This window comes from Micromonospora sp. CPCC 206061 (assembly GCF_036906915.1).
Classification (GTDB): Bacteria; Actinomycetota; Actinomycetes; order Mycobacteriales; family Micromonosporaceae; genus Phytohabitans.
The window spans coordinates 111,982-167,725 of sequence record NZ_JBAKHX010000006.1 but is presented as its reverse complement, the minus strand read 5'-3'; the positions used below and the strand labels follow the sequence as shown (position 1 = coordinate 167,725).

At 71.1% G+C, this 55,744-nt stretch carries 55 protein-coding genes (2 of these 55 running past the window's edge); 27 read left to right on the top strand and 28 right to left on the bottom strand.

Features of this window, described 5'->3' with window-relative positions; all coding sequences use genetic code 11:
- Both V6V89_RS07785 and V6V89_RS07780 read left to right on the top strand, forming a co-directional pair.
- On the top strand, positions 1-371 hold the 3' portion of the coding sequence (locus tag V6V89_RS07785; RefSeq protein ID WP_334618300.1) for a response regulator transcription factor. 301 nt of this gene lie to the left of the window's left edge; only the last 371 of its 672 coding nucleotides appear in the window; its start codon lies beyond the left edge, outside the window; it ends in the stop codon at positions 369-371.
- Positions 368-1,417 (top strand): HAMP domain-containing sensor histidine kinase, encoded by a 1,050-nt coding sequence (locus tag V6V89_RS07780; protein ID WP_334618299.1) that lies wholly within the window; start codon positions 368-370, stop codon positions 1,415-1,417. The genes V6V89_RS07785 and V6V89_RS07780 overlap by 4 nt, the downstream gene beginning before the upstream one ends.
- Here the strand turns inward: V6V89_RS07780 and V6V89_RS07775 are convergent.
- Together V6V89_RS07775 and V6V89_RS07770 are read right to left on the bottom strand one after the other, a co-directional pair.
- Positions 1,398-2,138, bottom strand: coding sequence for a hypothetical protein (locus V6V89_RS07775; protein ID WP_334618298.1), 741 nt, complete (start codon positions 2,136-2,138; stop codon positions 1,398-1,400). The genes V6V89_RS07780 and V6V89_RS07775 overlap by 20 nt on opposite strands.
- Entirely contained in the window at positions 2,135-2,686 is a 552-nt protein-coding gene (locus V6V89_RS07770; protein ID WP_334618297.1) for an RNA polymerase sigma factor, read from the bottom strand. Before V6V89_RS07770 ends, V6V89_RS07775 begins: the two co-directional genes overlap by 4 nt.
- A 79-nt stretch (positions 2,687-2,765) precedes the next feature.
- Here V6V89_RS07770 and V6V89_RS07765 point away from each other — a divergent pair, with 79 nt between their 5' ends.
- Positions 2,766-5,345, top strand: coding sequence for an Hsp70 family protein (locus V6V89_RS07765; RefSeq protein ID WP_334618296.1), 2,580 nt, complete (start codon positions 2,766-2,768; stop codon positions 5,343-5,345).
- Positions 5,346-5,353: 8 nt separating this feature from the next.
- Here the strand turns inward: V6V89_RS07765 and V6V89_RS07760 are convergent, their stop codons facing one another.
- The 3 genes from V6V89_RS07760 to V6V89_RS07750 all read right to left on the bottom strand — a co-directional run bounded on the left by V6V89_RS07760 (position 5,354) and on the right by V6V89_RS07750 (position 7,836).
- Positions 5,354-5,791: a hypothetical protein gene (locus V6V89_RS07760; protein ID WP_334618295.1), complete on the bottom strand. Its 438-nt coding sequence runs from the start codon at positions 5,789-5,791 to the stop codon at positions 5,354-5,356.
- Positions 5,792-5,891: 100 nt separating this feature from the next.
- Complete coding sequence (locus V6V89_RS07755; RefSeq protein WP_334618294.1) at positions 5,892-6,398, bottom strand: hypothetical protein; 507 nt, start codon at positions 6,396-6,398, stop codon at positions 5,892-5,894.
- A 58-nt stretch (positions 6,399-6,456) separates the two neighbouring features.
- Positions 6,457-7,836: a cellulase family glycosylhydrolase gene (locus V6V89_RS07750; RefSeq protein WP_334618293.1), complete on the bottom strand. Its 1,380-nt coding sequence runs from the start codon at positions 7,834-7,836 to the stop codon at positions 6,457-6,459.
- A gap of 121 nt (positions 7,837-7,957) precedes the next feature.
- Between V6V89_RS07750 and V6V89_RS07745 the strand changes: the two genes are divergently transcribed.
- The gene (locus V6V89_RS07745; RefSeq protein WP_334618292.1) at positions 7,958-8,998 is read left to right on the top strand and encodes a LacI family DNA-binding transcriptional regulator; all 1,041 of its coding nucleotides are present in this window, start codon (positions 7,958-7,960) and stop codon (positions 8,996-8,998) included.
- Positions 8,999-9,211: 213 nt separating this feature from the next.
- Here the strand turns inward: V6V89_RS07745 and V6V89_RS07740 are convergent, their stop codons facing one another.
- The gene (locus tag V6V89_RS07740; protein ID WP_334618291.1) at positions 9,212-10,093 is read right to left on the bottom strand and encodes a LysR family transcriptional regulator; all 882 of its coding nucleotides are present in this window, start codon (positions 10,091-10,093) and stop codon (positions 9,212-9,214) included.
- 70 nt (positions 10,094-10,163) lie between these two features.
- On the opposite strand from V6V89_RS07740, the gene V6V89_RS07735 reads away from it, so the two are divergent.
- Entirely contained in the window at positions 10,164-11,075 is a 912-nt protein-coding gene (locus V6V89_RS07735; RefSeq protein WP_334618290.1) for a dihydrodipicolinate synthase family protein, read from the top strand.
- Between the two features lie 47 nt (positions 11,076-11,122).
- On the opposite strand, the gene V6V89_RS07730 is transcribed toward V6V89_RS07735, so the two are convergent.
- The 3 genes from V6V89_RS07730 to V6V89_RS07720 form a co-directional block, all read right to left on the bottom strand.
- Positions 11,123-11,917, bottom strand: a complete 795-nt coding sequence (locus V6V89_RS07730; protein WP_334618289.1) for an alpha/beta fold hydrolase — start codon at positions 11,915-11,917, stop codon at positions 11,123-11,125.
- Positions 11,918-11,993: 76 nt separating this feature from the next.
- Positions 11,994-12,752: an SDR family NAD(P)-dependent oxidoreductase gene (locus tag V6V89_RS07725; protein WP_334618288.1), complete on the bottom strand. Its 759-nt coding sequence runs from the start codon at positions 12,750-12,752 to the stop codon at positions 11,994-11,996.
- 152 nt (positions 12,753-12,904) lie between these two features.
- Positions 12,905-14,173, bottom strand: coding sequence for a GDSL-type esterase/lipase family protein (locus V6V89_RS07720; protein ID WP_334618287.1), 1,269 nt, complete (start codon positions 14,171-14,173; stop codon positions 12,905-12,907).
- Positions 14,174-14,316: 143 nt separating this feature from the next.
- Between V6V89_RS07720 and V6V89_RS07715 the strand changes: the two genes are divergently transcribed.
- Complete coding sequence (locus V6V89_RS07715) at positions 14,317-14,802, top strand: MarR family winged helix-turn-helix transcriptional regulator (RefSeq protein WP_334618286.1); 486 nt, start codon at positions 14,317-14,319, stop codon at positions 14,800-14,802.
- Positions 14,803-14,850: 48 nt separating this feature from the next.
- The gene (locus V6V89_RS07710; protein WP_334618285.1) at positions 14,851-16,305 is read left to right on the top strand and encodes an MFS transporter; all 1,455 of its coding nucleotides are present in this window, start codon (positions 14,851-14,853) and stop codon (positions 16,303-16,305) included.
- 54 nt (positions 16,306-16,359) lie between these two features.
- On the opposite strand, the gene V6V89_RS07705 is transcribed toward V6V89_RS07710, so the two are convergent.
- Both V6V89_RS07705 and V6V89_RS07700 read right to left on the bottom strand, forming a co-directional pair.
- Positions 16,360-17,271, bottom strand: a complete 912-nt coding sequence (locus tag V6V89_RS07705) for an alpha/beta hydrolase family protein (protein ID WP_334618284.1) — start codon at positions 17,269-17,271, stop codon at positions 16,360-16,362.
- Entirely contained in the window at positions 17,268-18,062 is a 795-nt protein-coding gene (locus V6V89_RS07700) for an NAD-dependent protein deacetylase (RefSeq protein WP_334618336.1), read from the bottom strand. Before V6V89_RS07700 ends, V6V89_RS07705 begins: the two co-directional genes overlap by 4 nt.
- A 75-nt stretch (positions 18,063-18,137) precedes the next feature.
- On the opposite strand from V6V89_RS07700, the gene V6V89_RS07695 reads away from it, so the two are divergent.
- The 3 genes from V6V89_RS07695 (at position 18,138) to V6V89_RS07685 (ending at position 21,027) form a co-directional block, all read left to right on the top strand.
- On the top strand, positions 18,138-18,770 hold the full coding sequence (locus V6V89_RS07695; RefSeq protein ID WP_334618283.1) for a CG0192-related protein: 633 nt from the start codon (positions 18,138-18,140) through the stop codon (positions 18,768-18,770).
- A gap of 123 nt (positions 18,771-18,893) precedes the next feature.
- Positions 18,894-19,901: a hypothetical protein gene (locus V6V89_RS07690; RefSeq protein WP_334618282.1), complete on the top strand. Its 1,008-nt coding sequence runs from the start codon at positions 18,894-18,896 to the stop codon at positions 19,899-19,901.
- Positions 19,902-20,142: 241 nt separating this feature from the next.
- On the top strand, positions 20,143-21,027 hold the full coding sequence (locus V6V89_RS07685; RefSeq protein ID WP_334618335.1) for a sulfotransferase domain-containing protein: 885 nt from the start codon (positions 20,143-20,145) through the stop codon (positions 21,025-21,027).
- An 8-nt stretch (positions 21,028-21,035) separates the two neighbouring features.
- Here V6V89_RS07685 and V6V89_RS07680 read toward each other — a convergent pair whose 3' ends face one another.
- Positions 21,036-21,722, bottom strand: a complete 687-nt coding sequence (locus V6V89_RS07680) for a class I SAM-dependent methyltransferase (RefSeq protein ID WP_334618281.1) — start codon at positions 21,720-21,722, stop codon at positions 21,036-21,038.
- Between the two features lie 155 nt (positions 21,723-21,877).
- Between V6V89_RS07680 and V6V89_RS07675 the strand changes: the two genes are divergently transcribed.
- Complete coding sequence (locus tag V6V89_RS07675; RefSeq protein ID WP_334618280.1) at positions 21,878-22,444, top strand: hypothetical protein; 567 nt, start codon at positions 21,878-21,880, stop codon at positions 22,442-22,444.
- A 2-nt stretch (positions 22,445-22,446) separates the two neighbouring features.
- Here the strand turns inward: V6V89_RS07675 and V6V89_RS07670 are convergent, their stop codons facing one another.
- Positions 22,447-23,310, bottom strand: a complete 864-nt coding sequence (locus V6V89_RS07670; protein WP_334618279.1) for an LLM class F420-dependent oxidoreductase — start codon at positions 23,308-23,310, stop codon at positions 22,447-22,449.
- Between the two features lie 6 nt (positions 23,311-23,316).
- A complete protein-coding gene (locus V6V89_RS07665) occupies positions 23,317-23,499 on the bottom strand; it encodes a hypothetical protein (protein WP_334618278.1) in 183 nt (60 codons plus the stop codon).
- Between the two features lie 127 nt (positions 23,500-23,626).
- Between V6V89_RS07665 and V6V89_RS07660 the strand changes: the two genes are divergently transcribed.
- Positions 23,627-23,956 (top strand): hypothetical protein, encoded by a 330-nt coding sequence (locus tag V6V89_RS07660; protein ID WP_334618277.1) that lies wholly within the window; start codon positions 23,627-23,629, stop codon positions 23,954-23,956.
- Positions 23,957-24,038: 82 nt separating this feature from the next.
- A complete protein-coding gene (locus V6V89_RS07655) occupies positions 24,039-24,170 on the top strand; it encodes a hypothetical protein (RefSeq protein WP_334618276.1) in 132 nt (43 codons plus the stop codon).
- 160 nt (positions 24,171-24,330) lie between these two features.
- On the opposite strand, the gene V6V89_RS07650 is transcribed toward V6V89_RS07655, so the two are convergent.
- From V6V89_RS07650 to V6V89_RS07635, 4 genes are all read right to left on the bottom strand, one after another.
- On the bottom strand, positions 24,331-25,212 hold the full coding sequence (locus V6V89_RS07650; protein WP_334618275.1) for a carbohydrate ABC transporter permease: 882 nt from the start codon (positions 25,210-25,212) through the stop codon (positions 24,331-24,333).
- A gap of 1 nt (position 25,213) precedes the next feature.
- The gene (locus V6V89_RS07645; protein WP_334618274.1) at positions 25,214-26,179 is read right to left on the bottom strand and encodes a carbohydrate ABC transporter permease; all 966 of its coding nucleotides are present in this window, start codon (positions 26,177-26,179) and stop codon (positions 25,214-25,216) included.
- Positions 26,180-26,252: 73 nt separating this feature from the next.
- A complete protein-coding gene (locus tag V6V89_RS07640; RefSeq protein WP_334618273.1) occupies positions 26,253-27,536 on the bottom strand; it encodes an ABC transporter substrate-binding protein in 1,284 nt (427 codons plus the stop codon).
- Between the two features lie 150 nt (positions 27,537-27,686).
- Positions 27,687-29,405 (bottom strand): hypothetical protein, encoded by a 1,719-nt coding sequence (locus V6V89_RS07635; protein ID WP_334618272.1) that lies wholly within the window; start codon positions 29,403-29,405, stop codon positions 27,687-27,689.
- 561 nt (positions 29,406-29,966) lie between these two features.
- On the opposite strand from V6V89_RS07635, the gene V6V89_RS07630 reads away from it, so the two are divergent.
- On the top strand, positions 29,967-30,431 hold the full coding sequence (locus V6V89_RS07630; RefSeq protein ID WP_334618271.1) for an ASCH domain-containing protein: 465 nt from the start codon (positions 29,967-29,969) through the stop codon (positions 30,429-30,431).
- Here V6V89_RS07630 and V6V89_RS07625 read toward each other — a convergent pair.
- The gene (locus V6V89_RS07625) at positions 30,424-31,140 is read right to left on the bottom strand and encodes a formylglycine-generating enzyme family protein (protein WP_334618270.1); all 717 of its coding nucleotides are present in this window, start codon (positions 31,138-31,140) and stop codon (positions 30,424-30,426) included. The two genes, V6V89_RS07630 and V6V89_RS07625, sit on opposite strands and share 8 nt — an antisense overlap.
- 56 nt (positions 31,141-31,196) lie before the next feature.
- On the opposite strand from V6V89_RS07625, the gene V6V89_RS07620 reads away from it, so the two are divergent.
- Positions 31,197-33,947, top strand: a complete 2,751-nt coding sequence (locus tag V6V89_RS07620; RefSeq protein WP_334618269.1) for an AAA domain-containing protein — start codon at positions 31,197-31,199, stop codon at positions 33,945-33,947.
- On the opposite strand, the gene V6V89_RS07615 is transcribed toward V6V89_RS07620, so the two are convergent.
- Together V6V89_RS07615 and V6V89_RS07610 are read right to left on the bottom strand one after the other, a co-directional pair.
- Positions 33,944-34,207 (bottom strand): hypothetical protein, encoded by a 264-nt coding sequence (locus V6V89_RS07615; RefSeq protein WP_334618268.1) that lies wholly within the window; start codon positions 34,205-34,207, stop codon positions 33,944-33,946. The genes V6V89_RS07620 and V6V89_RS07615 overlap by 4 nt on opposite strands.
- 125 nt (positions 34,208-34,332) lie before the next feature.
- Entirely contained in the window at positions 34,333-35,412 is a 1,080-nt protein-coding gene (locus V6V89_RS07610) for a hypothetical protein (RefSeq protein WP_334618267.1), read from the bottom strand.
- Between the two features lie 202 nt (positions 35,413-35,614).
- Between V6V89_RS07610 and V6V89_RS07605 the strand changes: the two genes are divergently transcribed.
- The 5 genes from V6V89_RS07605 (at position 35,615) to V6V89_RS07585 (ending at position 41,150) form a co-directional block, all read left to right on the top strand.
- Complete coding sequence (locus V6V89_RS07605) at positions 35,615-36,841, top strand: ROK family transcriptional regulator (RefSeq protein ID WP_334618266.1); 1,227 nt, start codon at positions 35,615-35,617, stop codon at positions 36,839-36,841.
- Between the two features lie 29 nt (positions 36,842-36,870).
- Positions 36,871-37,704 (top strand): LacI family DNA-binding transcriptional regulator, encoded by an 834-nt coding sequence (locus V6V89_RS07600; RefSeq protein ID WP_334618265.1) that lies wholly within the window; start codon positions 36,871-36,873, stop codon positions 37,702-37,704.
- Between the two features lie 127 nt (positions 37,705-37,831).
- Positions 37,832-38,917: a cellulose binding domain-containing protein gene (locus V6V89_RS07595; protein WP_334618264.1), complete on the top strand. Its 1,086-nt coding sequence runs from the start codon at positions 37,832-37,834 to the stop codon at positions 38,915-38,917.
- 38 nt (positions 38,918-38,955) lie between these two features.
- The gene (locus V6V89_RS07590; protein ID WP_334618263.1) at positions 38,956-39,552 is read left to right on the top strand and encodes a TetR/AcrR family transcriptional regulator; all 597 of its coding nucleotides are present in this window, start codon (positions 38,956-38,958) and stop codon (positions 39,550-39,552) included.
- Entirely contained in the window at positions 39,549-41,150 is a 1,602-nt protein-coding gene (locus V6V89_RS07585) for a CocE/NonD family hydrolase (RefSeq protein WP_334618262.1), read from the top strand. Before V6V89_RS07590 ends, V6V89_RS07585 begins: the two co-directional genes overlap by 4 nt.
- Positions 41,151-41,406: 256 nt before the next feature.
- On the opposite strand, the gene V6V89_RS07580 is transcribed toward V6V89_RS07585, so the two are convergent.
- Entirely contained in the window at positions 41,407-41,946 is a 540-nt protein-coding gene (locus V6V89_RS07580) for a hypothetical protein (RefSeq protein ID WP_334618261.1), read from the bottom strand.
- Between the two features lie 58 nt (positions 41,947-42,004).
- Between V6V89_RS07580 and V6V89_RS07575 the strand changes: the two genes are divergently transcribed.
- Together V6V89_RS07575 and V6V89_RS07570 are read left to right on the top strand one after the other, a co-directional pair.
- Positions 42,005-42,784 carry a YaaA family protein gene (locus V6V89_RS07575; RefSeq protein WP_334618260.1) on the top strand — a complete coding sequence of 260 codons (780 nt, stop codon included), beginning with the start codon at positions 42,005-42,007 and terminating at the stop codon, positions 42,782-42,784.
- A gap of 45 nt (positions 42,785-42,829) precedes the next feature.
- A complete protein-coding gene (locus V6V89_RS07570) occupies positions 42,830-43,432 on the top strand; it encodes a copper resistance CopC family protein (protein WP_334618259.1) in 603 nt (200 codons plus the stop codon).
- On the opposite strand, the gene V6V89_RS07565 is transcribed toward V6V89_RS07570, so the two are convergent.
- Both V6V89_RS07565 and V6V89_RS07560 read right to left on the bottom strand, forming a co-directional pair.
- The gene (locus V6V89_RS07565) at positions 43,413-44,369 is read right to left on the bottom strand and encodes a hypothetical protein (protein ID WP_334618258.1); all 957 of its coding nucleotides are present in this window, start codon (positions 44,367-44,369) and stop codon (positions 43,413-43,415) included. The genes V6V89_RS07570 and V6V89_RS07565 overlap by 20 nt on opposite strands.
- A 323-nt stretch (positions 44,370-44,692) precedes the next feature.
- Complete coding sequence (locus V6V89_RS07560; protein ID WP_334618257.1) at positions 44,693-46,159, bottom strand: glycoside hydrolase; 1,467 nt, start codon at positions 46,157-46,159, stop codon at positions 44,693-44,695.
- 368 nt (positions 46,160-46,527) lie between these two features.
- On the opposite strand from V6V89_RS07560, the gene V6V89_RS07555 reads away from it, so the two are divergent.
- A complete protein-coding gene (locus V6V89_RS07555) occupies positions 46,528-47,541 on the top strand; it encodes a coiled-coil domain-containing protein (protein ID WP_334618256.1) in 1,014 nt (337 codons plus the stop codon).
- 2 nt (positions 47,542-47,543) lie between these two features.
- Positions 47,544-48,128 (top strand): carboxymuconolactone decarboxylase family protein, encoded by a 585-nt coding sequence (locus V6V89_RS07550; RefSeq protein WP_334618255.1) that lies wholly within the window; start codon positions 47,544-47,546, stop codon positions 48,126-48,128.
- Positions 48,129-48,213: 85 nt separating this feature from the next.
- On the opposite strand, the gene V6V89_RS07545 is transcribed toward V6V89_RS07550, so the two are convergent.
- A complete protein-coding gene (locus tag V6V89_RS07545; protein ID WP_442935087.1) occupies positions 48,214-49,470 on the bottom strand; it encodes a glycoside hydrolase domain-containing protein in 1,257 nt (418 codons plus the stop codon).
- 162 nt (positions 49,471-49,632) lie between these two features.
- Between V6V89_RS07545 and mtnA the strand changes: the two genes are divergently transcribed.
- Positions 49,633-50,640 carry an S-methyl-5-thioribose-1-phosphate isomerase gene (gene mtnA, locus V6V89_RS07540; protein WP_334618253.1) on the top strand — a complete coding sequence of 336 codons (1,008 nt, stop codon included), beginning with the start codon at positions 49,633-49,635 and terminating at the stop codon, positions 50,638-50,640.
- Positions 50,641-50,653: 13 nt separating this feature from the next.
- The gene (locus V6V89_RS07535) at positions 50,654-52,615 is read left to right on the top strand and encodes a bifunctional aldolase/short-chain dehydrogenase (RefSeq protein WP_334618252.1); all 1,962 of its coding nucleotides are present in this window, start codon (positions 50,654-50,656) and stop codon (positions 52,613-52,615) included.
- 140 nt (positions 52,616-52,755) lie between these two features.
- On the opposite strand, the gene V6V89_RS07530 is transcribed toward V6V89_RS07535, so the two are convergent.
- The 3 genes from V6V89_RS07530 to V6V89_RS07520 all read right to left on the bottom strand — a co-directional run bounded on the left by V6V89_RS07530 (position 52,756) and on the right by V6V89_RS07520 (position 55,267).
- The gene (locus tag V6V89_RS07530) at positions 52,756-53,499 is read right to left on the bottom strand and encodes an SDR family NAD(P)-dependent oxidoreductase (RefSeq protein ID WP_334618251.1); all 744 of its coding nucleotides are present in this window, start codon (positions 53,497-53,499) and stop codon (positions 52,756-52,758) included.
- A gap of 68 nt (positions 53,500-53,567) precedes the next feature.
- Complete coding sequence (bla, locus tag V6V89_RS07525) at positions 53,568-54,497, bottom strand: class A beta-lactamase (RefSeq protein WP_334618250.1); 930 nt, start codon at positions 54,495-54,497, stop codon at positions 53,568-53,570.
- A gap of 62 nt (positions 54,498-54,559) precedes the next feature.
- Complete coding sequence (locus V6V89_RS07520) at positions 54,560-55,267, bottom strand: carbon-nitrogen hydrolase family protein (RefSeq protein ID WP_334618249.1); 708 nt, start codon at positions 55,265-55,267, stop codon at positions 54,560-54,562.
- Positions 55,268-55,502: 235 nt separating this feature from the next.
- On the opposite strand from V6V89_RS07520, the gene V6V89_RS07515 reads away from it, so the two are divergent.
- Positions 55,503-55,744, top strand: the start of a protein-coding gene (locus tag V6V89_RS07515; protein ID WP_334618248.1) for a DHA2 family efflux MFS transporter permease subunit. The gene runs 1,336 nt beyond the window's last position; 242 of the gene's 1,578 nt are visible here — the first part of the coding sequence; its start codon is at positions 55,503-55,505; its stop codon lies off the right edge, out of view.

Here is a 55,744-nt window from a genome sequence, read left to right as displayed (position 1 = left end):
ACCTGGTCAAGCCGTTCCACTTCGCGGAGCTGGTGGCCCGGCTGCGCGCGCTCGGCCGGCGTGGCGACGGCCACGGCTCGACGCTGCGGGTCGGCGAGCTGGCGCTGGACCTGGCCGCGCGCCGGGCCTGGCGGGCCGGCCGGGAGCTCGACCTGACCGCGCGGGAGTACTCGCTGCTGCGGTATTTCATGCACCACCCCGGCGACGTGCTATCGGCGGAAGACCTGCTGGAGCACGTGTGGGATGCGAACGCCAACCCGTTCACCGCCTCGGTGCGGGTGATCCTGAGCCGGCTGCGTCGCAAGCTCGGCGACCCGCCGCTCATCGCGACGATCACCAGCGCCGGGTACCGGCTGGAGGCCCCGCCGTGACGGGCCGGTGGGGCTCGCTGCGGGTGCGGCTGGCGCTGCTCGGGTTCCTGGCCATCTACGGGCCGGCGCTGCTGCTCTTCGGTGTCGTCCTCGCCACCGACACGGAGACCGAGACGCGTCATGTCGACGGCGTCGAGACCGTCCAGGACACCACCTCGCGCGGGTCGATCTGGGTCAGCGTGACTGTGCTGGCACTCAGCCCTGCCGCCGCCGCCCTCGCCTGGTGGTGGGCCGGCCGCGCGGTGCGCCCGATCGACCGGGTGCGCGCGGTCGCCGACGACATCCGGGCCGCCGACCTGAGCCGCCGCATAGCGCTGTCCGACGGCCCGGCCGAGGTGGCGGCGCTCGCGGCGAGCTTCGACGCCATGCTCGAACGGCTGCATGAGGCGGGTGAAACGCAACGGCGGCTCATCGAGGAGGCCAGCCACGAGCTACGGATACCCCTGGCCGTACTGGTGACCAACGCGGAAGTGCTGCTGGCGCACCCGAAACCCACCGTCGAGGCGTACCGGCGCGGCCTGGAACGGTCGCGGGTGGCCGCCGTGCGGCTCCAGGCCGTGCTCGACGAACTGCTGGTCGACGCCCGCGGCCGTGCGCGTATCCTCGACCGGCGGCCGGCCGACCTGATGGTGGTTGTCCGCGCCATCGTCGACGAAGCCAGCGTGCCCGGGGTGAACCTGTCGTTCGACGGGCCCGAAACCGCCATCTGTCCTGTCGACGAACCCACCGTTCGCCGTGCCGTCCACAACCTCGTGGACAACGCCATCAGATACAGCCCGCCCGGCACACCGGTGCGTGTCGCCGTCGAGGTCACCGCACACGATGTCGCGGTCGTGGTGACCGACCGCGGCCCCGGCATCGCCGCCAGCGAGCACGACCGCGTGTTCCAGCGCTTCTGGCGCGGCCGGTCCGACGTGCCCGGCACCGGCCTGGGCCTGGCCATCGCCCGGCAGGTCGCGCAGGCGCACGGCGGAGACCTCACCCTGACGTCGCCGGGACCGTCGGGCGAGGGCTCCACCTTCTACTTCACCGTCCGGCGTTTGTGATCAGGTTGGGCAGCTGCCTCTCGAAGACCACCTTTCCGGAGGCGTCGTACCCGACGAGGAACGGTGCCTTCACGGTCTCGTTCGCGAGGTACCAGTAGAAGTACATCCCTTCCGCGTACAACCCCGGCCGGACCGTCCCGTCGGGCAGCCGCAGCTCCGCGCGCACGGCCTCGCCGCCCGGACCCCACATCGTGTGTATCCCGCGGTCGTCGGCGGACCCGCCGAGGCTGCCGAACGTTTCGCGCGTGTTCGCGGGTGTGCACTGACCACCGGCCGCGCGGACGCTCGCTGGGGCCGGCCGGTCCAGGTCACCGGGCGCCTCGAACATGGGGGACACGCACGTGGTGCCGTTGGAGCCGGTTCCGGCCCAGACGGACAGCACGGTGCCGTCGGGCCCTGGAGCCTGGGCGACCCGGTGCGCGGTGTCGACGTCGACACCGCCCTTGGTCTCACTGGTCCAGAACGACAGCTCCTGGGTGAACGACTCCGGCAGCACGCCACTCGCTGTCGCGACGCCCGCCCCCGTGGCGAGCAGCGCGGCGGTCACCGCGGTGGTGACGAGCACCCGCCGCCGGCGGGACCGTACGGGCAATGCGGGCGCCCTCGACGCCAGCACCCCTTCCAGGGCCGCCTCGCGGTCGGCCACCGGCCACGCCTCCTGCACTGTGGACTGGGGGCGCAGGTTTTCGAGAATCGCCATCGCGCGGTCGTCGGTGTTCATGCGGTGCCTCCAATGGACGGTACGGGCTCGGGGCGGGGGCGCGGGTCGGCGTCGAGGCTGGCGCGCAGCCGCCGGCGGGCGCGGGTGAGGCGCACGTGGAACGCGGGCAGCGAGCAGCCCGCCACCTTCGCCGCGTGCTTGGGCGACAGGCCGTCCCAGGCGACCAGCAGCAGCGCCTCGCGCTCCTTGGCCGTCAGGGCGGCGAGCTCGGCCAGCACCGCCGCGCGTTCGGTGACGAGTACCTCGGCCGCGGCGGCCGGCTCCGCGATCTGGCGGAACCGTTCCAGCTCCGCCGCCAGCCGCTCCTGCCGATGGCCGGAGCGGCGCTGGTTCGCGATGGTGTTTCTCGCCACGACCAGCAACCAGGGCAGCGGGTCGTCCGGTACGTCCGCCAAGCGGCGCCACGCCACCAGGAACGTCTCGGAGACCACGTCCTGCGCGATGTCTCTGTCGACGTGGCGCAGCGCGTAGGCCATCACCCGGTGGGCGTGCGACCTCCAGAGCGTAACGAGACGCTCCTGCGCGGGTGCCTCTTGTTTTCGTCTCACGTCACGTACTGTCCGGCGGTACCCCGATACTTACATCCGTCCGTCGTCGAGGACGCTATCGCAACGTAGGGTGTCGTTCGTGGGGGGCGACGCATATCGGGTCGGAGTGGACTTCGGGACTTCCAACACGGCCGCGGTGCTCGCCTTTCCCGACGGGCGGGTGCGGCCGTTGCTGTTCGACGGCTCACCTTTGCTGCCGTCCGCCGTGCACGCCGACCCGGAGGCCGGCCTGCTGGTCGGGCGGGACGCCACGCACGCCGCGCGCACCCGGCCGGACTGCTTCGAACCGCACCCGAAGCGCTGCGTCGACGACGGCACGGTACTGCTGGGCGGCGAGTCCGTCACGGTCGGTGATCTGATCACCGCGGTGCTGAAGCGGGTCGCCGCCGAGGCCACGCGGGTAGCCGGTGGCCCGGTGTCCGAGGCGGTGCTGACCTGCCCGGCGGCCTGGGGGCCGCGGCGGCAGCAGGTGCTGCGGTCGGCCGCCGCGCCCGTGTTCGGCGACGTGACGCTGGTGGCCGAACCGGTGGCGGCCGCGACCTGGTTCGCCGCCGTCGCCGGCCGGCGGGTCCCCGCCGGTTCCAGCCTGATGGTGTACGACCTGGGAGCCGGCACGTTCGACGCGTCGGTGGTGCGGCACGGGCCGGACGGCTTCGAGGTGCTCGCCACCCGGGGCCTGCCTGACGCGGGTGGGCTGGACGTCGACGCGGCGATCGTCGAGGCGTTCGGCGACACCTACGGCGCGCGGGACGGCGAGGTCTGGAAGCGGCTCGTCGAGCCCCGTGAACCGGCCGACCGGCGCGCCTCACGGACACTGTGGGACGACGTGCGGGCGGGCAAGGAACTGCTGTCCCGGGCGGCGCACACGACCGTACACGTGCCGCTGTTCGAGGACGAGGCGCCGCTGGGCCGGGAGCAGCTCGACCGGCTGGCGGAACCCGTCCTGGAACGGACCGTCGCGGCCAGCCGGGCGGTGCTCGACGACGCCGGCGTGGCGCCCGAGGACCTGGCTGGGCTGTTTCTGGTGGGCGGGTCGAGCCGGCTGCCGCTGGCCGCCGCGCTGCTGCACCAGCGGCTCGGCGTCGCGCCGACCGTGGTCGAGCAACCGGAACTGGTGGTCGCCGAGGGTAGCCTGCACGTGCGGACGGCGGTCGGCGGGCCACCGCCGGTGCTGCCGGACCCGTCGCGCAGCTGGCCGCCGCCCGCCGCTGACTTGATCGGCGAATCAGGCCAGCGGCGGTCGCGTCGCCGGTTGGCCGCCGCCGCGCTGGCGCTCGCCGTCGTCGCGGGCGCCGCGGCCGCCGTAGCCGCCAGCCAGCTTTCGGGCTCCACATCGGACGGCCTTTCGCGGGTACTGGAGCCGTTGCGCCGCGACTGCCGGGAGGCCACCGCGATGGCGGGCGCGACTCGCACGCTGGCCTGCCGCGGCGAGGACGGACCGGAGGTCGTGGTCGGGCTGTTCGCCGACCAGGCGGCCGTCGACTCCGCCTACCAGAAAGCGGTACGCGAGGCGGGCGCCGCCGCCAGCGAGGGCGACTGCGCGGCGACGAACTCGGGGGAGCACCGGTACCCCGCCACGGGACCGGCCACGGGGCGCGTGGTCTGCGGCAGCGGCGCGGACGGCGGTGCCAGTCTCGTGTGGACGGACGAGAAGGCGCGCACCGTGTCCCGTACCGAAGCCGACGTCGACGACGCCGCCGCGCTGCGGGCGGCCTGGCTGTCCTGGACCGGCGCGCCCGCCTTTCCCACCACCGAGGAGCGGACCCTGGTCGACCTGCTGGCCGCGAACGGCTGCCGGCGGGCAAGCGTCGCGGACCTGGACGACTTCACTGGCGCCACGGCGGGCGTGCGATGCGACCCTCGGGGCACGGGCGCGACCAGCGTGTCGTACTTCCGGTTCGGCGCGCTGGCCGCGTTGCAGTCCACCATGGACACGCACGCGGCGGCGGTCAAGGCGCCGACCGGCGTCGCCTGCCAGGACGGCGACGCCCCCGGCTTCCTGGGTTCACGCCGCTACGACCTGCGCAGCGTCGAACTGGGCGCGCTGATGTGCCATCCCGGCCCGCGCAGCACGCTGGTGATGCAGTGGAGCGTCGAGTCGCTCCTGCTCGCCGGCCGCGCCGCCGGCACCGACGCCGAGGGCCTGTCCGCCTGGTGGCGGGCCGACTCCGGACCGCCCGTGAAGAGGGTCGTGGAGGCGGTCAACGCCCAGGCCTCACCGGCGTTTCCGACGGCCGAGGAGCAGGCGCTGCTCGCGCGCGTGCCGGAGCGGTCGCGAGTGGACTGCCTGCGCCCGTCCCCAGAGCAGGTGCGCGCGAACGTCGGCGTCGAGCCGGTCGTCGCCGTCGTCTGTGGACCGACTAGCGGCGCCAGTATCGTCTTCTACTACCAGTTCCCCAGCCAGGCGGCCATGCGGCGAAGCTACGGCAGCGTCGGGTCGAACGACGAGGACTGCACCAAGCTGCCACGGGGCTTCGTGGGCGAGGCGCCGTGGCAGCGCGGCGGTCTCAGCGGGCGGTTGAGCTGCGCCACTGGCGAGAACGGCAACCGGCGGCTGGTATGGACCAGTGACCAGCTGGCCATCCAGGCGTTCGCGTTTCAGGGCGGCGACCCCACCGCGATGATCGATTGGTGGCGGCACGACGCCGGCCCGGTCTGACGGTCGCCTCAGCCGAGCACGGAACCGCTGATACCGCCGGTGCCCTCTCCACTGCTCATGCCCCGGCTGGTGGTCTGGACCTTGCCGTTGAACATGCCCATGAGGTCGATGTTGCCTTTGCGGTACGTGATCTTGAGGCTCCACTCGTGCCGTTTGCCGTCAGCGGGCACGTCCACCGACACCCGCCAGGGCAGCTTTGCCGCACCGCCCTCGGTGGCCTTGCCGTCGAGCGTGTAGGTGAACGACTGGATGGTGGCCTTGCCGGTCGCGGTCAGCACGAGCTTGTGTGGCTGGCGCGCCGGCTCGGTGGTGGCCGCGTCCACAGCGGCCGTCGTCGCGGGTGGCGTCCTTGGCGGCGAGGACGCTTGAGGGCTGTCTGCGCAGCCCGCGAGCACGGCGGTCAACACGAGAATGCCCACTGGCAGCGGGCGGACGGCATGCGACATGACCTCACCCTAATCTCACGCGGGCGGTGCGTATCGTCGCGGTGTGCGTATGGAGGGGACCGTCGCATCACTCATTCGGGGTGACGAGCGGGTGCCGGGGTCACTCGTCCAGGCGCGGATTTCTCGTCAGTGAACCGCCGATCCAGACGGACAGTGCGCCCAGGTCCTTGCCGAGAGTTCGCCGGATCGCGTTGACCAGTGCCACCTGCGCTATCGCCGGTGGATGCATCGCCTGCGCGAACTCCTCCGCGCTGAGCGCGCTGGTCGTGGTGTCGACGGCCGCGTCGCGCAGGAACCGTCCGATCGCGGCCGCGAACCTGTCGATCTCCTCCACGACCTCGGCGGGCGCGACCAGGCTGGCGGACGTCAGCGCGGCGCTCCAGACCGCCCAGTCGTAGTCCCAGCCGGTCCTGCCCACGTGTGCGCGCCGAAGCGTCATCGTGAAGGTCGCGTACTGGCGCATCAGCTCCTGGTACGCGGCGAGTTGCCGGTCGCGCAGCCAGTGCCGGTCCTGGGCCCGGCGGCTGAGGGCGGTGCCCACCACGACGCCGAGCGTCGCGGACAGGGCGCCACCCGCGGTGGTGAGAACCGTTTCCAGCACCGCCATCGACGAAGTGTAATCAGCCGGGCCGGGCGCGACGCGCCCGGCCCGGTTGGTAGATCGGTCAGCTTGCGGTGCAGGAGAGGGCCGGTGCGGCGTTGGTACCGTTCCACGCCCCGATGAACCCGAAGTTGGCGCTCGCCCCGGCGCCGAGGCTGCCGTTGTAGCCTACGTTGCGGGCGGTGACGGTGGATCCGCTGCTCGTGACGGTGGCGTTCCACGCCTGGTTGACGGTCTGCCCGTTGCCGAAGGTCCAGGTGACCGTCCAGCCGCTGATAGCGGCGCCGCCCGCGGTGACCCGTACGTCGCCCTGGAAGCCGCCCGGCCACTGGCCGAGGATCGAGTACGTCGCGGCGCAGGTGCGCCCGCCAGGAGGCGGGCTGGTCGGCGGTGTCGTCGGGGGAGTGGTGGGCGGGGTGGTCGGCGGTGTCGTGGCCGGTGTCGTCGGCGTCACTCCACTGTAGATGCTGGCTTCCTTGGCGGTCGCCTTGATGCCGTTGGCGCCGTTGAAGATGCGCTGTCCCCAGGTGGTGAGCTGGTTGGGGTCGAAGTTCGTCGCCATGTCGAGGATCGGATCGGTGTTGCCGCTCCACGACCAGGCCAGGTAGCCCAGTCCGCGAGCCTGCGCCTCGGACAGGATCGTCTCGTGGTCTACCTCGTTCGCGTTGAACCGCCACCCGAACTCGCCGATGACCAGCGGCCACCCGTTGGTGCGGAACCGGTTGAGATAGTCGGTGATCGCTGTGGCGGTGTTGAACACGGCGTACATGTGAATCGACAGCACCGTGTTGCGCTGGCTGTCGGCGTCGAGGATCGTCTGAGCGTTGTCGCGCATGACGTACTGCCAGTCCTGGCCCCAGTTCGGCCCGTCGACCATGAGCAGGTGCTCGAAGCCGTTGGTGCGCATCTTCTGGATCGCGGCCGTGGTCGCGGCGGTCCATTGGGCGGCGTTGGTGTTGCCGATCGGCTCGTTGCCGATGTTGATGACGACGTAGTTCTCCTGGCCGACCAGCGCGCTCTTCTGGCTGATCCAGTAGTTGACGGCCTCGTCGAGTGACGCGGCCGCGCCCTCCTCGCCGTACCCGGTGGTGTCGTGCACCTCCAGGACGCAGATCAGCTTGTTCTGCTTGCACAGCGCGATGACGTTGCCGACGTCGGTGGATGGGCCCCACCGCTTTCCGCTGCCCAGCACCACCCGCACCGTGTTGGCGCCGAGGGCCTTGATGTTGGCGAACGAGCTGGTCTGGCCGGTGAACCACACGTGCGGGTGGTTCACGCCGCGCATGACGAGCGTCTGGCCGTTGGCCTCGACGATGTTGGTGCCGCTGATGTGCAGGCCCACGGCGGCGTCCGCGGGTCGCGCGAGTAACACGATGGAAGTCGCCGCGGCGAGCACGGCCACGCCGAAGGCGGCGAGTCGTCTTGGGTTGAAATAGCGCTGCATGACCTACCTCAGCAGGGAAGGCCCCGGGGAGCGGGGCAGGACGCGTCTGAGCCACAGACCCGGTGGACCCCGCCGATCACTGCCTGGCTCGCAGCGGGAATCAGCGTAGGTCAATGCATCGGTGCTGAGCAAGACCTACGCTTACTTCGTGCGGCGGGCGAGTATTCGGCAGGTGGCGGCGGCGGCCGGCGTATCCATGTCAACGGTGAGCAACGTGCTCAACAATCCGGATGTGGTCACAGTGGACACCCGGCGCCGGGTGGAGGACGCGATGACCGCTGTCGGGTACGTGCGCAACGGCGCGGCGCGGCAACTGCGCGGGGCGCCGAGTGTGACCGTCGGCTGCGTGCTGCTGGACTCGGCGAACCCGTTCTACGCCGAGGTCGCGCGGGGGATGGAGGACCGCCTCGCCGAGGCCGGCTGCATGGCGGTCGTGTGCAGCACCGACGTCCGGGTCGAGCGCGAGACGCGGTACCTGCAGATGCTGGAGGAACTCGGCGTCCGGGGCGTGCTGCTGTCGCCGGTCAGCTCCCGTCTCGACGCCGCCGTCGACCTGGCCCGCCGGGGCACACCCGTGGTGCTGGTGGACCATCCGGGCGCGGGGACGCGGCTGTGCGCGGTGACGGTCGACGACGTCCGCGGCGGCGAGCTCGCCGCCGCGCACCTGGTGGCGCTGGGGCATCAGCGGATCGCGTACCTGCGCACCGAGGTGGACCTGCCGTCGCTGGTGGGCCGGGCCGAGGGGCTGCGTCGCGGGCTGGCCGCGGCGGGCCTCGACGTGCCGTGGGCGCTGGTGGCGCTGCCGGTGCCGCCACCGGCCGGGGTGGCCGAGGCGGAGGCCGCGGTGGCCCGGGTGCTGGCCGCCGAGCCGCGCCCGACCGCGGTGGTGTGCTTCAACGACATGGCCGCCGTGGGCGTGATGCGCGGGCTGGCCGCGGCCGGTGTGGACGTTCCCGGGCGGATGTCGGTGCTCGGGTACGACGACGTGGTCTTCGCCGGCCAGCTGGCGCCCGCGTTGACGACGATCCGGCAGCCGACCCATGAGCTTGGCCGGGCCGCGGCGGAGCTGCTGCTGGCTGAGGGGCGTCCGGGCCACCGGCACAAGGAGGTCCGGTTCACGCCGGAGCTGGTGGTCCGCCGCTCCACCGCCCCGCCGTCTTGACCGACGTCGATGCGCGGCCGTACGGTGAGTCCGGACCCCGTTTGCAACGTCACAATCCCTCCGACCCCATCTCAGAACCCACCTGACTTCCGTCGATCAAGGGCGAATGCACGTGCTTTGAGCTCCAAACCATGTGCGTTTGCCCCTTGGTCAACGCGTTGTCCCTCGAACGGCGACCTCGGCGAGGTAGCCAACCCGGCCTGGAACGCGCCGCTACCTGACGACCTCGTCGGCGGCGGTGCGGATGGCGGCCACGAACGCGGCGACGGCCGGGTGGCTGGCGGCGCCGTGGCGGTACGCGATGCGGGTGCGGCGGCGGGTCGGCAGCGGGATCAGCCGCACCCCGGCGGGCGGTCGCGCGGCCGCGACTTGGGGGACTATGGAGACCCCCTGGCCGGCGGCGACGAGGGCGAGCACGGTGGCGAAGTCGTCGGCGTGGTGGCGCGCGCGGGGCGTGAAACCGGCGGTGCGGCAGACCTGGAGGGTCGCCGTGTGGCAGAGCGTGCCGGGGCTGGCCAGGATCCAGGTGGCGTCGCGGGCGGTGTCCAGCGAGTCGGCACCATCGGCGGGCACGGCCAGGAACACGGTCTCGTCCAGCAGGGGTACGGCGTCCAGGGTCGGGTCGGGCTCGACCGGTACGGCGTCGTAGTCGTTGAGCAGACCGACGTCGAGCCGGCGTTCGCGCAGGGCGGCCGGCACGTCGACCGGGTCGAGCTCGGTGACCATCAGTTCGAGGCCGGGGTGCTGCTGACCGAGCGCGACGAGGGTCGCCGGCAACAGCGCGCGGACGGCGGTCGGGTACGCGCCGATGCGCAGCGGGCCGGACAGCCCCGTGCCCAGGGAGGCGAGCGCGGCCGACGTCTGCTCCAGGGCGGCGAGAACGGTCTCGGCGTGCGCGACGAGCACCCGGCCGGCGGCGGTGAGGACGACGCGCCGGCCGGTGCGCTCCAGCAGCGGCACGCCCGCCTCGCGCTCCAATGTAGACAGCTGCTGCGAGACGGCGGACGGCGTGTAGGTGTGCGCCTGCGCGACGGCGGCGATGGTACCGAGGCGGGAAAGATCGCAGAGCAGTCGCAGGCGGCGCACGTCGAGCATCAGTCCAGCTTACGGTTTGCTTCAGCAACGTGAACTGGACCTTACGGATGTCCCGCAGCAGGCTGGGACCATGACGCTTTCCGGTGTGTACGTCCCGCTGATCACGCCCTTCGACCGTGCCGACGCCGTCGCCTTCGACGCCCTGGAGTCGCTGGCCCACGAGGTACTGGACGGGGGTGCCGCGGGGCTCGTGGCCCTCGGCACCACAGGCGAGCCGGCCTCGTTGACCGAGGCGGAGCGGAGCGGCGTCGTCGACGTCCTCGCCCGGGTGTGCGGGGACCACTCGGTGCCGCTGGTGGTCGGTGCCAGTACCGTCGAAGGGCTGCACGCGTTGCGCGACCGGCCCGAGGTCGCCGCGGCGCTCTGCCTCGTGCCACCCTTCGTACGCCCCGGCGAAGCCGGGGTCGTCGCACAGTTCGCGGCGCTCGCGGCGGCCAGCCCCGTCCCGCTCCTCGCCTACCATGTCCCCTACCGGACGGGGCAGCACCTGTCTGCGCAGGCGCTCCGGCGGCTGGCCGCGATCGACGGGGTGGTCGGCGTCAAGTACGCCGCGGACGGCGTCGACGCCACCGCCGTCGACCTGCTGGCCGACCGGCCGGACGGATTCGCGGTGCTGGGCGGCGACGACCCGTTCGTCTCACCCTTGCTGGCGCTGGGCGCGGACGGTGGCATCCTCGCGTCGGCCCACGTCGCAACGGCGGAGTTCGCCGCACTGGTCGAGGCGTGGCGCGCCGGATCGGCGACCGAGGCGCGACCGCTGGGCCACCGCCTGGCGTCGCTGTCGACCGCGCTCTTCGCGGAGCCGAATCCGACGGTCATCAAGGCCGTCCTGCACGCCCAAGGGCGCATCCCGACCGCCGACGTGCGGCTCCCGCTGCTGCCCGCGCAGCCCGAGGCCGCCCGGTCAGCGCTGCGCCACCTCCAGGACGAGCGCGACAAGCGCGACGATCGCCTCGGACGGGCGCTCGTCGCCGCACAGTGACCGCCCCGTCCCGACCGGCGCGGTGGCCCGCCACCTGTGGCCTCCGGTTACTCGGCGGCCACCCGGTCGAGCCACTCGCGCATCAGCGCGTTGAACAGCTCGGGCTGCTCGATCTGCGCGTTGTGGCCGGCCACGTCGAGCACCGCGAACGTGGCGCGGGGATAATGCGGCAGCAGGGCGAACTGGTCGGCGTAGCCGACGCTGGAGTCCTGCCGCCCGGTGAGAATCAGCGTCGGCCGGGTGTATGGCGGGCCGCTCTCCGGCGAGGTGCGCAGCGCCCACCGCCCCGCGATACGGGCCATCGCCTCGGTGTCGGCGAGGTCGAGACCGACCAGGATCTCGTCGCGGAATCGCCGCAGCGTCTCGGGCGTCTGCACCACCGCGATCTCGTCGAACTCCGCGGCGACCCGCGGGTCGGCGGCGGCGAGCAGCTCGGGGTCGGGGCGCAGCACCTGGTGCTCGGGGCGGGTGCGCTCGGCGCGGTCGAGCGCGGTGCCGACCGGGCAGATCAGCGCCAGCCCGCGCACCTGCTCGGGCCGGGCCCGGACGACGGCGCGGGCGACGTAGCCGCCGTAGGACTCGCCGGCGAGAAGGAACGGCACGTCGCCGATGACCTCGTCGACGAACTCCAGCACCGCGTCGACCACGTCGTCGGAACTGGCGATCGACGGCGGTCCCGGCGACCGCCCCATGCCGGGCAGGTCCACGTACAGCCGGCGGTATCCGGGCTTCGTCTCGAACACCGGCTCCATGCAGCCGAGCATCAGGCGATGGTCGGGGGTCCACCCGTGTATCGCCAGCACGCTCGTTCCAGCGCCCTTGTCCACGTAGTGCAGCGTCACGGGCGTACATGCTGCCGGGAGCCACCGACAAGATCGCCGCTTCTCGGCCCCGCTGTGGCAATGACCACAGCGGGGGTCAGCGGGTGCGGGCGTCGAGGCGCAGGGACTGCCAGGAGCCGTCGGCGTGCCAGCCGCCGTCGACCGACAGCGCGGCGCCGTTGACGAAGCCGCTGCGTGCCGGGTCGGCCAGGAACGCCACCGCCTGCGCGATGTCGTCGGGCGACGCGAACCGGCCCATCGGCACGTGGTCGGTAATGTCGGCGTCCCGGTAGGCGCCGGACGCCTGCGACTCGACGTCCATCTCGGTTTTCACCCAGCCGGGACAGACGGCGTTGACGCGTACACCCCGGCCACCCCACTCCGCCGCGAGCGTCCGGGTCAGGCCGATGAGGCCGTGCTTGCTGGTGTTGTAGGCGGCGCGGTCCGCGACGCCGCGCAGGCCGGCGACGGAGGCGATGTTGACGATCGCACCCTCGCCGGCGGCGAGCATCCGCCGGCCGAACTCGCGGCTCAGCAGGAACGGGCCGGTCAGGTTCACGTCGAGGACGCGCTGCCAGTCTTCCAGCGTCGTCTCCTCCAGCGGCGTGATGAACGCGATGCCGGCGTTGTTGACCAGCACGTCGACCCGCCCGAACCGGTCGTCGACCGCGTCGGCGAACGCGGTCACGTCGGCCTGCGAGCTGACGTCGCCAGCGTAGGAGAAGGCGGACGCGTCGGGGACCGGCTGCCGGTCCAGCAGTGCGAGTGCGTAACCCTCCGCCGCCAGTACCTGCGCCACCCGCTGCCCGATGCCCTGCGCCGCCCCGGTAACCACCGCAACCCGTTGATCCGTCACTCAGCCACTGTATGGCGGGGAGCGGTCGAGCCCGCGTTTGAACGCGGCGGCGAGGCGCCCTTTCCCTTGCGCGCCCCGTGAAAGCAGGCTGGAGCCCAGATAAGGAGTTCGGGCCGGACCGCCGCAGCGGTCCGGCCCGAAGCGTCGGGCGTTTACAGGACGTCGAGGTCGACCGCCTCGGCCATCGCACGCATCCCGGCGTCGTTCGGGTGCAGGCCGTCACCGCCGTCATACTCGGCCCGCAGGTAGTCCGGATCGGCCGGGTCGGCCAGCGCCCGGTCCAGGTCGACCACCGCGTCGTACTCTCCACCGGTGCGGATCCAGTGGTTCACCTCGTCGCGGATCCGCTCGCCCTCCTCGGTGAAGTAGCCCGGGTACGCCACGCCCTTGAACGGCAGGATGGTGGCGCCGATCACGCGTACGCCGCGGTCGTGGGCGGCCCGGATCAGCGCCCGGTGCCCCTCGATGAGCTGTGCGGTCGTGACCGGCTGCCCGCCGAGCAACCCGATGTCGTTGATGCCTTCCAGCACGATCACACTGCGCACGCCGGGCTGGTCGAGGGCGTCCCGCTGGAACCGGGCGGTGGCGCGCTCGCCGAATCCGTCCGCGTCGGCCAGGACCCGGTTGCCGCCGATGCCGGCGTTGACGACCGCCAGGCGGCGACCGGCGGCGACGAGCCGTTCGGCCAGCTCGTCGGGGTACCGGTTGTCGGTGTCCGGCGTGGAGAACGCACCGTCGGTGATCGAGTCGCCGAACGCGACCACGGTGCCGCGGTCGTGCTTGGGTGCCGCGCCGATGACGTCCACACCGGACAGCAGATACCAGGACTGCGACGTCTCGCCGAACGCCGCACCCGACCGGTCGACCAGGTGGTCGCCGCTTGCCCGGTACGCCGTGGCCATCGACATCAGGTGGAACGTGACCGGTCCGGTGGACCGCGCGAAGTACAGGGTCACGGTCAGCCGCTCCAGCGGCGCGACCCGCAGGGCCACCGGGTCCGAGGCGAGCTCGCGCCCCGCCGGCACCACAGTGGACCGACGGCCGTCGAACGTCACGGTGCGTAGCGAACCGGGCCGCACGTCCGCGCCGTCGCCCGCCCGGCCGACGGAGGCGCCGGTCAGCCGCAGCGGCCCGGTACCGAACACATTGGACACCCGGATGCGCAGGGCCGACCCGCCTTGGCTGACCCGGATCGGCTGCCGCACGGACTGGTCGTCGAAGCCGCCGGACCAGTTCGGGGTGCCGAAGAAGTCCGGGAAGGACGCGATGTTCGCCGTCGACCAGGTCGCGGTCCAGCGGCCGCCCGGGTGGGCGCCGGCCGGCGTGGCGGTCGCGACGACGGCCGTGACTATCGCCACCAGCGCGGCCATCAGCGTGGCCAGCGCCTGGCGCCGGCCCGGCTCGCGGTACGTCACGCTCATGGGGGTACCTCACTCTCCATTTCGGGAACCGCTCACCGATGCAGACGGATCGACCAAGTGAAACTCATCGGTCGCCGGGAGGAGGGCCGGATAGGTCGCTTGTTGGATTATCCGCTACGGGACGAGTGGCTATCCTTGGTGGCATGACCGCCATGGCGCCCGCCCGGACCAGCCCTGACCTGTCGTTCCTGCTCGACCACACCAGCCATGTGCTGCGCACCCGGCTGACCGCCGCGCTCGCGGAGATCGGGCTGACCACCCGCATGCACTGCGTGCTCGTCCACGCCCTCGAAGAGGAGCGGACCCAGATCCAGCTCGCCGAGCTCGGCGACATGGACAAGACCACGATGGTGGTCACCGTCGACGCCCTCGAGAAGGCTGGGCTGGCCGAGCGTCGCCCGTCCAGCACCGACCGGCGGGCCCGGATCATCGCGGTCACCGAGGCGGGTGCCCGGCTCGCGCATCGCAGCCAGCAGATCGTCGACCAGGTGCACGCGGACGCCATCGCGAGCCTGCCCCCAGATGAGCGTGAGGTCCTCCTGCGCGCGCTGGAGCGCCTGGCCAGCGGGTACCTGGAGACGCCGACAGAGGCGCCGCGAGCGGCTCGGCGGGCGCGCCAAGCCAACTAGGTAACAAAGAGATCGTCCGTAACGGAACTATCTGCTACGGTCGGTCTCATGACTGACACACGGTCCCGCTGGCTCGCCCTCGCAGTGATCGCCACCGGGCTGCTGATGACCATCCTCGACGGCAGCATCGTCACCGTCGCCATGCCCGCCATCCAGGACGACCTCGGGTTCTCGCCGGGCGGCCTGACCTGGGTCATCAACGCGTACCTGATCGCGTTCGGCAGCCTGCTGCTGCTCGCCGGGCGCCTAGGCGATCTCGTCGGCCGCAAGCGGATGTTCATCGCCGGCACCGCCGCCTTCACCGCCGCCTCGGTGCTGGCCGGCGCCGCGACCTCGCCCACCCTGCTGATCGTCGCGCGGTTCGCGCAGGGCGTCGGCAGCGCGATGGCGGCCGCCGTCAGCCTCGGCATCCTCGTCACGCTCTTCACCGAGCCGCGCGAGCGCGCCAAGGCCATCGGCGTCTTCAGCTTCACCGGCGCCGCGGGCGCGTCGATCGGCCAGGTGCTCGGCGGCGTGCTCACCGACGTCCTCAACTGGCACTGGATCTTCCTGATCAACCTGCCGATCGGCCTGGCCACGATCGTGCTGGGCGCGTGGACGCTGCCCGGCGACCGGGGCGTGGGCCTGCGCGCCGGTGCCGACGCGATCGGCGCGTTCCTGGTCACGGCCGGGCTCATGGTCGGCATCTACACGGTCGTCAAGGTGGAGGAGCACGGCTGGGCGTCGGCTCGGACCCTCGCGACGGGCGCGCTCGCCGCCGGGCTGCTCGCCGGCTTCGCCATCCGGCAGGCCACCGCCAAGAACCCGCTCATCCCGCCGCGCGTGCTGCGTTCGCGCAACGTCTTCGGCGCCAACCTGGTCCAGGTCCTGACCATCGCCGCCATGTTCGCGTTCCAGATCGTCGTCGCGCTGTACATGCAGCGGGTCCTCGGGTACAGCGCGCTGTCGACCGGCCTCGCGATGCTGCCCGCCGCGGTCAGCATCGGCGCGGTGTCGCTGGTCGTCTCCGCGCGGCTGAGCTCCCGGTACGGCGAACGGCGGGTACTGCTGGCCGGGCTGGCGCTGCTGATCGGCGCGCTCGGGCTGCTCGCCCGGCTGCCCGTGCACGCCAACTACGTTACCGACCTGCTGCCGGTGATGCTGTTGATCGCAGGGGGCGGCCTCGTGCTGCCGGTGCTGGCGAGCCTCGGCATGTCGGGTGCGAGCGGGGACGACGCGGGCCTGGTGTCCGGCCTGTTCAACACCACGCAGCAGATCGGGGGCGCGGTCGGCGTGGCCGTACTGTCCACACTGGCCGCCTCGCGCACCGGTGACCTGCTCGGCGGCGGTGCGGGGGAGGCCGCGGCGCTGGCCGGCGGGTACCGGTTGGCCTTCACCATCGGTGCCGGGCTGCTGGTCGCCGCGTTCGTCGCGGCGTTCCTGCTCCTGCGCGAACCGCCGCGCCGCCCGTCAGACGTGCCAGCCTCGTCCGAACCCACCATTGTGGTCGCGACCGCCCAGTAGGGTGCTGGCGGCTGTACCAGCCCACCGAGCCGGTCACGTGGTGATCGGGCGGGCCTAGAGGTTGTCGTCCAGCGTTGCCAGGCCGCCCTGCTCGGCGTCCTGGGCCAGGCGGGTCTTGGCGGCCGGGTCACCGTACAGCGTCCAGCGCCAGAAGTTCGTGGTCGCCCCGGCCAACACCTCGTACGCCGGGTTGCCGGCGCGCAGCAGGGTCCGGCCGTGGTCGCCGTCGACCATCGTCAGCATCGCCTTGGGCCACGGGACCTTGTCGTAGGCGGCCTTGCCGGAGGCGTACGAGACGACCGCGTCGGCGTCGCCGTGCACGAACAGCAGCGGCGCGTCCGGACCCCGGAAGGCGGTGCCCATACCGAGTGCGCTGCCGGCCAGCACGATGCCCGCGTCGAGGCGCTGGTCGCGGTACACGGTGAACATGCCGACGGTGGTGATGCCGCCCGCTGAGTGCCCGGCGGCGGCGACGTTCTCGGTGTCGAGGCGCCCGTTCAGCTTGTCGCCGGCCTTGGCGTCCAACGCCAGCACCTGGGTCAGCACGTAGGAGGCGTCGGCCGGCTGGTTGACGACGTCGAGCGCGTTGACCTGGGCGGCCTTCTTGTTGGTGTTCGGGTACGTCGGCGCGGCCACCACGAACCCGGCCTCCGCCCAGTCGGCGAGCAGTCGCCGGTAGTCCGTGGGCAGGCCGGTGAGGCCGTGGCTGAACACGATCACGGGGAAGCGTCCGGTGCTTGTGTCCGGGTACCAGATGGTCACCGGAAGCGGACGGTTTCCGTCCCGGTTGAGGCCGAGCTCGCGGGTCTTGACCTGGTATTGCTCGGTGGGCGCGGCGCCCGCCGTCGTGGCCGGGGGTGGCGTGGCCGGCGCGCTCCTGGAAGCCGCTGGCTCCGTAGCCGTGCATCCGGCCAGCAGGGTGAGCAGCAGTACCGGGGCGAGTCCCTTGCGACGCAGAACGATCACCTCATCATCCGGACGATCTCGGGCAGGACCGCGCCCAGCGGGGCGTCCACGGTAAGCGTGGCGTAGTCGTCGCCGCGCGTCGAACCGCGGTTGACGATCGCCACCGGGATGCCTAGCTTGGCGGCCCGTAACACGAACCGCCGCCCCGACATGACCGTCAGCGAGGAGCCCAGCACCAGCAGCAGTCGGGCGTCGTGGACGGCGGCGAAGCTGGCGTCGACCAGTGGGCGCGGCACGGTCTCCCCGAAGAAGACCACGTCGGGCTTGAGCGTGCCGTGACCGCAGGACCGGCAGTCGACGACCCGGAACCGGTCGACCGCCTCGTCGGGCAGGTCTACGTCGCCGTCGGGGTTGACCGCGAGCGCCTGGGTGTGCCAGACCGGGTTCGCCATCCGCAGCCGCTGGTCGAGGTCGTCGCGGCGCGTGGTGTCGCCGCAGTCCAGACAGACCACGCGGTCGAGGTTGCCGTGCAGTTCGATGACGCCGGACGCGCCCGCCCCTTGGTGCAGGCCGTCCACGTTCTGGGTGATCAGGCCGGTGAGCAGGCCGCGGCGCTGCAACTCGGCCACCGCGCGGTGGCCGGCGTTGGGTGCCGCCCGCGCGATGGTCCGCCAGCCGACGTGGCTGCGCGCCCAGTACCGGCGGCGGGCGGCGGCGTCGCCGGTGAACGTCTGGTACGTCATCGGGGCGCGCCGGACCTCGGCGCCGTCCGGGCCCCGATAGTCCGGAATGCCGGACTCGGTGGAGATGCCGGCACCCGTCAGGACCGCGACGCCACCACCGGCCACCATCTCGGCCAGCTTCGCGGTCGCCTCATGCACGCACCAATGGTGCCTCAGGTTCTCGCCACTCCCTACGATGGCGGCATGGCGTTGATCCACAAGGCGACACTTCGTCCCACGAAGCTCGAACTCCTGGCGCAATGGCTGCCGAGCCAGAGCTGGTACCAGGGCAAGACCGGCGCGGAGCTCACGCGCGTGGGTGGATACCGGTTCGACGACCCGGAGGGCGAGGTCGGCATCGAGACCATGCTCGTCGGCGACGGCGGCGAGATCGTGTACCAGGTGCCGCTCACCTATCGCGGTGCGCCGCTGGAGGATGCGGAGGCGTCTCTGGTCGGCACCACCGAGCACTCGGTGCTCGGCAGCCGGTGGGTGTACGACGCGACCGCCGACCCGGTCTACGCCCCGGAGCTGGCGAGGATGATCTTCACCGGTGCCGGACTCGCCGACGAGTACGTGGAGCAGGACGGCAGCCTCGTACGCCGGGAGCCCTCGATGGCGGTGGTCGCGAGCGGCGCGCCCGCCACGGACGCGCCGGCCGTGGGCGCGATCCGGCGCGTCGTCGAGGAGGACCCGACGCTGATCGTCACGGACGGCGTGGAGCTGGCCGTGATCCGGCGCCTCGCCCCGATCGCAGCGCCGGTCGGCGCCGCGCTGACCGGTACGTGGCCCGGCCAGCCCGACCCGCTGCTGCTCGCCTACGCCCTGCCGCGCTGACCGACGGGCGCCTTCCGCTTCATGACGGCCGCGGTCACACCGGCCGCGGCCAGCAGCGCGCCGGTGCGCGGGACCACAGAGATCGATATTTCGCTATATCGTGAGCGGCATGCGCTGGTCACTGTGTGCTCTCTCGCTGGCCTGGTACGCGCCGACGTCCCGCCCGGCGACCTCGACGCCAACTTCAACTACCGCGACTACCTGCGCGCCGGCGGCTGGAACCTCGACCCGCTCGCGGCGGCCAACCCCCTCGCCGCCGAGTGGGGACGGGTGACCGCCAACCGGATGTACGCCGAGGACACCTCCTTCACAGCAACGTACCTGCGGCGGTACTGGAAGGAGCTGGTGGACGAGTTGCGGGCGTACGCGCGGCGCACCGCCCACCGCGACATCCTCATCAGCTCGAACGGGCTCTGGCCCTACGTCGACTTCAACAGCGTCGGCATGTACCCGTGGAATCCGGACGAGCAGACGCCGGATTTCCGGGGCGCCGACTACGTCCCGGTCGTCGACGGCCGCCTCAACGGCGCGAAGTCGCTGCAGGCCAACTACCGGTACCTGAAGGAGAAGAGCGCGCGGATCTCGGGCGACGTGCCGGTCGTCGTGTTCATCGACTGGCCGAACGACATGATGACCAGCTACCTCAACCTGCCGCTCGCGGAGAAGAAGGACTACTGGCAGATCTTCGGCGCCGAGGCCTACGCCAACGGCCTCTTCCCCGCGTTCCACCTCAAGGACACGGTCGGCAGCCCGACGGCCGAGCAGCAGGGGATGCTGGAGTTCTTCCAGACCTACACCAGGTTCTACAAGGGACACCGGTCGCTGTTCCGCGAAAACCGGGTCGGTGCCGAGGCGGTGCGGGTGAGCGCGGGCAACGTCGCGGCGAGCCTGCTCGTGCGGCGCGGCACCGGCGCGCGCACACTGCACCTGGTCAACCACAACTACGACCGTGGCATCGTCCCGCAGGCCGCCCTCCTCGTCGAAGCCGACCTGCGATCCTGCCCGCGGCGGGTCACCATGGTCTCGCCCGACTTCCCGGGTGCGAAGTCACCGGCGTTCTCGTGCCGGCACGGCAAGCTGAGGGTGACCGTCGACCGTCTCGACTACTACGACGTCCTCCTCCTGCGCTGACTACGCCGGCGCGGGCCAAGCCCATCGCCGAGGTACGAGACCGCCCGCCGACATCACCACCTCCACTTACCTACACGCCCGCGGCCGACGGGTTGGAGGGGACCGGGTTCACGACCAGCACATTCGGTGAGGGACTGGTCGCGGACAGTTGGGAGGTTGACCGGGCGCGGTGGCGTGCACCATTATCTCAACCTGAAGTGAGTGCTCTCCCTGCTTCTGTGCACGGATAGGGGCTAAGGCGCTGATCAATCGAAGTTTGGCCTTCGCCAAGCACCACACACCCAGTTCGCTGCGTGTGGCGGTGCGATGGACGATGCTTGAGGCCCGAAACGTAAGAAGCCGACTGAGCGTCCCCGTGGTCGCCCGGTGCGAATACGACAATGTCTATCACTGCACGGTTCGCAAGACGGCCAGCCAATGGGTGAAGGCGCTGCTTAGCGACCCGGTCGTGTATCGCTATTCGGGATTGCTACCCTTCGACCAGCGCGTGCACCGTCGGCGCTATCCGGATGCCATCCCGCCCGGCCGCGTGGCCTCGTCGCTGTTCATCTCCTACAAGCGGTTCAGCACGATCCCCAAACCCGAAAACTACCGGGCGTTCTTCATAATGCGGGATCCGCGCGACATCGTCGTCTCAAGCTACTTCTCGCTCCGGAGTTCCCACACCCCGATGGGTGACATCCTGCAGCATCGGAAGATTCTCCAGGAAATACCGTTCAAGGAAGGAATGCTGCACGTCATCAGCCATCTCAAGGAGAGGGGCCTCTTCGCTTCGCTCCGGTCGTGGGTGGCCGCGCCAAGCGCGGAAACCTTCCGCCTGTTTCAGTACGAAGATCTCATTGGCGAGCGGCAGCTCGACGAGGTGGAAAAACTGATGCGGCACTGCGGGATCCCCATCCCACGGTCTGATTTGACGGCGCTGCTCGACCGGCACAGTTTCTCCCGAATGCGAAAGGATAGCGGGGAGGCCGGCCCGGTTTCCCACTACCGCAAGGGCAAAGCCGGTGATTGGCGCAATCATTTCGACGACGACATCTACGAAGCATTCGTCGCGGCCACCGGTGATCTCGTCGAGCTTTGCGGTTACGCCGCCCGGGACCAGCCGCTTCGCGCTCCGGGCGACTAGGCCCACCGTCATCCGCCGTGCGGCTGCTCCCCGCCGGCCCCGTGGATCGCGATCAGTGATTTCGGCAGCCAGGCGTAACGCTCGGTTCTGATATGCGAATCCGGGAAGTAGTGACGCATCTGAGTACGGTCGAGTAGCTCGGTGGACAGGACGATGCGCGTGGCGCGTCGAACGTCCGTGCGGCGTGTGTGCCCGAGGATCCAGTGCCGCGCGATCGTCACCCGGGCACGGACCGGCATGAACTGCATACCGGGAAAGAGCCAATGCGGCTCGATGGGAAAGTATCGATACGGGGTCTGGACCCAATGCGCGTCGGCCAAGGCGTGGACGGTTTCGGCGAAACGCGCACGGCGGTCGTGGCCCCCGACATGCTCAATGACCGAGTTGGAGTAGACCAGATCGTACCGACGGCTGGCGATCTGTTTGGGCAGCGCGCAGGCATCGGCCCGGTCGACCTCGGCCCAGTCTGGGATGTCGGCCGGGGGCTTGCCGGTCAAATTGACGATATGCACGTGTGCGGGCCGGACGGGCGCTCGCTGCCACGTGGTCACCGTGCCGCCAAGGTCGATGATCGACATCTGCGCGAACTCCGGAAAGGTCTGCGTCAGCCAGGTGTAGCGCTGGGCACGGCGACGTGCGCTCCACGATCCGGGGCTGCCCAGGACGCGAGAACGTAGCGAATTATTGACCGCCATTGTGGTCTGGCACCCCTAGCTCGATCCGGCTCGGTTCCTGGGTCCTTCGTTCGCGGGCAGCAGCCTACCGATGAGGGTGGGCGGCATCAAGGTTGTTCCATGCTGCCGCCAGCCGAGGGCCGCGCGGCCGATCCGCCCACGGCATGATGTCGGCCATGACGAAGGCTTCCCCGAGCCGCGCCTGGTATGCGGTCGCGGGTATGGTGACGGCGCTCGGCCTGGCCGCCGCGATGGCGGTGCTGGTGACCGGCGTGCGGTCGTGGAACGACGCGCTGCCCGACCTCGGCCGACCCTTCGGTGACGGCGACACGGTGCCGGTGAAGCTGCGGGCGGGAGAGATGGTTATCCTGTACGTCAGCCCGGAATCGGCCCCGGCCAGCTTCATGTGCGGTGGCAAGGTGGCCGGTTCGCCGATCAGGACGACCGAGGCGAAGACGTTCACCTTCTTCCGGGGCTTCGAGACCTGGGGAGCCCGGTACGAGTTGGTGGCCGACGAGACGGGCACCGCGCAGCTGACGTGCACCGCCCCTGCCGGGCTCGGGGCCGAGAAGCTGGCGGTGGGCGAGGTGCCGGACAACGGCCGGCTGCTGCGCATCATGGGAAGGACGTTCGCGCTCACGGCGGGCGCGACGGTATTCAGCATCGCGGCGGGGAGCGTGATCGTCCTCGTCGTGTGGAGGCGGCGCCGCGCGAGCGCCCGGCCCGCGCCAGCCCCGGCGTAGGTTCAGAGCGCGGTCATGTGGGGGATGACGCGTTCGGCGACCTTTTCCATGAACCGGACCGGATGCCCGTACGGCAGCACCTGGATCTCGCTCACGCCGAGCCGCGCGTACCGCTCGGCGTCAGCGAGAAGCGCGTCGACGTCGTCCAGCACCGGCCGGCTGACCATCACCGTCTTCTCGACGGCGTCGTAGTCACGGCCCTCGCGGTCGCAGTGGGCGCGCAGCACATCCAGCTTGTGCGCGACCTCGTCGACGCTCCGGCCGAACAGGTTGCAGGCGTCGGCGTACCGGGCGACCAGCCGCAGCGTCTTCCTCTCGCCGCCACCACCGACCAGGATCGGCGGGCGGGACAGCGGCGCCGGCACGCACAGCGTCTCGGCCAGGCGGTAGTGCCTGCCCGCGAAGGGGCCGTTGTCGGCGCTCCACATCTGGAGGCAGATTTGCAGCGTCTCTTCCAGCCGCTCGAACCGCTCGGCCACCGGCACCACCGGCACGCCGAGCCCGTGCTGCTCCCGCTCGTACCAGGACGCGCCGATGCCGAGGAAGGCACGGCCGCCGGAGAGCACGTCGAGCGTGGCGACGATCTTCGCCAGCAGGCCAGGATGCCGGTACATCACGCCGGTCACCAGCAGGCCGAGCCTCATCCTGCCGGTCAGCCCCGCCAGGTACCCGAGGGTCGTGTACCCCTCCAGCATCGGCTCGTGGGCGCCGCCGTGGCGGTGGCGCATCTGGAAGTAGTGGTCCATCGGGGTGAACGACCAGATCCCGGCCTGCTCGGCGATTAGCGCGGTCTTCGCGAGCGTCGACGCGATCGACGCCGGGTCGTCTGGCGTCGAGAAGTTCCAGTAGTGCAGGCCGAGGCGCATCGCGGCTCAGGACGCCCTGCGGCGCGCGGACTTCTTCGCGGCGGCGCGGATGGCCGCCGCCACCCGGTCGGCGCGGACCTCGCGGTTCATCCACGTGGCGGCGTTCGACTTCTGTACCGCCCAGGCGACGACGCCAACGAGCAGCGCGCCGATACGGCCCGCGAGCGAGACCCGCCAGATCTGTGACACGGCCGGACTGTACCGCCAAACCCGTCTGCACGGGTCCTGGTAACTTTCCTCCGTCATCGCCTTATCGGGTGGAGGTAAGTTTGTGAAGGCTCGACCCCGTACGAGTGTCCTCAAGGGACTTCGCGGCGTGGCGACGGTCGTCGCGCTGGTCGCCGGTGCGTCGTTCGCGGCGGCGGCGCCGGCGAGCGCGTCCGACGTATCGGCCGCGGTGGACTGCGGGAACATTCCCGGCGGTGGTTGGTCGTACTACGCCACCACGCTCGACTCGACTCCGGTCCGCGTCGGTCCATACGAGGCGTGTTCCCGCAGCAGGACCGCCGCGGCCGGCAGCCGCATCCGGGTCAACTGCTACCTGTACAACGACTACGGCAACCTCTGGTACAAGGTGGAGGAGTCGAAGTTCGTCTACAGCAGCCACTTCTCCTCGTCGGTGAAGAACCAGGTCGGGGTGTGCTGACCGGATAGGCCCACGTGCCGGTGGGCGGTGCGCGTGCTGGCGGCGCATGTCGGCCGCGTCACACGGGTGGGATGATCACACGGTGGCGTACGACGAGAACCTGGCCAGCCGGGTGCGGGACCTGCTCGGCGGCCGATCTGGGGTGACCGAGGTCCGCATGTTTGGTGGGCCGGCCGGCTGCCGCATTGTCCAGGGCGCCGCCGGAGACCAGTAGGCGGCGGGGCCGATCAAGGGAAATCGCATCGATCAAGGCCAAACGCACGTGGTTTAGAGATCGAACCACGTGCGTTTGCCCTTGATCGGCGGGGGAGAGCGGGTGGGCGGGGAGAAGTGGGTAGGCGGGGAGAGTGGGGAGGCGGGGAGAGTGGCGGGCGTCAGTCCTTCAAGCCCGCGTTGATGTCGGCGTTCATCACGTACTTCTGGAAGACCAGATAGATCGCCACCAGCGGGATCATCGACAGGACCGAGGCGCCCAGCAGCACCGACCAGTTCACGTTCTCGGCGCCCACGATGGTCGCGACACCGATCTGGAGGGTGTACTTGCTCGGGTCGTTGAGCACCACCAGTGGCCAGATGTAGTCGTTCCAGCGCCACTGGAACGAGAAGATGGCCAGCGTCAGCATGATGGGCCGCGACAGCGGCAGCATGATGCGCAGGAAGGTCGACAGCTCGCTCGACCCGTCGATGCGCGCCGCTTCCACCAGGTCGTCCGGCACCGTCACGAAGAACTGCCGGAACATGAACGTGCCGGTCGCCGTGATGACCGCCGGCACGACGACGGCCGACAGGCTGTTGTACATGCCGAGGTCGCGCACGACCAGGAACAGCGGCGCGAGGATGACCTCGCCGGGCAGCATCGTGGTCGCCAGGATGCAGACGGTGAACACCTTGATCCACCAGCTGTTGTACTTCGCCAGCGCGTAGCCGCACGCGGCGCTCGCCACGATGGTGAGCAGCGTGGCCGAGACGGCGACGATCAGCGTGTTGACGAAGTACTGGGCGACGTCGAAGCTCGTCCACGCCTGGGTGAAGCCCTTGATGGTCGGGTTCTTCGGGAAGAACGTCAGCGGGTACGAGAACAGCTCACCGGCGGGCTTGAACGAGCTGAGCAGGAACCACAGGACCGGGAAGCCGTACACGACGACCATGAGCCACATGATCGCGGTCGCCCAGACCTTCTTGGGCAGCTCGCCGGTCGTGCCCTTCTTGCGGCGGCGCAGAGCCGGCGGCCGGGGTGGCGCGGTGGTGGCGGCCATGTCAGGACTCCTTCCGCCGGTTCATGCTGAGCTGCACGATCGCGACGATCATGAGGATCAGCATGAGTACGAACGACGCCGCGCTCGCGTAGCCGATTTGGGCCCGCTCGAAGCCCTTCGTGTAGATGTACTGGACGAGCAGGTTGTTCGCGGTGCCGGGGCCGCCGTCGTTGATCGCGGCGAACAGCGCGTACTCCTTCATCGAGTGCAGGACGCTCAGCAGCACGACGATGAAGGTCGTCGGCGCGATCGCCGGCAGCGTGATGTTGCGGAACTTGGCCCACGAGCCGGCCCCGTCCAGGGAAGCGGCCTCGTAGTACGAGGTCGGCACGTTCTTGAGCGCGGCGACGAACAACAGCATGTTGAACGCGGTGCCGCCCCACGCCGCGGCGAAGATGACGACCATCAGCGAGAGGTTCGCGTTCGACTGCCACGACACCTCGCTGCCGCCCAGCTTGGTGAGGACGTAGTTGACCAGCCCGAAGTTCTCGCCGAACATCCAGCGCCAGATGACACCCACGATGATCGGGGAGATCAACCACGGCAGGAAGAAGACGATCCGCGCGACCGCCTTGCCCTTGGCGTAGTCCGTGACGAGCAGCACCGCCGTGCCGAGCGACAGCACGATCGTCAGCGGCACCACGCCCGCGGTGTAGATCAGCGTGCGGATCAACGCCGAGTAGAACGCCTCGTCCTCCAGCAGCCGCTGGTAGTTGTCGAGGCCGACGTAGGGTGCCGTGCCGACACCGGTGTAGCTGGTGAACGAGTACAGCAGGCCGGTGACCGCCGGCCAGACGAAGAACGTGATGAACAGCAGCAGGTTGATCGAGATGAGCACCAGGGGTGCGCCGGTGTACCTGTTCAGCCGTCGCCGTCGCCATCGTTGCTGGCGCGGTCGTACCGGCTCCGGCCCTCGCCGCACTTCTCTGCTCGGCGCCTCGGCCGTCGGGTGGATGCTGTCCACCATGGTGCTCTCCTCGTCCGACGTGCGGTGACCGCCGGCATCGAACGATGCCGGCGGATCCCGCGACACAGAGGCGTCAGCTCAGTTGCGAGTTGAGGCCGTTCACGATGTTCTCGACCGTCTTCTGCACGTCCTGCTGGCCGTTGATGTACTTCGCCATCTCGGCCTTGGTCGGGTCGTCCTGGATGGCCTTGCCCTCGAGGATGAGCTTGGTGCCAGCGGCCTGGCCGGAGGCCGAGATCGGGTCGGCGAGCTCGATCTCCTTGTTGTAGAGAGCGAACGCGTCGAGCGCGGCCTGCGACTTGAACGGGTACGTCAGCGTCAGGCCGGACTCGACGGACAGGTAGCCGTTGGCCTGCGCCAGCTTGGTGTAGTTCTCCCGCTGGAAGATGAAGTCGACCCACTTCTTCGCCGGCCCAGCGGCGTCGCCGTTGTTGAACGCCACGACCTTGCCACCGAGGTTGATGTCGGTCGCGTGCACCGGGCCCGGGGTCGGTGCGCTTGCCCACTCGAAGTCGGTGATGCCCTCGGCGAAGTCCGGCACCTGCCAGACGCCGGAGAAGTAGGCGACGACCTGGCCGCTCTTGAACAGGGCGTTCGGGTCAGCGCCGGAGGTCCAGACCGACTTCGGCATGACCTTGTCGTCGTTCATTGCCTTGAACTTCTCCAGCGCGGAGACGGTCGCCGCGTCGGGCATCTGGTACTTGCCGTCGGAGCCGAGTTGGAAGCCCTTGCCACCGTTGTTGTAGATGAAGGCCCGGATACGCGCGGGGGAGTTGTCGTAGACGAGGTCGTACTTGGCACCCGTCGCGGTGCGGACCTTCGTCGCCGCGGAAAGGAACTCGTCCCACGTCCAGGTCTGGTTGGGGTCGGTCGGGACGGTGACCCCGGCCTTGGTGAACAGGCTCTTGTTGATGAACAGGCCGGCCGCGGTGAGGTCGGACGGGATCGCGAGGACCTTGCCGTCCTGCTCGGTGATCAGGTCCTTATTGATCTTGTTGGCGTCGTTGTTCGCGGTGTCGCTCAGATCCTGGAGCTGGTTGATCCAGATGGTGTCCAGCGAGGGCACGCTGGCGACGTCGGGCAGGGAGTTGGCTTGGGCGGACTGCCGCAGCTTGTCCTGGTACCCGTCGTAGGGCTGGTTCACGACCTCGACGGTGACGCCTTCCTTCGCCTCGAACTCCTTGGCGAGGTCGGTGTAGCCTTGAATCTGCGCCGCGGTCGACAGCCAGAACGTGATCTTCTTGGCGCCGCCGCTCGAGCCCGAGTCGTCGTCAGAGCCGGAGCCGCAAGCGGTCAGCACCGCCGCGGTCGCGACGACCACTGGCAACCACCGCCAGCGTCGAAGTGAAGTCGTCATCGGTGTTATCTCCTTGTGATCCACGCAGCCCTTGTAGGCGACGGACGTTAACGGGCAAGCGTTTACCGCGTCAATAGTCAGGACATACTCACGTAAAAAAATGTCCTGACATACGGACGTCATGTACCCGGAATGCCTAGCAAAGGCAGGTCATGGAGCGCTCCCGGCGAGCAGGAGCCGCACGCGCGTGGGGACGCGTCCTGTTACGTACAGTAACTGTCCCGTTGCGGCGTCCGTGCCTCCGAGGTACCGGTACTCCTCTCCCGGCTCGTACGCCGGTGCGGCCAGCGCCGGCGTCTCCGGGCCGTCGACGAGCGCCACCGTGATCGCGTGGCCGTCGACCTCGTACCGGGCGGTGCCCGCGTCCAGCCGCCACCGGTCGCCGCCCAGGGGGTGCGCCCCGGCCAGGGTCCCGCCCGGCCGGAACGCGAGCTCGAGCGCCCAGTCCACACTGGCGCCGGTCAGGTCCAGGGTCAGCTCCACGCCGTCCGAGGTGAGCCGCGCGGTCACCGTCGTGGCCAGCGTGACCTCGTCCTGAGTACGCCTGCCGAAGTCCATCGCGGCGCTGAACCGGCCCTCGTCGACGAGCCGGTAGTCGCCGTCCGGGTCGTGATGCGCGGGCGCGAGCGGCTGGTAGTAGGCGGCGCTCACGGTCTCCGCGAGGGTCGCGGTGGTCGCGCCGGCGGCGTCTCGCTCCACCGCGAGGCCGTCCGGGCGAAACGGCCCGTGGCTGAAGAACGTGCGCGAGAGCCGGACGCTGTCCAGCACCGCCGCGCCGGCGAACAGCCGCAGGAACGTCGGCGAGTTGGCCAGCCCGGAGCGGATGTGCCGGTGGCGCGGGAAATCCGAGCCGCCGAAGACCACAGTCGTGGTGGTGGGCCGGTGGTCGACGAGCAGCCCGGCGGCGCTGAAGACCCGCTGCCGGGTCCGCGCGGGCTCGGCAGCCGCCGGCAGCGCGAGCGCGGCGCCGGGGTCCAGCACCAGGCGCGTGGCGGCCTCCGCCGGCTGGAGGATTCCCTGCTCCAGGGCCAGCCCCGCCGCCCACGCCAGGTCCGCGCGCCCGCGCACCCTCGCGACGTGGCGCAAAGGCATGAGGTACGCGGACAGCGTCACCGAGAAGCGCTGGTCCTGCCGGCGGGACAGCACGGTCTCCACCGTCCCGTCCGGCAGCAGCAGGTCGAGCGTGGCGTCCAGGTTCCGCTCGACGGCGTCGACGAGCTCCGGGCGGTCGAACACCTCGGCGATGGCGAGCAGCGACGGGTTCGACACGAAGGCGGCGTAGCCGGCGCTGCGCTCGGAGTACAGGCCGTCGCCGTCGATGTCGACGCCCTCGGCCAGCCACTGCTCGACCCGGTCCGCGAGCTCCGGCCGCACCGCCTCGGGCGCGACCCGGAACAGCCGGGCGAGCGCCGCCGACAGCTCCCAGCGGTGATTGGGCGTGTGCACACCGCCGCTGACCAGGGCTGGCGTGGCGGCCACGAGCAGGTGTTCGAGCTCCTTGGCGAGCAGGTGCGCCGACCCGTCCGCGCGCCGCAGCATCAGCAGTGCATCGGCGAGGTCGTTGACGCTGAACGCCGAGTCGGGCGGGGAGTCGACGTTGTCGCCGCCGCTGAACAGCCCACCCGGTCCCTGTAGCTCCCGCAGGTGGCCGGCGAGGCGGACGCCGTGGTCGAGCAGGTCGGCGTCGCCGGCGTACCCTGCCGCGCCGCACGCCGCCGCGACCAGCACCTTGATCCGCTCGGCGAGGGGGCGGTGCTGCATGCCGCGCCACGCGTCCCCCGAGGCCTCGCCGACGACCGCGCCCACCTGCGCGGCCAGGGCCGCACGCACCTGGTCGACGAACGCGACATCGGTCTCGGCTTCCGCCATAGTTTGTGCCCTTTCGGGTTGTTCGCGGGGAAAAGCGCTCCGGCGACACTCTAGCCACCGACCCTGCACCCCTTACGCCCACCCAACAAAGACGCGACCCCCCTCACCCCGCGCCGTCCTCCCCGCGCCGTCCTCCCCGCGCGTCCGCGCACCGTCCTCCCCGCGCGTCCCGCGCGCCGTCCTCCCCGCGCGTCCGCGCACCGTCCTCCCCGCGCGTCCCGCGCGCTGCTCTCCCCGCGCGTCCCGCGCGCTGCTCTCCCCGCGCGTCCGCGCGCCGGTCTCCCCGCCGATCAAGGGCGAATGCACGTGCTTTGATCGCCGATCCACGTGCATTTGCCCTTGATCGACGGAATCCTCCTTGATCGGCGGCCGCCGGAGGCGACCGCATCCGCCGCGGACACGCAACGTCTCTCGGCGCCGGCGCAGGACGCCGCTATATCCGGGAAAGCGCGGCCTCCGCACGCGCGCCAGTCCCCGCGAAATCCCGAACACGCTGGGTCATCCCCCGCGGGACGCGCAGGCGTTGCCCGGTCCGTCGAACTGGCCCTGCATTATGGGTGCGTGACGGGAGCGGAGCGGGTGTGGGACGAGTTTCGGCGGGCCACCGGCGTCGACGCGGAGCTCGTCGGCTCGTTCGCGTTCGGCGACTCGCCGGCGCTGGCCGACGAGCTGGCGGCGCTGGTGCGGCACGGCCCCAAGAGGGCCACCGCCGGTCTCGTGCTGGAGTTCGAGCGCGACGGCGAGCCGGTGCCGCGCCCGGGCGACCACTGGGTGGTGCTCGGTGGGGACGGTGAGCCGGTGTGCGTCATCCGCACCACGGACGTCGAGATCAAGCCGCTCGACCAGGTGGACGCGGCGTTCGCGTGGGACGAGGGGGAGGGCGACCGGAGCCTCGCCTACTGGCAGGAGGCGCACCGCCGGTACTTCACCCGGGTCTGCGAGCAGGCTGGTGTGCCGTTCGCGACGGACCTGCCCACCGTGTTCGAACGGTTCGAGATGGTCTGGCCGCGCGACGAGGTCAGATGACCGGCCGGATCGAGGTGAACATGTCCTGCCACCCGCGCGACGCGGGCAGGGCCAGGAGCCACTCGCCGCAGCCCTGCCAAGGGCTGGCGTCCGCGGCGCCGCCGCGCACGACGGGCGGGCCGTCGGCCGGCGCCGGCTCGGCGTAGCCGATCCCGTACCGGTCGGCGCAGCGCTCGGTCAGCGACCCCATCGCCGCGAGCCCGAACGGGTTTTCGGTGGCGGCCACCTCGGCCTCGACGCCGAACCGGTCGAGCAGCTGCTCCTCGGTCGGCGCCTCGTCGCCGCGCCACGTCAGCGTCGTAGTGCCGGCCCGCGCCGCGTACTCCCACTCGGCCTCGCTCGGCAGCCGGAAAGGCAGCGCCTCCAGTAGCGCGTCGAGCCACTCGTCTTCGAGGTGGGCGGCCGCGTCATCGTCGTCGACGTAGTCGTCCTCGTAGTCGGGCAACCAGTGCCGCACCTGCGCGACGGTCAGCGGGTGGCGCGCCATGAGGAACGGCTCCACTGTGACCGTCCGGATCGGACGCATCCGGTGGGCGTCATCGAGCATCACCGACGCGTCGGCGTGCGCGGAGAGCGCGGCCATCTCCGCGTCTGACAGGCCCATCTGGTACGTGCCGCCGGGCACGCGACGGAAGAGCACTCCGGACGCGTCGTGCCGCCACGCCGGCCGCCCCGCGACCGCCGTCTCCGTCAACCCGTCGAAGACCACCGCACGAGGTTACCGGACTCCGGAGCACGGCGACGATCAGGCAGAATCATCGTGCGATGGAGGTTGCGACGATCCTCGCGGCGCTCGCCGACCTGGCACCGGCCGGCGGCGAGCGGGTGCTCGACGTGTCCGGGGGTGGTCGGCCGCTGGTGTGGTTGGCGGAGCCCGACCGGGCGCCACGCAACGCGCGGATCGACCGGTTGGCGGCACTCGACGCGCTGCGCCGCGACGAGCGGGTCCTGCGTCTGGGGTGGACGTTCGTCGTGGGCGGCGCCGAGGTCGGTGGGACGCGCCGCAAGGTACGCCTGCCGGTGCTCGCGCAGCCGGTGCGGCTGGAATGGGGGCTGCGCGGGTACCGGGTGGTGCCGGCCGGCGACCTGGAACTGACCCCGCTCATCGAGGACCGCACCGTCGCGGCGGGACTGGAGGCGGCGCCGGGACTGGCGAGTACGGGGTGGCTGGGCGCCACCGGCACGGCTGCCTGGGTGAAGGCCGCGGCCGAGGCCGCAGGGCTGGCGGTCAGCGAGGTGCTGGCAAAGGCGCCGAAGCGCGTCGACGACGACGCTCTCGTCGGGGTGGCCGCGCCGGCGCTGTTCGTGACCCGCGACGTGGTGGCCACCGGGCTGCGCGACACCCTGCTGGCGTGGGCCTCCCATCCGGGCCTGGAAAGCACCGCGCTCGGCCACGCGTACGCCGACCGTCCACATCAGAGGTCCGCTGTGGACGGCGAGGATCCGCTGTCGCCGCTGCCGCTCAACGCCGCCCAGCGCGAGGTGGTCCGCCGCACCCGGGTGGAGCCGGTGGTGGTCGCGGGCGGGCCACCGGGCGGCGGCAAGAGCCACGCGGCGGTCGCGGCGGCGCTCGACGTGGTGGACCGGGGCGGTTCGGTGCTGGTGGCCACGCAGTCGGTACACGCCGCGGACGTGCTCGCCGACCTGGTGCGCCGATACGACGGGCCGGCGCCTGTGCTGTTCGGCGACAGCGAGCGCCGCGCCGAACTCGCCGCCGACCTGAGCCGCGGCGCGGAGGCGGGAGCGGACGCGGAACGGGTGCGCGCCATCGCCGCCGCGGTGGAGGCGGCCGCCGCGCCGGTCACGTCGATCCGGGCCGGCATCGCCGCCGCGCTCGACACCGAACGGCGGGCCGCCCAACTGCCCCGCTGGCAGCCGGCGATCCCCGCACTCCAGGCCGACGTGCCCGGTGCGTTCACAGTGGACGCCGACCACGCGTCGGCCAGTACCCTCTTGACGGCCGCGGCCGCGACGGGTGGCGGATGGTTGCGGCGTTGGCGCCGCGGCCGCGCGGAGAAGCGCCTGCGCCGGATGCTGGGCGCCCGGCCGGCTGTACCCCATGATCGGCTGCAGGCGGCTCTCGACGCCGCGATTGCCGCGCGTGCCGCCGCGCGACTGGCCGCCAGCGGCGGCACCGACCTGGCGCCCGCCTGGCGGGCCCTCGCCGACGGCGACGCCGCGCTGGCGAGCGCCGTCGGCGCGGCGATGCGGCGGCGGGCGACCAGCTCCGCGCGGTGGAACGCGGCCGCGCGGCGCAGCGCCACCGCCCTGGGAGCCGCCTTACGCGCCGGACGGAACCGGCGCCGCGAGATGCTCACCGCCCTCGACGGGCCGGCGCTGGTCCGGGCGCTTCCACTGTGGATCGGCACGGTGACCGATGTGGACGATCTGCTGCCGCCGACGGCCGGCATGTTCGACCTCGTGGTGCTCGACGAGGCGGCCCACATCGACCAGTTGCGCGCGGCACCGGTGCTGGCGCGGGCGCGGCGGGCGCTGGTGATCGGCGACCCGCGGCAGCTGCGGTTCGTGTCGTTCGTGGCCGACGTGGAGGTGGCGGGGACGCTGCGGCAGCGCGGCCTGGAGCACCTGGCCGACCGGCTCGACGTGCGCCGGGCGAGCGCGTTCGACGTGGCGGCCGGCGCGGCGGCGGTGACCTGGCTGGGCGAGCACTACCGGTGCGCGCCGCACCTGATCGGGTTTTCGGCGCGGCGGTTCTACGCCGACCGGCTGGAGCTGGTCACCCGGCACCCGCGCAACGAGCTCACCGACCTCATCGAGCTGGTCCGGGTCTCGGGCGGGAGCGTCGAGGACGGCGTGAACCGCGCCGAGGTCGACGCGGTGCTCGAACAGGTGCGGCGGTTGGCCGAGGCGCCGCCGGAGGGCGGGATCGGTGTGATCACGCCGTTTCGGGCGCAGGCCGACGCGATCGAGTCCGCCTTGCTGGGCGCCTTTTCCGTGGAGGAGATCCAGAAGCTGGGCCTGCGCTCCAGCACCGTGCACGGCTTTCAGGGCAGCGAAGCCGACGTGGTGGTCGCGTCGCTCGGCCTGGTGGACTGGGACTCGGCGTCGCGGCACCGGTTCGCTGCCGACCCGAACCTGTTCAACGTCATGATCACCCGTGCGCGCCACCACATGACCGTGGTGACCTCGCTGACGTCGCCGCAGGGCCTCGTCGCCGAGTACTTCCAGCACGCCGAGCAGCCCGAACGCACCGCGCCGGGCGAGGGGGTCCCGCCCGGCGAGTGGGCGGCGGCGCTGGCCCGCGAGCTGCGCCGTGCCGGGGTGCCGGTCCGTTTCGGGTACCCGGTGGGGCGCTGGCGGATCGACCTGTGCGCCGGCGAAGGCGAGGGCGCCATCGGGCTGATCTGCGCGGTGCACCCGGACGGCGTCGACGCGCACGTCGAACGGCAGCGCACGCTGACCCGCGCGGGCTGGCGCCTGCACGACGCGTTCGCCAGCCGCTGGGCCGGCGACCCGGTCCGCGCCGCCCTGGAGCTGGCGCCGCCCCACCCCTAGCCGCCCTCCGCTCGCGCCGTGCGCCCGCTCGCGCCGTGCGCCCGCTCGCGCCGTGCGCCCGCTCGCGCCGTGCGCCCGCTCGCGCCGTGCGCCCGCTCGCGCCGTGCGCCCGCTCGCGCCGTGCGCCCGCTCGCGCCGTGCGCCCGCTCGCGCCGTGCGCCCGCTCGCGCCGTGCGCCCGCTCGCGCCGTGCGCCCGCTCGCGCCGTGCGCCCGCTCGCGCCGTGCGCCCGCTCGCGCCGTCGATCAAGGGCAAACGCACGTGGTTCGATCTCTTTTCCACGTGCGTTTGCCCTTGATCCATGCGATTGCCCTTGATCGGCGACCCGGCGCGCGTCGCGGTGCGCGCTGGAGCTGGCGCCGACCCGGAGGGCGGCGCCAGCTGACCTAGAACTCGGAGTTGTAACTGGTGAACGAGCCGGCGTCGACGCGGAATCCGGCCGACGTGTAGCAGGCGACATTGCGCACCAGCACGGTCGTGCCGTTGTACGCCCAGGGCGCCTGCAGGTTGCAGAACTCACCGGCCTGCCCCTCGGTGGTGACCTGCACCGTGTCTGGGCGCTGCGCCAGCCCGCGGAAGCCGACGAGCGTCAGCCCCGGCCCTGAGGACGCGACGATGTTGACGCCCGTGCCGAAGAGTGAGTTGAAGTTGGTCGACGGCGGCCCGAGGTTCGGGACCGGGAGCGGCGGTGCGTTCCAGAGGTACCCGAAGTGCTTCGGTGGGTACGCCGAGCCGAAGAGCGACCGCTGGAACTGGTAGCTCAACGTGAAACCGGTGTCGAGCTTCGCGCCGGCTCCGTCGAAGCAGAACACCAGGACGTCCTGCCCTCCGGGGCTCGATCGCCACTTCGCGACCTCGCAGTGCGCCGCGACGCTCGAGTTGGCGGCCGTGAGCTGGAGGCTGCCGTCGAACGGCCCCGGCGTGCTGAGCGCGGGGAAGCGCACGACGTACTCGCCGGTCGAACCGGTCGGCGTCACGACGTTGCCGCTGCCGAGCGCGGAGTTGTACTCGCTCACGATCCCACCGGTCTGGTCGGCGTGGACGTACCCGTAGTGGCCGGGTATCCCGTCGGGCGGCGAGCTGCTCGCGAAGACCGCCGTGAACGGCGTGTCGATGCCGATGCCGCCCGGCCGGAAGCAGCCGATGTACGCGATCTCGTCGGCGCCGGAGTAACCCCACCTCAACGCCTGGCACCAGATCGGGCGCCCGCTGATCGCGGTGACGTGGACGACGCCGCCCTTCGCGGCCTGGCCCGGGAACACGACCCGGTAGAAGCCGCCGCCTCCCGCGGCGACGGTCGTGGTGGGCGGCCAGGTGCCCGACGGCACCACCGCGGCGCCGTTCCACAGTACGAAGCCGTGCCCGTCCGGCACAGCCGCCTGCGCTGGCGCCGCGATGCCGACCGCTGCGGCTACCGCGAGCGCGATCCCGATCGCGGCGGCCATGATCCTGCGCTGGATGCCCATATCGCTCCTTCGTGGGTTGAGGTATGGGGGCGCCAGAACAGGATCCGATGAAGTTCGTCGACATGACCAGCGCGGCGGCGCACGCTGGCATGACAGGTTGGCGACGTATCTGAGCGCGATTCAGCCCCCTCCGGGCTCATCGGTGACTGTGGACAGTTGTATGCTATTTACGCCGACCGGGACGGGCTGTGACAGAGGAGCAGTGAGCAAGCCGCACGCGAGCAGCAAGGCCGCCGTCCTCGACGCCATCCGCGCGGCGGGCACGATCAGCCGGGTCGGCCTCATCCAGGCCACGGGCTTCACCGCTCCCACCATCTCCACGCTCGTGCGCAAGCTCATCAACGAGGGCCTCGTCGTCGAGACCGGGCACGCCGAGTCGACCGGCGGCAAGCGCCGCGTGCTGCTGCAGCTCAACCACGCGTCGCGGTACGCGGTGGGCGTGCACCTCGACGACGGCACGATGACGTACCTGCTGACCAACCTCGGCGGCGTCGCGGTGGCCCGGATCGCCCGGCCCGGCGCGGGCGCGGAAGAGCCCGCGGCGGTCGTCGCCCGGATGGCCGGCGAGATCGGCGCGCTGATCGACGGCGTCGACGTCGAGCGCGACCGGGTACTGGGCGCGGGCCTGGTGTTTCCCGGACCGCGCACCGGGCTCACCCCGTCGATGCGGCAGTGGGAAGGCTTCCCGCTCGGTCCGGCCCTGGAACGAGCGATCGGGTTGCCGGTCGTGCTCGACAACGACGCGACCGCCGCGGCGCTGGGGGAGCACTGGGCCGGCGGGTTCGGCACCGCGATCGCCGCGGCAGCCCTGTACATGGGCACCGGGATCGGTGCCGGCCTGGTCATCAACGGCATCACGTACCGCGGCCCCAGCGGCAACGCCGGCGAGTTGGGACACGTGTGCGTGCACGCGGACGGCCCGGACTGCTGGTGCGGGGCGCGCGGCTGCCTGGAGGTCGTGGCCGGTCCGGCAGCCGTGGTCGCCGCCGCGCGCGCCGACCGGTCGGTGGCGGAGGCGGTCGGCCTGCGCGACAGCGCGAAGCGGGCGTCGGTGGCCGGTGACTTCGCCGCCATCAGCCGCGCCGCGCGGCGCGGCGAGCCGCGGGCGCTGGCCATCCTGGAGAGGTCCGCGCGCTACGTCGCCACGGCCGCGCGCACGCTCGCCAACCTCATGGACCTGGAGGTACTCGTACTGACGGGGCCGAGCTTCGCGGTCGCCGGTTCGGTGTACCTGCCGATCGTGCGGGAGGAGCTGCGCGCCTTCTTCCTCCGCCCCGCGCACGCCGTCGATGTGCGGCTGTCCCGGTCGGCCGCGTCGGCATCCGCGGTCGGCGCCGCCGCGCTGGTGCTGGAGTCGGAGCTGGTGCCGCTCAGCCATGGCCTGCGCCTGCCGGAGAACCTCGACTCCGAGCCTGAGCCCGCGGCCTAGCTCTCCGGCAGGCGTGGGAGGGTGTCGGGATGACAGCGACGAGCGCGGTCGGCCTCGTGCTGGCCAGGCCACCCCGCCTGCTCGGCGCCGAGCCGTTCTTCATGGAGTTCATCGCCGGCATCGAGGAGCGGCTGGCCGAGCGCGGCCGGTCGGTGCTGTTGCACGTGGTCGCCGACCACGCCGCCGAGATCGCCGCGTACCGGCGCTGGGCCGAGCGCCGGCTCGTCGACGCGGTCATCCTCGTCAACAGGACCGTCGACGACGCCCGCCCGGCGATGCTGCGCGAGCTGGGCCTGCCCGTGGTGGTGGCGGGGGAGCCGGTCGAGGGCGCCCCGGCGGTGCGGCGCGACGACGTCGGCTCGGTACGCGCCGCGCTGGCCCACCTGGCCGGCCTCGGTCACCGCCGGATCGCGCGTGTCAGCGGCCCCAGCACGCTCGTGCACACCCGCACCCGCACGGCCGCGCTGCTGGAGGCGGCGGGTGCCGCCGGCGTCGAGGCGGTCGTGGTGGAGGGCGACTACTCGGAGGAGTCCGGCGCGAAGCTCACCGCACAGCTGCTGGCCCGGGCCGAGCCGCCGAGCGCGATCGTGTACGACAACGACCTGATGGCCGTGGCCGGCCTGCACGCCGCGAAAGGGCTGGGCCAGCGGGTGCCGGACGACCTGAGCCTGATCGCCTGGGACGACTCCAGCCTGTGCCGGCTGGCATCGCCGGCGCTCACCACGATGAGCCTCGACGTGCACCTGTTCGGTGAGCTGGTGGCTGAGTCGGTGGTCAGGCTTGTCGAGGGTGATCCGGTCGCGGAGCGGTGGTGTCCAACGGAGACAGTGGTGCCGCGCGAGACGACCGCGTCCTGTGCCTGATGGTGGGCTCGTTCGCGCGGCTGAGAGGCAGCTCCCTCGCTCGCGCTTGACTTAAAGAGGTTAATAAAGAAAGCTCCTGTGCGCGCTCCCATCGATGGTCACCTCTCACTACCAGAGGAGATCTGAGATGAAACGTCTGTACGCGCTGCTCGCCGCCCTCGTGGCGGTGCTCGGGTTCGCGGTGACCAGGCCCGCGCTGGCGGCTACCCCTGTGAAGATCATGCCACTGGGCGACTCCATCACGGCCGGCCCTGGCTGCTGGCGCGCCCTGCTCTGGGATCGTTTGCAGCGCACCGGTTACACCAACATCGACTTCGTGGGCACCCAGCCTGGTGGCGGCTGTTCGGTCGCGCACGATGGCGACCACGAGGGCCACGGTGGCTTCTCCGCCACCGGCATCGCCGACCAGAACCAGCTGCCACCCTGGCTGTCGGCCACCAACCCCGACATCGTCATGATGCACCTGGGCACGAACGACATGTGGGGCGGCCACATCCCGCTGGCAAACAAGATCACCGCGATCACCAAGCTGGTCGGGCAGATGCGGGCCAACAACCCCAACATGAAGATCATCGTCGCGCAGATCATCCCGATGGGCGCCAACGCCTGTTCGACCTGCCCGGCCGATGTGATCGCCTTCAACAACCGGATTCCGGGCTGGGCCGCCGGCCTTTCCACCGCCCAGTCACCGATCGTCGTCGTCGACCAGTGGACCGGCTTCAACACGGCCACCGACACCGGCGACGGTGTACACCCCAACGGCGCCGGGTTCCAGAAGATGTCCGATCGCTTCTACCCAGTACTGTCGCAGATTTTGAACGGTGTCATCCCGCCAGGACCGACGACCTCGCCCACGGCGTCGCCGACCGTTTCCCCGACGGCTTCGCCCACGACGCCGCCGCCTGCCGGCGGCGCCTGCACCGCCACCTACAAGGTGGTTTCGCAGTGGACCGGTGGGTTCCAGGGCGAGGTCACCGTCCGCAATGGACGGACGACCGCGTCGTCGGCCTGGACGGCCACATTCAGCTTCGCGAACGGCCAGCAGATCACCCAGCACTGGAATGCCACCGTCGGCCAGAGCGGCGCCGCGGTGACCGCCCGGAACCTGAACTGGAACGGCACCCTGGCCGCCGGCGGCACCGCCACCTTCGGCTTCCTCGCCAACTGGAACGGCACCAACGCGGCACCCGCCGTGGCGTGCACCGTTTCTTGACACTTGCTATTTTCTTTACACATGTCATTATCTGAGGTGTGACGATCACCCCCACCCGGGACAGGCGGGTGCGCCGATCGCGGTCCGCGCTCATGCGGGCCGCGATCGCCCTGGTGGCCGAGCGGGGCACCTCGAGCATCCCGGTGTCCGACATCGTCGACGCCGCCGACGTGAGCCGCCCGCTGCTCTACCAGCACTTCGGCGACCGCGACACGCTGCTGCTCGAAGCCGCGCTCGACCTGGCACGCACCGACCTGGTCGAGCGCGTACACGATCGGGACGAGAAGCTGACAGAACGCGACCGCGTGCTGGCCGCGACGCGTCACTTCGCGCGGCACCGCGCCTTCTACCGGCCCATGCTGACCGGGCCCTGCGCGTACGGGCTCAACAAGGCCCTTACCGACCTGCTGAGCCCCTTCAACCGCGTGTGGGCGCGGCGGATGAGCCCCGGCGACCTCGCTTCCGAGCTGCTCGACGACCTCGCGCTGTTCCTGACCGGCGGCTCAGCCGCCGTCATCAACACCTGGGTCATCGAGGGGCCCGACCCGCTCGACCCAGAGGCGTTCACCGACCGGCTGTTGCGAATGCTGCCGGTCGTCACGTGCCAACCGTCCGACAGGGAGTCCCAGCCGTGAGACTGAGCAGCCACCTGATCCAACGGTTCATGAAGCTCGAGCCACCCATCACGCGGAACCTGGTCGTCGAGCGTGGCCTGCGGGTGCCGATGCCCGACGGTGTCGAGCTTCTCGCCGACCGCTGGGCGCCGCGCACCGGCGGCGACGGACTGCCGACCGCGCTGATCCGCTGCCCGTACGGCCGCGGGCCCGTCGCCCTCGGCATGGCGCGGCCGCTGGCCGAGCGCGGATACCAGGTGCTGCTGCAGAGCACCCGCGGCGGCTTCGGCTCCGGCGGCGCGTTCGACCCGATGCGGCAGGAGCGCGAGGACGGCCTGGCGACGCTTGACTGGCTGGTCAAACAGGCGTGGTGCGGCGAGGCGATCGTGCTGGTCGGCGTCAGCTACATGGGGTACGTCCAGTGGGCGGTCGCCGACGCGCTGCCGCCGCAGGTGAAGGCGATGATTCCGCAGATGACCGAGTCGGCGCTGTCGCTGGGTTTCCTGAGCCGTGACTCGTTCGAGCTCGAGACGCCGTTCGGCTGGGGTGTGCTGACCGCCACGCAGGAGCGCCCGCTCGCGCTGTTTCGCCAGCCGCTGCAGACCCGCCGGACCCGCCGCGCGCTGCGTACGCTGCCGCTGTCGGGCAGCGACGTCGCGGCCGTCGGAAAACGCATCGACTACGTACAGGACATCCTGGCGCACGACGCCTCGGCGCCGCGCTGGGAAGGCGCCGACCACCGCCACCGGGTGGCCGCGACGGGCGTGCCCGTCAGCTCCATCGGCGGCTGGTTCGACATCTTCCTGCCCGGCCAGCTGCGCGACTTCCAGATCCTACGATCGTCCGGTCGCACCGCGCGGCTCACGGTCGGGCCGTGGACGCACGCGGAGTTCACCAACCTCGGCGTCCAGGAAGCGGTCGAATTCGGGCTGGCGCTCGCGCGCGGTGAGGAGCCGCCGCCGCGCGAACCGGTGCGGCTGTACGTGATGGGGGAGGAGGCGTGGCGCGGCTTCGACGCCTGGCCGCCCACCGGGTACGCGCCGACGCGTTTTCACCTTCAGCCCAACGGTGGTCTGTCCACATCGGCTCCCGCCGACTCGCCGCCGGACGCCTACCGCTACGACCCGGCCGACCCGACGCCTGCCGTGGGTGGCGTGCGGATGAGCGACGGCGGTCGCGTCGACAACACCGCGCTGGAGGCCCGGCCGGACGTGCTCACGTACACCACGCCGGCGCTGGAGGAGGCCCTGGAGGTGGTCGGCGAGGTGAGCGCGGAGATCTGGTTCCGTTCCAGCCTGCCGTACGCCGACGTCTTCGTGCGACTCTGCGATGTGGACGAGCGCGGCCGGTCGACGAACGTGTGTGACGGGCTGGTGAGCTTGGCGGGAGCGGACGAGGTGCGGTGCGCGGCCGTGCGGCTGTGGCCGACGGCGTACCGGTTCGCGCGCGGCCACCGCGTCCGGGTGCAGGTCTCCAGCGGCGCCTTCCCGCGCTACGCCAGAAACCCCGGCACCGGCGAACCCCACGCCACCGCCACCCGCATGGTCCCGGCCGACCAAACCATCCACCACGACCCAACCCACCCCTCAGCAATCCTCCTCCCTACACCCCACCCATAGCCCGCGCCCGCGGCTCTGCCTCGCGCGCCGTGCCTCGCGCGCCGTGCGCGGCGCGCGCTTTGCCCGTCGATCAAGGGCAAATGCACGTGGTTCGATCTCAGATCCACGTGCACTTGCCCTTGATCGACGTGATCCTCCTTGATCGCCGCGGCCCCGTCGCCCAGGCCCGCCCCGCGATGCGCGCCTCGCCTGCGATCGGCGTCGCCGCCGCCACAAGCGCCGGCCAAGGCCGGGCGCTGGCAACGCCCGGCTGGCCTTACGGGTACGCGCAGCCGGCGTCGCGCAGCGGGCCGACGACGAGGACGGTCGCGGACCACGGTGACGTGACGTACCCGAGCAGGCAGGCGCCACCCACCGGTACCGCGAACATGATCGCGCCCCGCGGCGCTGGATCGGTGATGCGGGCGTCTCGCACGACCGGGCCGAGGAACCCCGCGCCGACGATCGCCCGCCGCACCGTCTCCGCCGTCGACTGCGCTCCCTCCACCGCGCACAACCCCTGCGAGCGCTGGCAGGTGGCGCCGACGAGAGCCTGATTGAGATCAGCCACGAGCGGCTGCGCGGCACGCCAGTCGGACGGCGACACCGGCTCGCGCCGCGCCATGTCGGCACTGATCCGGTCGCAGTGGTCTTCCCAGCTGACTTGCGCGCAGGCGTAACCCTGTACCGCCTCGGTGGCGGTGATCTCCGGGTCGCCCGCCGACGCGGCGCCCCGCACCAGCGGTACGATCACCGCCACGCCGCTGGCGATCACGAAAAGCGCGGCGACAAGCCCCCATACCCGAAACCGGCGCACCCGGTGACGGTACCGGCTGCCGGCTTCGGGCCGCCGCACCCGGCATAATGGAACCCTGATGATCATCCTGATGCACAGCTCGAAGACGATGCGCACGCCGACGTCGGGCGTGGCGCCGACCGGTACGCCGGTCCTGCTGGACCGGGCCGAGGAGCTCATCGCCCACCTGCGGAAGCTGTCCGAAGACGAGGTGTGCCGGGTCATGAACGTCTCCGCCGACCTCGCGGCGAAGACACGCCAGCAGTACGCGGAGTGGAGCACCGAGCCTGCGCGGCAGGCGCCGGCGGCCGCGACGTTCGTCGGCGACATCTACAGCGGCCTGCGGGTCGACTCGTTCAGCGCGGCCGACCGCGGGTACGCCGACAAGCACCTGCGGATCCTGTCCGGCCTGTACGGCATCTTGCGGCCGTTCGACGGCATCAGCCCGTACCGGCTGGAGATGGGCTACCGGCTGGCGGTCGGCGCGTACCCGAATCTCTATCGCTTCTGGGGCGCCGCGATCGCCGACCAGCTGCCGGCGTCGGGCCGCGTCGTCAACCTCGCCGCTGGTGAATACAGTAAGACGGTCCTGCCGCACCTCGACCCCGACCGCGTCGTGACGCCGAAGTTCCTCACCGTCGACCCGGCGTCGAAGCAGCCGAAGTTCGTGGTCGTGCACGCGAAGATCGCCCGGGGTGCGTTCGCCCGTTGGCTGGTCACCGCCCGCGTGAAGGACGCGGCGATCCGCGAGTTCGACGACATCGGGTACCGGTACGACGAGAAGCTCAGCACACCGCGCGAGCCAGCGTTCGTGTGCCAGGAGTTCGGCGGCAAAGGCCTCTCCGTGCGCCTCACCTGAGCCTCAGCCGATGGCCGCCACCCCGGTGCGGGGTACCGTGACGCGGTGACTCGCAACCGCCCGCTGGCCGCTGCCGCGGCCGTCCTCGCAGCCGTGCTCGCCGTCCTCGTGCCCGCCGCGCCCGCCCAGGCGCACACCGAGCTGAGCCGCACGAGCCCAGCCGCGAAGAGCACGGCGACCAAGCCGCTGACGCAGGTGACGCTGACCTTCAGCGGCCTGATCAAGAAGCCGGGCACGACCGTCGCGGTGACCGGCCCGGACAAGGTCTCCTACAGCGCGGGCGCCGCGGGCGTGCTCGACAAGACCATCACCCAGCCGGTGAACCCGCTGCCGGTCGGCGTCGTGACGGTCGCCTGGCGCACCACAGCGTCCGACGGGCACGTGCTCCAGGGCAGCTTCACGTTCACGAACCAGGCGGCGCCGCCCACGCCGACCGCCGAGCCGACCCCGACGGCCGCGCCGACCGCGCCGGCCACGACGGCGGCGGCACAGGCCGCGGTACCGGCGGCGAGCTCCGGCGACGGCTCCTCGTCCTCGACAGGCTGGTGGGTGCTCGCGGGGGCGGTCGTCGTGGTGCTCGCGCTCGCCGGTGGCCTGCTGTGGCGGCGCCGCCAGCCACGAGCGTCCGCTACGGGCGCTGGCGGGTGAGCATGAGCGGCGTGCCCTCCAGGCCGAGCAGCACGCGCTCGCCGAGCGGGCGGGACAGGTAGACGGTCGCCTGGCGGTACGGGCCGAACGGGCTCAGCGGCGCACAGGAGACGTTCCGCGCCTCCTCCAGCACCCACTCCGGCGGCACCATCGGCTCCACGACGACCACCACGGCCGACGCGCCTTCGACCACGTGCGCGGTGTACTCGCCAGAGCACGGCCCGGTGCCGGACGGTGCGCCGAGGTACTCGACGGTCAAGGTGTTCTCAGCGGTCGCGTGCACGATGCCGCGGGCCACACGGGCGTACTCGCCGCCCGAGAAGCTCTCGCGGTGCGGCGGCGGCTCGGCGTCGACCGCGATCCGGGCGACCCGGAAGGCAGCGCCCTCCACAGTGAACACCCAGGCCGGCACCGACGCCCAGCCGTGCGTGGTGCGCGCTGGCACGGCACCCATCTCGGCGCCGGTCACCCGCATGGCCGGCCCGTCGCAGGGCTCCTGCCGGCACCGCTCCGCCTGGGCCGCCGTGAACGCCTCGGCCGCGGAGACCAGCGGCACCCGGTCGGCGGCGCCGTCCTGCCATACCACAGTGGACGGAGCGGGCGAGGTCTCGGGCAGCGGCACCGCGGCGGACAGCCGGTGTCCGCCGAGCCGTTCGAGCTCGGTGTCGGGCGGGAGCACGAAGGTCCACCCCCACCGGTTGTTCGGCACGTCGCGCGCCACCGGCATGTATTGGCGGACCGGCTGGCCGGGATGCTCCCGGTCCCACGCCACGAGGACCGTGCGGGCCTGCTTGTCCAGCACCGCGGTCTTGTGCGGAGGCGGGTAACCGTAGCGTTTCGACTGCGGCCACAAGGCGTACGCGCCGAGCCCGGCGGCGACGGCGCAGGCGGTGGCAGCGGCGGCGATGGCGGCCGTGCGGCGGCGAGGCATCCTCATTGGACGCCCGCGACGGCTCCGCGGTTGCCGCCGCCGGCCAGCGGGCGGCGGGCGGCGCGCTACCGGCGGCAGGCGGCGGCCAGCCGCGGCCGCGCGCCAGGCGAGCCTTGACGGGGCGCATTGGAGGCACGCCGATCAAGGAGGATCGCGTCGATCAAGGGCAAACGCACGCGGAAAAGAGATCGAACCACGTGCGTTTTGCCCTTGATCGACGGGGCGAGGCGGGTGCCGTCCGCGTGGGCGGGCGCCGTCCGCGTGGGCGGGGCGTCCGCGTGGGCCGCGCCGGGGCGTCCGCGCGCCGCGCGGGGCGGGGCGGGCGTGGGCTAGATCGTTACGCCGTCGACCTGGATGGTTTGGACGGAGGCTGCTGGGAAGGGGACGGCGACGGTCTTGGCGTTGACGCGCATGTCTTGGCGGGCGGTGTAGCGGTCGCCGCTGGCGGGGACGGTGGTCCAGCGTGGTACGACTCCGCCCGAGCTGCCGGTGACTTGGCTGAAGCGGGTCAGGTTGAAGGTGAGGGTTTGGGCGGCGCCGGTGTTGACCGCGACGATGATCAGGCGTCGGGCGGCTGGGTCGTAGCCTGCAGCCGCGTAGCCGACGCCGGTGTCGATGATGCGCATGCCCGGTCGGATGTGCCGGGTGAACTGGGCCAGCACGTAGTACTTGGGCTGGACCGCGCCGGCGCGCAGGGTGTTGAAGTCGTACTGGATGGCGGCCCAGCCGGCGCTGGGGTCCATGACCTGCCAGTAGCACCAGGCGGTGGGGTGCAGCCAGCGCCAGTCCAGGCACAGGTTGCGGGCCATGGTGATGCCGGTGCTGTCGTTTTCGCCGCTTTCGGAGTTCCACAGGATCTTCCCGGCGGCGCGTACGTCGTTGTAGAGCAGGTCACGCCGGCCGGCGGAGCCTTGATAGCCGTGCACGTTGACCTGGCGGACCAGGCCTTTGGTGGTGGCGTCGAAGCTGTTCCACGTCGTGCGGGCCAGGTCGTAGCTTGTCTCGTCGGAGGCGGAGATGTTGACCCCGGAAAGGCCCTGCCTGTTCAGTTCGGTGCGCAGGTGTGACAGGACGCTGCGCTGGGTCGTGGCGTCGATGTGGCAGCCTTCCTGGCCGCCGTCGGCGCGCCACCAGTTGGAGGAGGGCTCGTTGAACGGGTCCACGGTGCGAAAGGTGACACCCCACCGGTCGCGGGCGTATCGGGCGGTGACGGCCAGGTGGTGGGCGTGCTGGCGGTGGTTCCAGGACTGGAGGTTGAGGCCGCCGTTGGCGGCGCCGGACGGGTTGTGGTTGAGGCACATCCACCACATGGGTGAGTTGGCGAACAGTTCTGTGATGGCGCCGCGTTGTGCGGCTTTGACGAGCATGGCGCGTTGTTTGGCGTCGACGTTCCAGTTCCAGGCGGTGGAGGCGGGGTCTTCGTTGCGCCAGTCGAGCCAGAAGCCTTCGATCTGCTTGAAGCGGGGGATGTTGGGCGAGGCGACCATCTGCGCGCCGTCGACGGTGTTCCAGCTGCACGCGCCCAGGTTGTAGCGGGCGATGTTCAGGCCCAGGCCGGGCAGGTTCGCACCGTTGTAGGACACCGATTTGGTGGTGAAGAAGATGTCGGCGAAGTCGTCCCGGTCGCCGAAGACGTTCGCCCACCAGGCCAGCGACGTACCCCAGCCTTCCCACACCCCGTAGTCCGCGCCCGGGTCGATCGTGATCGTGGCGTCGGCGCGGGCCGTGCCGCCCGCGAGCGCGCCGCCTGCGGCGCCGGCGCCTGCCGCGGCGAGCAGGGTTCTGCGTGTGACCATGAGTCCTCCACGTATAGGCGAACATCATTGAAAGCCCGTGGGGGAAGTCTCATAGGCCCAGGTCAATCTGTCAACAGGGGTTTTAGGAAGGGTTGGCAGAAACCCGCCGGCCGATCCTCGGCGCGGCGCCGACGGCGGGCTGAGGGGGTCAGGGGTCGGCGATGCTCGCCGCGGGGGAGGGGGCCTCCACGTTGTACCCGAGCGGCTCGCGGCAGGTTCTAGATCATCTTGTGTCATCTACGGAAAGTTGTTGCGCGGTAACGGGATTGCCCCCGGGAAGCCGGCTTGTACCAAGGGGTATGCTTTTGCGGGCCATCGCGGAGGGCACCGTCAGCTAACCCCGGCCGGCGGTCGACGAAAGGATGGGTATGACGGTTGCCGTACGGCGCTGGTTCAGGTTCGCTGTGAGCGTGATCGCTGGCGCGGTCCTGATCACGGTGGCTCCGACAGCCGCGCAGGCGCAACCAGGCGACTCATCAGGGGCGCAGGAAGAGGCCCCGCCGCTGCTCAGCGAGGTGCTCGCGAGCACCGGCAAGCGGTACGCGCAGGCAAAGACCAAACTGGACGCGTCCCGGCGCAAGCAGCTCCAGCTCAGCGTCGAGGTGACCCGGGCCGAGCACCAGATCGAAGAGCTGGCGCCACAGGTCGCCCAGGTCGCCGCCGCGTCGTACCGGATGGGCAAGGTCGGACCGGTCTCGGCGCTGCTGAGCAGCTCCGACCCCACCAGCTTCATGGAGCGCGCGACCGCCCTCAGCGAGCTGAACATGGTCAACGACCAGAAGCTCCACAAGCTCACCGAGGCCCGCAACCGCGCCTCCGACGCAAAACAGGCCCTCGACGCCGAGGTCGCCGAGGAGCAGCGACAGCTGACAATCATCGCCAAGCAGAAGAAGGAAGCCGAGAACTCGCTCTCGCTGGTCGGCGGCAAGAGCCTGACCGTCAACGGTATGGTCAGCGCCACGTCCGCGGTCGCCAAGGCCGCGCCGCGCGCCTCGGACGGGTCGTGGCCGGATGAGTCGTGCAGCGTCGACGACCCGACCACCGGCGGATGCGTCACCCCGCGCACCTACCACGCGTACAAAGAGGTGAAGAGGGCCGGCTTCACACGGTTCGTGGGCTGTTACCGGTCCGGTGGGCCGTACGAGCACCCCAAGGGGCGGGCGTGCGACTGGTCGTTGCAGAGCAGCGGCTTCTCCAACGCGCACACGCGAGATCAGCGGCTGTACGGCAACAACCTCACCGCGTTCCTGGTGCGCAACGCCGACCGGCTCGGCGTCATGTACGTGATCTGGTACCAGCAGATCTGGCTGCCGGCCACCGGGTGGAGGTCGTACAGCGGCGCGAGCACCCACAAGGACCACGTGCACATGTCCATCCTGTAGCCGTGGTCACGCCGTCGATTCCGTTTCCCGGACGGGTGCGCCGGGCTGAGGAGCCGCGGGTGCGGCCCGGTGGCCGTGACGCGCTCGGTGTGGTCAACACCCTGGTGTGCGCCGTCGCCGCGAGACGGTTCGGCGTCGCGGTGCCGAACGTGTTCGCCACCTTGGGCCGGCACCGCCGGCTGTTTCGCGCCTGGCTGCGCTTCGCGGCGCGGCTCATGCCCTACGGCACGCTCAGCCGGGCGGACGCCGAGTTGGTGATCCTGCGGGTCGCGATCGTCTGTGGCAGTGACTACGAGTGGTATCAGCACGTCCGCCTGGCGCGGCGGGCCGGGCTGACCGACGAGCAGATCCAGCGGGTCGGCGCCGGACCGGACGCGCCGGGCTGGACCGACCACCAGCGTGCCCTGTTGAGGGCCGTCGGCGAGTTCACCACGGACCGGACGGTCGGCGCCGCCACCTGGGCCGAGCTGAGCGGGGCGTACGACGAGCGGCAGCTGATCGAGCTGTGTCTTCTCATCGGGCACTACGAGATGCTCGCCGGCACCCTCAACGCGCTGGGCGTCGTGCCTGACGCCACCACCTCCTGATTCGTCCACGGTTGGGTCCTGTCCGGTGCGAGCGTGAAAACCCCACCCCGGTACCGGGCCAGCGTTCGCCTGGCCGGGTGAGTACTCAGACGCGGGTGATGCGAACCGCGTCCGCGATGACGTAGCCGGTGCCGGTGGTCCAGCGGCTCACGCCGACCCGGTTGCCGCCTCCGGCGGCGAGCGTGAACACGCCCAGCGACACCCACTGCCCACCGTTGAGTCGCTGGTTGACCCGGACGGTTTGGTTGCCGTCCGGAGTGACGACCAGGTACGGGGTGGAGTCGTTGTAGCCGGCGTCGGCCGGATACCACACGGATACCTCGTAGCTGGCGGTCGCTGGGAGGCTGGCCTGGTACCAGGCGGTGTCGCTGGCCGCGACCGGTTCGGCGAATCGGTAGTCCGGGCCGGAGCGTTGGGACGAGTAGCTCGACGTGCCCCAGTTGGTGCTCGCCGTGAACTGGCCGGTGCTGGTGTTGTCCACGGTGACGCTGAAGGCGGGCGGTTGCGGCTCGGTGCCGCTGGCCACGTCCACGTAGTTGCGGTCGATGGTCATCTTCACGCCGTTCCAGGTCTCGGTGACGTCGCCGGCGTACTGGTGCAGGCGCTGGTGGTTGGCGTAGTAGGCGTCCGGGCAGTACTGGCCGGCGTCGGTGTTGGCCGCGCCGTTCCACCAGGCGAACCACAGGTGGTCCAGGCGAAGGTACCGGGTGTCGTTGTAGGCGCCGCATACGTCGGCGATCCCGGATGATCCGCTGGAGTACATGCCGGACAGATAACCCAGCGTGTGCAGGCGCTGTGTCCAGCCGGAAAGATAGGACAGCACGGCCGCTCTGCAGGACGCGTTGGACGGATAGTGCTCGATGTCGTTGTAGATCGCGCTGCCGGCGGGGATGCCGAGCGCCTGCGCGGCGTTGACGGCGCTGGAAGCTGCCGTGGCGCCTTGGGCCCACGCGGTGGCCGGGGTGCCGGACATCTTGGGCGTGCGGGTGCCGCAGGGCGCCTGCATGCCCAGCTCGATGGGGATCAGGCGCCAGCCGTTGTTGGTCTGGTTCGTCACCCAGGTCGCCGTCAGGTTGGGCTGCGCGCAGGAGCGGCTCGCGCCGCTGATGTAGATGCCGATCGCGCGGTACGGCGAGCCGGTTCGCCAGGCGTTCATGGCCGACTGTGACGGCGCCGCACAGGTGTCGAAGGCCCGGCCGACGTAGGTGCCCGGCTGCGGGCCGGCGGCGGCCAGCGGCGCGACGGCAGTGGTGGGCCGGCCGCTGGAGGCATCCGCCGGCAACCCGGTGATCACCGCGCTGGAGCCGGCTGTCGCGGCTACCAGACACGCCACGCTTGCCATGATCCGCTTCATCCACGACCTCCGGAGGAAATCTCCACACTGCGATGCAATTGGGAAACTTTCTACCACGTATCGACAGGCGTTGTCACGGCGTGAGTCCTCTGCCGGTCTCGATACGATTCATGCGTGGATGCGGGTGCGGGCGACGTTCCAGGGAGCGCCATGCGAACCATCGACTGGCGGCAGGGCCGCGTGGTGGCCGTCGACCAGACACGGCTGCCGCACGACCTCGCCCTGATCCAGATCGACACTGTCGAGGCGCTGATCGACGCGATCAAGCGGCTGGCCATCCGAGGGGCACCCGCTCTGGGCGCGGCTGGCGCGCTCGGGGTGGCGCTGGCCGCGCGGCTGAGCCCGGGTGACCCCGCAACCATCATGTCCGCCGCCGCGGCCATCCGCAGCGCCCGGCCCACCGCGGTCAATCTGGCGTGGGGCGTCGACCGGGCGTTGACCCGGCTCGCCGAAGGCCCGGACGCCGTTCTGGCCGAGGCGCTGGCGGTACTGGAGGAGGACGTCGCCTGTAACCGGGCGCTGAGCGAGCGCGGTGCCCGGTGGCTGATGGACAACGTCGCCAGTCCGGTGACGATCCAGACGCACTGCAACGCCGGAGCCTTGGCGTGCGTGGAGTGGGGCACGGCGCTCGGTGTCGTGCGGGCGCTCCACGAGCGGGGCGCCCTCGGCCATGTGTACGCGGCGGAGACCCGTCCCCTGCTCCAGGGCGCCCGGCTGACCGTGTGGGAGCTGGCGCGGATGAACGTCCCACATACGCTCGTGGTGGACTCCGCTGCCGCGTCGGTGCTCGCGCGCGGACAGGCCAAGGCCGTAGTGGTCGGCGCCGACCGGATCACCGCCAACGGCGACGTGATCAACAAGGTCGGCACGTATCCGCTGGCGCTGGCCGCCGCCCACGCCGGCGTGCCGATGGTGGTGGCGGCGCCCGAGTCCACAATCGACCTGTCGACGCCGACCGGCAAAGACGTCGACATCGAGGTGCGCGGCCCGGACGAGGTGACCACCTGGGGCGGCGCGCCGGTCGCGCCCGCCGGCACGGGCACGCTCAACTACGCGTTCGACGTGACGCCGGCGGGGCTCGTGACCGCGATCGTCACCGAAGGCCGCGTCATCCTGCCCGCCATGGGTGGTCGCCCCGACGATCAACCACCACGGTAGGAGCCCGAAACCAATGCTTGACGCGTGGAACACCGCGACCGCGCCGCCCTCGGGTGAGCCGTTGGCGCAGCTCGTCTACGGCTCCCGGCTGCTCGGGCGCGAGCCGGGCCTCGTGCTGCACGGCGGCGGCAACACGTCGGTGAAGACCACCGTCACCGACCTCACCGGCGACCCGGTCGAGATCCTGCACGTCAAGGGCAGCGGCTGGGACCTGGCGACCATCGAGCCGGACGGCTTCGCCCCACTGCGCCTGGACCGGCTACGGGCACTGTTGACGCTGGACCGGCTCAGTGACACCGACATGATGAACGAGCTTCGCTGCGCGTCCATCAAAGCCGGGGCTCCCGACCCCAGCGTCGAGTCGCTGCTGCACGCCCTGCTGCCGCAGGACGCCGTCTTGCACACCCACGCCGACGCGCTCCTGGCCCTGACCAACCAGCCGGACGGCGCGGACGTCGTCGGCAAGGTTTTCGGCGACAGCGTAATTGTCGTGCCGTACACGATGCCCGGTTTCGACCTGGCGCGACGGTGCGCGCGCGTCGTGCCGGAGGCCATGCACGGCGGCACCGTAGGCCTGGTGTTGCGGGGCCACGGCTTGTTCACCTTCGGCGCCGATGTGGAGGAGGCCTACCGGCGGCACATCGACTTGATCACCCGTGCCGAGCGGTATCTCGCCGAGCATGCTCCACCGTCGCGGCCGCATCCCGCGCCGCCGCGGGTCGATCCACTATGGATGGCGCGGCTGCGGCGCGAGGTCTCCGACGTCGCCGGCGCGCCGATGCTGCTCACCCGCCACGACGACCCGGCCATCCTGGCCTTCGTGGCGAGGCCCGACCTGGCATCGGTCGCGACACGCGGCCCGGCCACGCCGGACCACGCACTGCGTACGAAGAGGATCCCGCTCGTCGGGTCGGACGTGACCGCCTACGCGCGGGACTACCGGCGCTACTTCGCGGAGCACCGGGCGCGGCGCGAGACACCGCTGACCATGGTGGATCCGGCCCCGAGAGTCATCCTTGAGCCGAGCCTTGGCATGGTGACCGCCGGACGGTCCGGAAAGGAAGCCCGGATCGCGCGCGACATCTACCGGCACACCATCGGCATCATCGAGATGGCCGAAAGCATCGGTACCTACCGGGCGCCCTCCGCGGCCGACATCTTCGACGTCGAGTACTGGGAACTGGAGCAGGCCAAGCTGCGTCGCGGACGTCCCGCACCCGAGTACACCGGCGAGGTCGCGCTGGTGACCGGAGCCGCGTCCGGCATCGGGCGCGCCTGTGCCGAGGCGCTGCGGGCACGGGGCGCCGCGGTCGTCGGAGTCGACATCGACCCGCGTGCGGCAGCCGTCCACGACGACGACTACCTCGGCATCCAGGCCGACGTGACCGACCCGGCGGCGATCGACCGCGCGATCGACCGCGCCGCCGACCGGTTCGGGGGAGTGGACATCGTCGTCGCCGCGGCCGGGGTGTTTCCGGACAGCCGGACGCTGGATCGCCTCGACATGGACGCGTGGCGGCGCACCATGGCCGTCAACGTCGACTCCATCGCGTACCTGTTTTCCCGGGTGCATCCGCTTCTCGCGCTCGCTCCCCGAGGCGGCCGCGTCGTGCTCATCGCCTCCAAGAACGCCCCGGCACCCGGTCCTGGCGCGGCGCCGTACTCGGCGTCCAAGGCCGCGGCGGTCCAGCTGGCCCGGGTGGCGGCGCTCGAATGGGCGGCGGACGGCATCCGCGTCAACATCGTCCATCCCGACGCGGTGTTCGACACCGGGCTGTGGACCGCCGAACTGCTCCAGGAGCGCGCCGACCACTACGGCATGACCGTCGAAGAGTACAAGCGGCGCAACCTGCTGGGCGTCGAGATCACCAGCGCCCGCGTCGGCGAGCTCGCGGCGACGCTGTGCTCGGACGCGTTCGCCGCGACCACCGGAGCACAGGTCCCTATCGACGGCGGCAACGAGCGGGTCATCTGAACCTCGCCTACCACCGTGCCCTAGCGCGCGATCCCCAGCACGAACGGGACCGGTGTCGGGCGGAACGCCGTCGAACAGACCATGCTGGATGGCTCCGGCCTTCATCGTGAAGGACTAGGAGGGCCGGAGCCGGTCGTGCGTCAGATGGTGAAACCGCCGTCGACGTTGACCGTCGCACCGGTGATGTAGCGCCCGTCCGGGCCGGTGAGGAACGCCACCGTGGCGGCGACGTCGGCCGGTGTCGCGTAGTGGCCGAGCGCCGTGAACCCGTTGACGGTGGCGGCATTGGGGCCGTCGGCCGGGTTCAGCTCGGTGTCCGTGGGCCCGGGGTTGACCAGGTTTACGGTGATCGCCCTCGGGCCCAGCTCCCGTCCCAGCGCCTTGGTCAGGCCGATCAGCGCCGTCTTGCTCATCGCGTACAGGGAAAAGCCCGGAAATACGGCCCGTTCGGCCACGTTGCTGCCTATGTTGACGATCCGGCCACCTGCGGGCATGTGGCGCACCGCGGTCTGGCAGGCGACGAACGGCGCCCGGATGTTGACCGCGACGGTTCGTTCGAACTCCTCCATGCTCAGCTGCTCCAGCGCTCCGAGATCGAACGCGGCGGCGTTGTTGACCAGGATGTCGAGGCGGCCCAACTCGTCGGCGACCCGGTCGATCGCGCCGGTCACCGCCATTGGATCGGCGCTGTCGGCCTGTACCGCGATCGCCCGCCGTCCGACCGCTTTGATCTGGTCCACCACGTCGTCGGCGCGTTGCCGATTCTGCTGAAACGTCAGCGCCACGTCGGCGCCTTCCTCGGCCAGGCGCAGGGCCACGGCGGCACCGATCCCGCGTCCACCGCCGGTGACGAAAGCTACCTTGCCATCGAGTGCGTTGCTCATGACACAAGCCTGGCCTGGCGTCGCGCGGCTGTCTGGCGGAGATCGGACGCCGCGTTCGGGGCACCGGATCAGGTCAGGGCCGTTACGACGTAGGCGGTCGCTTCGGCGATGAGCACCTGGTTGTATTCGGCGTCCTTGCCGGCCTTGCTCGACATGATCGCGAGGACCAGCGGCGCGGAGCCCGGCGGCCACGCGATTCCGACGTCGTTGATGGTGCCGTAGGCGCCGGTGCCGGTCTTGTCGGCCACCGTCCATCCCTTCGGCACGCCGGCCCGGATGCGCCGGGCGCCGACGCTGGTCGCATTGCGCTCCAACAGGTCGCGCAGGAAGGCGCGTTTGTCCGACGGCAGGGCGTCGCCCAGCACGATCTTCTGGTACGTGCTACCGAGTGCTCGCGGAGATGTCGTGTCGCGCGGGTCTCCCGGTACGGCGGTCGTAAGCGCCGGCTCCCACCGGTCCATCCGGGTGACCGTGTCGCCGAGGCCTCGCGTGTACGCCGTCAGAGCAGCGGGGCCACCGAGGTCGCGTAGCAGCAGGTTGCCTGCGGTGCCGTCGCTGTGGCGGACCGCGGCGTCGCAGAGTTGGCGGATTGTCATGCCGGTGTCCACGTGCCGTCGGGTGATGGCAGAGCTCTTCATGAGGTCGTTTTCGGTGTACCTCACGACGGTGTCCAAATGCGACAGTGGGTTGCTGGACAGGACCGCCGCGGCCGCCAGCCCTTTGAACGTCGAGCAGAACGCGAACCGTTCGTCCGCGCGGTGGGCGATGGTCGCGTCCGTGCCGGTGGCGAGGGCGTACACACCAAGGCGCGCTTTGTACTTTCTCTCCAGCTCGGTCAAGGCTTCGTGGCGAACCTCAGGCGTGACAGTGGGGGAGTCGGGCGCTGACGCTGGCGGTCCGGCTGGTGACGGCGTGTCCGTGGCTGTGCCGCCCCCACACCCGGCCAGCGGGGAGAGTGCCGCGATCCCGAGAAGCGCGCGGCGACTGACTGAAGCCATACCGTCGATCATGCCCGGGTCGTGTGACGTCGCCGACGGCGGCGTCGCCAACCGGAGAACTCTCAGTCGTGCAGGGTGGCGCGTGCCATCTCGCCGGGCTCCGGACCGGCCTGTGCGAGCACCTCGCCGTCGGGAGCCAACACCGCGGAGCCGCCCGCGGCCTGGTCGAAACCGCCGCCCGTGGAGCCGGCGTAGCTGGCGGTGGCGACCCACACCTTGTGGTCCGCGATGACGCGCTGAGCCCGCTCGGCCGGCACGTGAGCGTGGTGGGCGTGGTCGAGAACGGCGGCGACGTAGACGTCCATGCCGAGCGCCGCCGTGGCCGCGTCGTGCTCGGCGAACGCGGTGTCGCGGCAGATCGCGAGGCCCAGCCGCCAGCCGTCGACCTCGATCACGGCGGGCCCGTCGCCGGGGCTGAAACGCTCCTCGGAGTCGTGCACGTGCGCCTTCCGGTAGGCGACCCGCGCGCCGTCGCGGTCGACGGACAGCAGCGCGATGTGCTCGCGGCCCGCCTCGCCCTGGACCGGGGCGCCCACCAGCGCCGTCGCTCCCGTATCGGCGCACGCCTCGACGATCGGCGCCAGCCGCGGGTCGTCGGCGGTGATCGCCGGCGCGTCCAGCTCGTACCCGGTCAGCGACAGCTCGGGGAAGACCACCACGCGCGCTCGCGCGGCCCGGACCACGTCGGCGTGCGCGGCCGCGTTCGCGACGACGTCGTACGAAACGACGCGGGGTTGGGCGACGGCGATGACCAGCGGCTGACGTTGCACGAGCACATCCTAGTGACGCCGTGGTGACGGGTGCCGGCAAGCGGACAACGAGAGCGTGAGCTAGCACACGTATTCACGCACTGGCTATTCGTCCCGTGAGCAGCGGTGTGATCATCGGTTCCACGGGGCGTGTCATCGGCTGACAAATTCCTTCGTCAGAAGGTCGCACGCTATGTAGCGTGGCTCGCGCCCATGCCGTCCTCGCCCGCCGGCCATTTGGACCTGGAGAGTTCGCGTGACCAATCAAGCCGCAGCACCACCCGACAAGCTCGACGCCGCCGTCCTCAAGGTCGCCGGAGTGGTGGTCCTCGGCGCCATCATGTCGATCCTCGACATCACCGTCGTCAGTGTCGCGCTGCCGACCTTCCAGACCGAGTTCGACGCCACGTACGCCGAGGTCGCCTGGACGATGACGGGCTACACCCTGGCCTTGGCCACGGTGATCCCGCTCAGCGGCTGGGCCGCCGACCGGTTCGG

Bases quoted from the DNA above. Each gene is read 5' to 3' on its own strand.
- V6V89_RS07775 (WP_334618298.1), bottom strand. From the start codon at position 2,138: ATGAACACCGACGACCGCGCGATGGCGATTCTCGAAAACCTGCGCCCC.
- V6V89_RS07760 (WP_334618295.1), bottom strand. From the start codon at position 5,791: ATGTCGCATGCCGTCCGCCCGCTGCCAGTGGGCATTCTCGTGTTGACC.
- V6V89_RS07755 (WP_334618294.1), bottom strand. From the start codon at position 6,398: ATGGCGGTGCTGGAAACGGTTCTCACCACCGCGGGTGGCGCCCTGTCC.
- V6V89_RS07750 (WP_334618293.1), bottom strand. From the start codon at position 7,836: ATGCAGCGCTATTTCAACCCAAGACGACTCGCCGCCTTCGGCGTGGCC.
- V6V89_RS07740 (WP_334618291.1), bottom strand. From the start codon at position 10,093: ATGCTCGACGTGCGCCGCCTGCGACTGCTCTGCGATCTTTCCCGCCTC.
- V6V89_RS07735 (WP_334618290.1), top strand. From the start codon at position 10,164: ATGACGCTTTCCGGTGTGTACGTCCCGCTGATCACGCCCTTCGACCGT.
- V6V89_RS07720 (WP_334618287.1), bottom strand. From the start codon at position 14,173: ATGAGCGTGACGTACCGCGAGCCGGGCCGGCGCCAGGCGCTGGCCACG.
- V6V89_RS07715 (WP_334618286.1), top strand. From the start codon at position 14,317: ATGACCGCCATGGCGCCCGCCCGGACCAGCCCTGACCTGTCGTTCCTG.
- V6V89_RS07710 (WP_334618285.1), top strand. From the start codon at position 14,851: ATGACTGACACACGGTCCCGCTGGCTCGCCCTCGCAGTGATCGCCACC.
- V6V89_RS07700 (WP_334618336.1), bottom strand. From the start codon at position 18,062: ATGGTGGCCGGTGGTGGCGTCGCGGTCCTGACGGGTGCCGGCATCTCC.
- V6V89_RS07695 (WP_334618283.1), top strand. From the start codon at position 18,138: ATGGCGTTGATCCACAAGGCGACACTTCGTCCCACGAAGCTCGAACTC.
- V6V89_RS07680 (WP_334618281.1), bottom strand. From the start codon at position 21,722: ATGGCGGTCAATAATTCGCTACGTTCTCGCGTCCTGGGCAGCCCCGGA.
- V6V89_RS07675 (WP_334618280.1), top strand. From the start codon at position 21,878: ATGACGAAGGCTTCCCCGAGCCGCGCCTGGTATGCGGTCGCGGGTATG.
- V6V89_RS07670 (WP_334618279.1), bottom strand. From the start codon at position 23,310: ATGCGCCTCGGCCTGCACTACTGGAACTTCTCGACGCCAGACGACCCG.
- V6V89_RS07650 (WP_334618275.1), bottom strand. From the start codon at position 25,212: ATGGCCGCCACCACCGCGCCACCCCGGCCGCCGGCTCTGCGCCGCCGC.
- V6V89_RS07645 (WP_334618274.1), bottom strand. From the start codon at position 26,179: ATGGTGGACAGCATCCACCCGACGGCCGAGGCGCCGAGCAGAGAAGTG.
- V6V89_RS07640 (WP_334618273.1), bottom strand. From the start codon at position 27,536: ATGACGACTTCACTTCGACGCTGGCGGTGGTTGCCAGTGGTCGTCGCG.
- V6V89_RS07635 (WP_334618272.1), bottom strand. From the start codon at position 29,405: ATGGCGGAAGCCGAGACCGATGTCGCGTTCGTCGACCAGGTGCGTGCG.
- V6V89_RS07620 (WP_334618269.1), top strand. From the start codon at position 31,197: ATGGAGGTTGCGACGATCCTCGCGGCGCTCGCCGACCTGGCACCGGCC.
- V6V89_RS07610 (WP_334618267.1), bottom strand. From the start codon at position 35,412: ATGGGCATCCAGCGCAGGATCATGGCCGCCGCGATCGGGATCGCGCTC.
- V6V89_RS07600 (WP_334618265.1), top strand. From the start codon at position 36,871: ATGACAGCGACGAGCGCGGTCGGCCTCGTGCTGGCCAGGCCACCCCGC.
- V6V89_RS07595 (WP_334618264.1), top strand. From the start codon at position 37,832: ATGAAACGTCTGTACGCGCTGCTCGCCGCCCTCGTGGCGGTGCTCGGG.
- V6V89_RS07575 (WP_334618260.1), top strand. From the start codon at position 42,005: ATGATCATCCTGATGCACAGCTCGAAGACGATGCGCACGCCGACGTCG.
- V6V89_RS07565 (WP_334618258.1), bottom strand. From the start codon at position 44,369: ATGAGGATGCCTCGCCGCCGCACGGCCGCCATCGCCGCCGCTGCCACC.
- V6V89_RS07560 (WP_334618257.1), bottom strand. From the start codon at position 46,159: ATGGTCACACGCAGAACCCTGCTCGCCGCGGCAGGCGCCGGCGCCGCA.
- V6V89_RS07555 (WP_334618256.1), top strand. From the start codon at position 46,528: ATGACGGTTGCCGTACGGCGCTGGTTCAGGTTCGCTGTGAGCGTGATC.
- V6V89_RS07545 (WP_442935087.1), bottom strand. From the start codon at position 49,470: ATGGCAAGCGTGGCGTGTCTGGTAGCCGCGACAGCCGGCTCCAGCGCG.
- mtnA (WP_334618253.1), top strand. From the start codon at position 49,633: ATGCGAACCATCGACTGGCGGCAGGGCCGCGTGGTGGCCGTCGACCAG.
- V6V89_RS07535 (WP_334618252.1), top strand. From the start codon at position 50,654: ATGCTTGACGCGTGGAACACCGCGACCGCGCCGCCCTCGGGTGAGCCG.
- V6V89_RS07530 (WP_334618251.1), bottom strand. From the start codon at position 53,499: ATGAGCAACGCACTCGATGGCAAGGTAGCTTTCGTCACCGGCGGTGGA.
- bla (WP_334618250.1), bottom strand. From the start codon at position 54,497: ATGGCTTCAGTCAGTCGCCGCGCGCTTCTCGGGATCGCGGCACTCTCC.